Source organism: Streptomyces bobili (genome assembly GCF_002154575.1).
Lineage (GTDB): Bacteria > Actinomycetota > Actinomycetes > Streptomycetales > Streptomycetaceae > Streptomyces > Streptomyces bobili.
On sequence record NZ_MUBA01000001.1, the window covers coordinates 1 to 57108 of the forward strand.

46 protein-coding genes (1 of these 46 only partly in view) are annotated in these 57108 nt (G+C 71.6%); 20 read left to right on the forward strand and 26 right to left on the reverse strand.

The features are described from left to right. Positions 1-301: 301 nt before the first annotated feature. Positions 302-1777: a non-reducing end alpha-L-arabinofuranosidase family hydrolase gene (locus BZL64_RS00005; protein ID WP_086764333.1), complete on the reverse strand. Its 1476-nt coding sequence runs from the start codon at positions 1775-1777 to the stop codon at positions 302-304. Positions 1778-2780: 1003 nt separating this feature from the next. Between BZL64_RS00005 and BZL64_RS00010 the strand changes: the two genes are divergently transcribed. The 3 genes from BZL64_RS00010 (at position 2781) to BZL64_RS00020 (ending at position 6639) form a co-directional block, all read left to right on the forward strand. Continuing rightward, positions 2781-4211, forward strand: coding sequence for an endo-1,4-beta-xylanase (locus tag BZL64_RS00010; protein ID WP_086764335.1), 1431 nt, complete (start codon positions 2781-2783; stop codon positions 4209-4211). Positions 4212-4247: 36 nt separating this feature from the next. Beyond that, on the forward strand, positions 4248-5618 hold the full coding sequence (locus BZL64_RS00015) for an RICIN domain-containing protein (RefSeq protein WP_425276005.1): 1371 nt from the start codon (positions 4248-4250) through the stop codon (positions 5616-5618). A gap of 145 nt (positions 5619-5763) precedes the next feature. After that, positions 5764-6639, forward strand: coding sequence for a DUF3592 domain-containing protein (locus BZL64_RS00020; RefSeq protein ID WP_086764341.1), 876 nt, complete (start codon positions 5764-5766; stop codon positions 6637-6639). On the opposite strand, the gene BZL64_RS40735 is transcribed toward BZL64_RS00020, so the two are convergent. From BZL64_RS40735 to BZL64_RS00035, 4 genes are read right to left on the reverse strand one after another with little or no spacing between them, the layout of a single operon-like run. After that, a complete protein-coding gene (locus BZL64_RS40735; RefSeq protein ID WP_244205109.1) occupies positions 6632-7882 on the reverse strand; it encodes a CHAT domain-containing protein in 1251 nt (416 codons plus the stop codon). The genes BZL64_RS00020 and BZL64_RS40735 overlap by 8 nt on opposite strands. Positions 7883-7899: 17 nt before the next feature. After that, entirely contained in the window at positions 7900-9552 is a 1653-nt protein-coding gene (locus BZL64_RS40740) for a tetratricopeptide repeat protein (protein ID WP_167396061.1), read from the reverse strand. A gap of 3 nt (positions 9553-9555) precedes the next feature. Beyond that, on the reverse strand, positions 9556-10764 hold the full coding sequence (locus tag BZL64_RS00030) for a tetratricopeptide repeat protein (protein ID WP_244205110.1): 1209 nt from the start codon (positions 10762-10764) through the stop codon (positions 9556-9558). Then, positions 10764-12125 carry a hypothetical protein gene (locus tag BZL64_RS00035; protein WP_086764344.1) on the reverse strand — a complete coding sequence of 454 codons (1362 nt, stop codon included), beginning with the start codon at positions 12123-12125 and terminating at the stop codon, positions 10764-10766. Before BZL64_RS00035 ends, BZL64_RS00030 begins: the two co-directional genes overlap by 1 nt. Before the next feature lie 113 nt (positions 12126-12238). On the opposite strand from BZL64_RS00035, the gene BZL64_RS00040 reads away from it, so the two are divergent. Further along, on the forward strand, positions 12239-12670 hold the full coding sequence (locus tag BZL64_RS00040) for a hypothetical protein (protein WP_086764348.1): 432 nt from the start codon (positions 12239-12241) through the stop codon (positions 12668-12670). A gap of 170 nt (positions 12671-12840) precedes the next feature. Here BZL64_RS00040 and BZL64_RS00045 read toward each other — a convergent pair whose 3' ends face one another. Further along, positions 12841-16233 carry a hypothetical protein gene (locus BZL64_RS00045; protein ID WP_086764500.1) on the reverse strand — a complete coding sequence of 1131 codons (3393 nt, stop codon included), beginning with the start codon at positions 16231-16233 and terminating at the stop codon, positions 12841-12843. Positions 16234-16692: 459 nt separating this feature from the next. Continuing rightward, the gene (locus BZL64_RS42105) at positions 16693-17076 is read right to left on the reverse strand and encodes a hypothetical protein (protein ID WP_107430172.1); all 384 of its coding nucleotides are present in this window, start codon (positions 17074-17076) and stop codon (positions 16693-16695) included. Between the two features lie 10 nt (positions 17077-17086). Here BZL64_RS42105 and BZL64_RS40745 point away from each other — a divergent pair, with 10 nt between their 5' ends. Then, positions 17087-17323, forward strand: coding sequence for a site-specific integrase (locus BZL64_RS40745; protein WP_244205111.1), 237 nt, complete (start codon positions 17087-17089; stop codon positions 17321-17323). A gap of 196 nt (positions 17324-17519) precedes the next feature. Here BZL64_RS40745 and exaC read toward each other — a convergent pair whose 3' ends face one another. The 5 genes from exaC to xylB all read right to left on the reverse strand — a co-directional run bounded on the left by exaC (position 17520) and on the right by xylB (position 24475). Beyond that, positions 17520-19043 (reverse strand): acetaldehyde dehydrogenase ExaC, encoded by a 1524-nt coding sequence (gene exaC / locus BZL64_RS00060; RefSeq protein ID WP_086764351.1) that lies wholly within the window; start codon positions 19041-19043, stop codon positions 17520-17522. Between the two features lie 200 nt (positions 19044-19243). Then, entirely contained in the window at positions 19244-20512 is a 1269-nt protein-coding gene (locus tag BZL64_RS00065; protein WP_086764354.1) for a GAF domain-containing protein, read from the reverse strand. A 116-nt stretch (positions 20513-20628) separates the two neighbouring features. Further along, the gene (locus BZL64_RS00070; protein ID WP_086764358.1) at positions 20629-21234 is read right to left on the reverse strand and encodes an N-acetylmuramoyl-L-alanine amidase; all 606 of its coding nucleotides are present in this window, start codon (positions 21232-21234) and stop codon (positions 20629-20631) included. Between the two features lie 572 nt (positions 21235-21806). After that, entirely contained in the window at positions 21807-23015 is a 1209-nt protein-coding gene (locus BZL64_RS00075; RefSeq protein WP_086764362.1) for an ROK family transcriptional regulator, read from the reverse strand. A 14-nt stretch (positions 23016-23029) separates the two neighbouring features. Continuing rightward, complete coding sequence (xylB, locus tag BZL64_RS00080) at positions 23030-24475, reverse strand: xylulokinase (protein ID WP_086764365.1); 1446 nt, start codon at positions 24473-24475, stop codon at positions 23030-23032. A gap of 116 nt (positions 24476-24591) precedes the next feature. Between xylB and xylA the strand changes: the two genes are divergently transcribed. Then, entirely contained in the window at positions 24592-25758 is a 1167-nt protein-coding gene (gene xylA / locus BZL64_RS00085) for a xylose isomerase (protein WP_086764368.1), read from the forward strand. A 461-nt stretch (positions 25759-26219) separates the two neighbouring features. Further along, positions 26220-26507 (forward strand): hypothetical protein, encoded by a 288-nt coding sequence (locus BZL64_RS40465; protein WP_244205112.1) that lies wholly within the window; start codon positions 26220-26222, stop codon positions 26505-26507. Positions 26508-26781: 274 nt separating this feature from the next. On the opposite strand, the gene BZL64_RS00095 is transcribed toward BZL64_RS40465, so the two are convergent. Both BZL64_RS00095 and BZL64_RS00100 read right to left on the reverse strand, forming a co-directional pair. Next, entirely contained in the window at positions 26782-28104 is a 1323-nt protein-coding gene (locus BZL64_RS00095; protein WP_086764371.1) for an SWIM zinc finger family protein, read from the reverse strand. Continuing rightward, positions 28101-30968: a DEAD/DEAH box helicase gene (locus BZL64_RS00100; RefSeq protein WP_086764374.1), complete on the reverse strand. Its 2868-nt coding sequence runs from the start codon at positions 30966-30968 to the stop codon at positions 28101-28103. The genes BZL64_RS00095 and BZL64_RS00100 overlap by 4 nt, the downstream gene beginning before the upstream one ends. Positions 30969-31206: 238 nt before the next feature. Between BZL64_RS00100 and BZL64_RS00105 the strand changes: the two genes are divergently transcribed. Next, a complete protein-coding gene (locus BZL64_RS00105; protein WP_086764510.1) occupies positions 31207-31389 on the forward strand; it encodes a hypothetical protein in 183 nt (60 codons plus the stop codon). Between the two features lie 53 nt (positions 31390-31442). On the opposite strand, the gene BZL64_RS00110 is transcribed toward BZL64_RS00105, so the two are convergent. Together BZL64_RS00110 and BZL64_RS00115 are read right to left on the reverse strand one after the other, a co-directional pair. After that, a complete protein-coding gene (locus tag BZL64_RS00110; protein WP_086764379.1) occupies positions 31443-32303 on the reverse strand; it encodes a hypothetical protein in 861 nt (286 codons plus the stop codon). 137 nt (positions 32304-32440) lie between these two features. Continuing rightward, a complete protein-coding gene (locus tag BZL64_RS00115; RefSeq protein WP_086764386.1) occupies positions 32441-32773 on the reverse strand; it encodes a hypothetical protein in 333 nt (110 codons plus the stop codon). A gap of 116 nt (positions 32774-32889) precedes the next feature. Between BZL64_RS00115 and BZL64_RS00120 the strand changes: the two genes are divergently transcribed. Continuing rightward, positions 32890-33786, forward strand: a complete 897-nt coding sequence (locus tag BZL64_RS00120) for an oxygenase MpaB family protein (protein WP_167396064.1) — start codon at positions 32890-32892, stop codon at positions 33784-33786. On the opposite strand, the gene BZL64_RS00125 is transcribed toward BZL64_RS00120, so the two are convergent. Beyond that, a complete protein-coding gene (locus tag BZL64_RS00125) occupies positions 33772-34296 on the reverse strand; it encodes a PadR family transcriptional regulator (protein ID WP_086764394.1) in 525 nt (174 codons plus the stop codon). The two genes, BZL64_RS00120 and BZL64_RS00125, sit on opposite strands and share 15 nt — an antisense overlap. 138 nt (positions 34297-34434) lie before the next feature. Between BZL64_RS00125 and BZL64_RS00130 the strand changes: the two genes are divergently transcribed. After that, positions 34435-35193 carry an alpha/beta fold hydrolase gene (locus BZL64_RS00130; protein WP_086764397.1) on the forward strand — a complete coding sequence of 253 codons (759 nt, stop codon included), beginning with the start codon at positions 34435-34437 and terminating at the stop codon, positions 35191-35193. Positions 35194-35196: 3 nt separating this feature from the next. Here the strand turns inward: BZL64_RS00130 and BZL64_RS00135 are convergent, their stop codons facing one another. Then, complete coding sequence (locus tag BZL64_RS00135; protein ID WP_086764514.1) at positions 35197-35796, reverse strand: class I SAM-dependent methyltransferase; 600 nt, start codon at positions 35794-35796, stop codon at positions 35197-35199. A gap of 152 nt (positions 35797-35948) precedes the next feature. On the opposite strand from BZL64_RS00135, the gene BZL64_RS00140 reads away from it, so the two are divergent. The 5 genes from BZL64_RS00140 (at position 35949) to BZL64_RS00160 (ending at position 41094) form a co-directional block, all read left to right on the forward strand. Further along, positions 35949-36743, forward strand: coding sequence for an MHYT domain-containing protein (locus BZL64_RS00140; RefSeq protein ID WP_086764401.1), 795 nt, complete (start codon positions 35949-35951; stop codon positions 36741-36743). A 46-nt stretch (positions 36744-36789) separates the two neighbouring features. Then, positions 36790-39372 carry a sensor histidine kinase gene (locus BZL64_RS00145; RefSeq protein WP_086764405.1) on the forward strand — a complete coding sequence of 861 codons (2583 nt, stop codon included), beginning with the start codon at positions 36790-36792 and terminating at the stop codon, positions 39370-39372. Continuing rightward, positions 39369-39806 carry a roadblock/LC7 domain-containing protein gene (locus tag BZL64_RS00150; RefSeq protein WP_086764408.1) on the forward strand — a complete coding sequence of 146 codons (438 nt, stop codon included), beginning with the start codon at positions 39369-39371 and terminating at the stop codon, positions 39804-39806. Before BZL64_RS00145 ends, BZL64_RS00150 begins: the two co-directional genes overlap by 4 nt. 21 nt (positions 39807-39827) lie before the next feature. Next, on the forward strand, positions 39828-40241 hold the full coding sequence (locus tag BZL64_RS00155) for a DUF742 domain-containing protein (RefSeq protein WP_086764412.1): 414 nt from the start codon (positions 39828-39830) through the stop codon (positions 40239-40241). A 247-nt stretch (positions 40242-40488) separates the two neighbouring features. Beyond that, positions 40489-41094: a GTP-binding protein gene (locus tag BZL64_RS00160; RefSeq protein WP_086764416.1), complete on the forward strand. Its 606-nt coding sequence runs from the start codon at positions 40489-40491 to the stop codon at positions 41092-41094. Between the two features lie 18 nt (positions 41095-41112). Here BZL64_RS00160 and BZL64_RS00165 read toward each other — a convergent pair whose 3' ends face one another. Then, positions 41113-41541: a PPOX class F420-dependent oxidoreductase gene (locus BZL64_RS00165; RefSeq protein ID WP_086764419.1), complete on the reverse strand. Its 429-nt coding sequence runs from the start codon at positions 41539-41541 to the stop codon at positions 41113-41115. Positions 41542-41646: 105 nt separating this feature from the next. Here BZL64_RS00165 and BZL64_RS00170 point away from each other — a divergent pair, with 105 nt between their 5' ends. Further along, positions 41647-42060 carry a roadblock/LC7 domain-containing protein gene (locus tag BZL64_RS00170; protein ID WP_086764424.1) on the forward strand — a complete coding sequence of 138 codons (414 nt, stop codon included), beginning with the start codon at positions 41647-41649 and terminating at the stop codon, positions 42058-42060. A gap of 130 nt (positions 42061-42190) precedes the next feature. Next, positions 42191-43096: a DUF6397 family protein gene (locus BZL64_RS00175; protein WP_086764429.1), complete on the forward strand. Its 906-nt coding sequence runs from the start codon at positions 42191-42193 to the stop codon at positions 43094-43096. 24 nt (positions 43097-43120) lie between these two features. Here BZL64_RS00175 and BZL64_RS00180 read toward each other — a convergent pair whose 3' ends face one another. After that, positions 43121-43987, reverse strand: coding sequence for an acyl-CoA thioesterase (locus BZL64_RS00180; RefSeq protein ID WP_086764432.1), 867 nt, complete (start codon positions 43985-43987; stop codon positions 43121-43123). Positions 43988-44027: 40 nt separating this feature from the next. Beyond that, positions 44028-46541 carry a DEAD/DEAH box helicase gene (locus BZL64_RS00185; protein ID WP_086764438.1) on the reverse strand — a complete coding sequence of 838 codons (2514 nt, stop codon included), beginning with the start codon at positions 46539-46541 and terminating at the stop codon, positions 44028-44030. 145 nt (positions 46542-46686) lie between these two features. Between BZL64_RS00185 and BZL64_RS00190 the strand changes: the two genes are divergently transcribed. After that, entirely contained in the window at positions 46687-47481 is a 795-nt protein-coding gene (locus BZL64_RS00190; protein WP_086764442.1) for a metal-dependent hydrolase, read from the forward strand. Between the two features lie 26 nt (positions 47482-47507). On the opposite strand, the gene BZL64_RS00195 is transcribed toward BZL64_RS00190, so the two are convergent. From BZL64_RS00195 to BZL64_RS00210, 4 genes are all read right to left on the reverse strand, one after another. Continuing rightward, positions 47508-47762 (reverse strand): type B 50S ribosomal protein L31, encoded by a 255-nt coding sequence (locus tag BZL64_RS00195; RefSeq protein ID WP_086764445.1) that lies wholly within the window; start codon positions 47760-47762, stop codon positions 47508-47510. A 114-nt stretch (positions 47763-47876) separates the two neighbouring features. After that, positions 47877-48335 carry a DUF5709 domain-containing protein gene (locus BZL64_RS00200; protein WP_086764449.1) on the reverse strand — a complete coding sequence of 153 codons (459 nt, stop codon included), beginning with the start codon at positions 48333-48335 and terminating at the stop codon, positions 47877-47879. Between the two features lie 600 nt (positions 48336-48935). Beyond that, entirely contained in the window at positions 48936-50786 is a 1851-nt protein-coding gene (locus tag BZL64_RS00205; protein ID WP_086764452.1) for an ABC transporter ATP-binding protein, read from the reverse strand. Beyond that, positions 50783-52612 carry an ABC transporter transmembrane domain-containing protein gene (locus BZL64_RS00210; RefSeq protein WP_086764455.1) on the reverse strand — a complete coding sequence of 610 codons (1830 nt, stop codon included), beginning with the start codon at positions 52610-52612 and terminating at the stop codon, positions 50783-50785. The genes BZL64_RS00205 and BZL64_RS00210 overlap by 4 nt, the downstream gene beginning before the upstream one ends. A gap of 837 nt (positions 52613-53449) precedes the next feature. Between BZL64_RS00210 and BZL64_RS00215 the strand changes: the two genes are divergently transcribed. Beyond that, the gene (locus BZL64_RS00215; RefSeq protein ID WP_086764459.1) at positions 53450-54958 is read left to right on the forward strand and encodes a cation:dicarboxylate symporter family transporter; all 1509 of its coding nucleotides are present in this window, start codon (positions 53450-53452) and stop codon (positions 54956-54958) included. 169 nt (positions 54959-55127) lie between these two features. Here the strand turns inward: BZL64_RS00215 and BZL64_RS00220 are convergent, their stop codons facing one another. Next, entirely contained in the window at positions 55128-55577 is a 450-nt protein-coding gene (locus BZL64_RS00220; protein WP_086764462.1) for a MarR family winged helix-turn-helix transcriptional regulator, read from the reverse strand. A 94-nt stretch (positions 55578-55671) separates the two neighbouring features. Here BZL64_RS00220 and BZL64_RS00225 point away from each other — a divergent pair, with 94 nt between their 5' ends. Next, positions 55672-57108 carry the 5' portion of an ABC transporter ATP-binding protein gene (locus BZL64_RS00225; protein ID WP_086764465.1) on the forward strand. Its footprint extends 372 nt past the window's final position, so only the first 1437 of its 1809 coding nucleotides appear in the window; its start codon is at positions 55672-55674; the stop codon falls past the right edge of the window.

Consider the following 57108-nt stretch of genomic DNA (forward strand, 5'->3'; position numbering starts at 1 on the left):
TCGGAGGCGGTGACCTCTCCGCCCATCTCGAGACGCAGCCGATCGCGAGACTGGAGGAGCTGATGGACAAGATGCGGAGCCTGCACGGAGCGGCCGGCGCCGGCATCGACGGCGAGACGCGGCCTTCGCTGACGGAGCGGGACACCCAGCGGGACGCCCCCTAGGGCGGTGGGTGGTGGGCGGCGGGAAGTGGCGGAGCGCCGACGTTGTCGCGCGACCGGGCGGGCTCACCTTTCGGCGAGCCCGCCCCACCGGCTCCACCGCGGAGCCGGACCCGTGTCACGTCGTCGGCGCCGCGTCGTCAGCGCCGCGCTGTCAGCAGACCTGGCCGATAGGGCCACTGGCCGTAATCGCCGCCGGAGTTGGGGTCGCGCCCCTGGTAGAGGAACTGCAGGTTGCAGGGATCGACGGTGAAGGTCTGATCGGCGCCGGCGCGGATCAGTTCGCCATGGCTGATGTCGTTGGTCCAGGTGGCACCGCTGTTGGCCTTGCCCGCGAAGGGGTTGCTCTCGGTCGCGGCCTGGGGTGTCCAGGAGCCGTTCAGACTGGTGGCCGTGAACGAGCGGAAGTAGCGGCCCTGTGAGCCCCTCGCCTCGACGATCATGAGGTAGCGGTCCTGGCCCTGGAGCTTGTAGACCTGCGGGGCTTCGAACAGGTTGTCCGCCGTATCGCTCATGATCGTTGTGTAGGTCGAGCCGAAACTGCTCGGGAAGTTCCCGATCGGCATGCTGGCCCGGTAGATCTTGCCGTTGTCACCGGCGAAGAACAGGTACATGTTCTGGCCGTCGGCGATGAGCGTCTGGTCGATGGGGCCGGTGCCGGAGCCGGTGATGCTTCCGGAGAAGAGCACCTGCTGTGCGGACCAGCCATTGGGGTTGGAGGGGTCGCTCGACGTCCGGTAGGAGAAGGCGCTCCCACCTCCCCACTGGTAGGCCATCACCCAGATGTTCTTCGGCGCGAAGTAGAAGAGCGTGGGCGCCACGACGGAGTTCGACATCGTGTTCTGGCCGGCCGAGGCCATCTCCGACCAGTTGCTGAACAGGCCGAAGTTCATCGAGCCCCAGCCCGATCCCGCTCCCGAGCCGTGCGTCGTCGCATAGACGAGATGCTTGCCGTTGTACGGGACGACGGTGAAGTCCTTGAGCGACGCCCACCCGGCCTTGGGCTGCGCCAGCGCGCCCGTCGAGGTCCAGCGGTAGGACGACGGAAGAGCGCAGGTGCCGGGGGTGTCGCCGCCGGCCTTGACGAGCTGCCACTGCTGGTTGGTGCCGTCCCAGTCGTCGTACTGGACGATGTTCGCGTTGTCGGCGGTGGAGGCGCCTTGCACCTCCAGGGCCTTGCCGCTGTGGCGCGAGATGAGCCTTACGTAGCCGTCCGCGCTGTCGGCCAGCCGCCACTGCTGGTTGGTGGCGTTCAGGTCGGTCCACTGGACGATGGCGCCGCCGTTCGCGGTGGACCAGTTGTGGACGTCCAGCACCTTGCCCGACAGGCGGGACTTGATGCGGTAGTAGCCGCCCCCGGAATCGACGAACTGCCACTGCTGCTGGCTCTGGTTGTTCCTGGTCCACTGGGCGATGCGGGCGCCGTCGCTGGTCGCCATGTTGTAGAGGTCCAGGGCCTTGCCGCTGTTGCGGTTGACCAGCACGTACGAGGCGTTGGGGTCCACGGTCGCCGCCTCGGCCGGCTGGGCGCCGAGGAAAGCGGCCACAAGCAGCAGGGGCGCAAGGACGGCGAGTATCCGTCTTGGACGGACGAGAGACAGGGGCCGAAACCGCATCAGAGGGCCTCCTTCGGAGGGTGGGGGGGTGAGGTGACCCCGATGAACCGCGGAGCGGATGTACCGGGGGACAGGGAAAATCTCGAATGTTTCGAAGAATTCCCGGATGCTTTGACGCCACAAGCTAGGAATGCGGAGCCCTCCGGTCAAGGCCTGTCACCGATCTGTCCACAAACAGCGCTTCGGCGACCCGGACACCGAGTCGATGGTCGTCGCGAGCGGCACCGCCTCCGGCACTGTGGGCCTGACAAGCCGTCGAGCCGACCGGGACCGCTCTGGAGCGCGCGGATACTGCTCGCCATTCCCCGGTGTCCGGGCTGAGGAGAGAAGCCGAGTGGCCGGCGTCCGCACACTCGGGTCGACCCCCTCCCGGTGTCGACGCGACGGCATTCGGCGACGGCGGGAGCGGAGGTTTGCCGTCCGGCCCGTCGGATGCCAGAAACTTTCGAGTAGAAAACCGAAAGTTTTCCTGCGGGGAGTATTGACGATGCATCGTCAACACCTCAATCATCCCTGTCTGAGAAACCGGCCCCAGTTCGAAATGTCGAACCATGAGTCCTGGGTCATCAGAGCCGCACGACAGATCCACGCAGAGCCGCACGGCAGATCCACGTAGAGCCGCACGACGGATCCGCACGACAGATCCGCGCACCACGGCACCTGCGCCACCCGTTTCCGGTGAGGTCCGCACCCGTGCATCCTGACTCTTCGCGTCGTCGGAGAGGCATGCGATGCCACGTGGCGGTCCCCCGGTCGAGCCGCCATGGAGCACCCCCATGCCTGTCCCGAAACACAGCAGCCGCCCGCCGCCCGCCGTACCGCATCCGACGGCCGACCGGGTGCCGTCCGTGCCCGTCGAGCCCGTCCCGGTCCCGTGACCGCGAGGTCGGGTGACTCCGTGCTGCCCGGTTCCGGGCGGCCCCGTCCGTCCGCCGAGTGGGAGCGGACGACGCATTCCCCCGCGCTTCGGTCCTTCCCTGACGTCTACCTTGGAGGCACAGCCATGGGCTCGTATGCCCTTCCCAGACCCGTTGTCCGCCGGAAGATCCGCGGCCTGGTACTGGCGCTGGTCGTCGGCGTCCTCGGTGCGGGCGGCGCACTTGTCGCGCCGCCGACCGCACAGGCCGCCGAGAGCACGCTCGGCGCCGCGGCGGCGCAGAGCGGCCGGTACTTCGGCACCGCCATCGCCTCGGGCAGGCTGGGCGACTCGGCGTACACGGCGATCGCGGGCCGTGAGTTCAACTCGGTGACGGCCGAGAACGAGATGAAGATCGACGCCACCGAACCGCAGCGTGGCCAGTTCAACTTCACCGCCGGTGACCGCGTCTACAACTGGGCGGTGCAGAACGGCAAGCAGGTGCGCGGCCACACCCTGGCGTGGCACTCCCAGCAGCCCGGCTGGATGCAGAGCCTCAGCGGCAGCACGCTGCGCCAGGCGATGATCGGCCACATCAACGGCGTGATGGCCCACTACAAGGGCAAGATCGCCCAGTGGGACGTCGTGAACGAGGCCTTCGAGGACGGCAACTCGGGAGCCCGGCGTAACTCCAACCTGCAGCAGACCGGCAACGACTGGATCGAGGTCGCCTTCCGCACGGCGCGCGCCGCGGACCCGGCCGCCAAGCTCTGCTACAACGACTACAACGTCGAGAACTGGACCTGGGCCAAAACCCAGGCCATGTACGCCATGGTCCGAGACTTCAAGCAGCGCGGGGTGCCGATCGACTGCGTCGGCTTCCAGTCGCACTTCAACAGCGGCAGCCCCTACAACAGCAACTTCCGCACCACCCTGCAGAACTTCGCCGCCCTCGGCGTCGACGTGGCCGTCACCGAACTCGACATCCAGGGCGCCTCGGCCACGACCTACGCCAACGTGACCAACGACTGCCTGGCCGTCCCGCGCTGCCTCGGCATCACCGTCTGGGGCGTACGCGACACCGACTCCTGGCGACCGGGGGACACGCCGCTGCTGTTCAACGGCGACGGCAGCAAGAAATCCGCCTACACCGCGGTCCTCAACGCGCTCAACGGCGGTACCACCACGCCGCCTTCGGGTTCCGGACAGATCAAGGGCGTCGGTTCGGGCCGCTGCCTGGACGTGCCCGGCAGCAGCACCACGGACGGCACCCAGCTCAACCTGTGGGACTGCCGCAGCGCCACCAACCAGCAGTGGACGTCCACCGCCGCCGGCGAACTCAGGGTCTACGGCAACAAGTGCCTGGACGCCGCCGGCACCGGCAACGGCGCCAAGGTCCAGATCTACAGCTGCTGGGGCGCCGACAACCAGAAATGGCGCCTCAACTCCGACGGATCCATCGTCGGCGTCCAGTCCGGCCTCTGCCTCGACGCCGTCGGGGCCGGCACCGCCAACGGCACCTTGATCCAGCTCTACACCTGCTCCAACGGCAGCAACCAGCGCTGGACCCGCACCTGATGGCACCTGCCATGAACGAAGGAAAGGGGTGAATCGATGAACACCTACGGTGCGGCTTCCCCCGCCCCTCCACGACAACACCGCTGGTGGTCCCGAGTCGCCGCAGTGGTGGCGACGACCCTTGCGATCGGCATGCTCGCCGCGGTGAATCCGTCGCCCGCCGAGGCGGCGACGGTGGACACCAGTGCCTGGTACGTCCTGGTCAATCGCAACAGCGGCAAGGCGCTGGACGTCTCCGGCGCGTCCACCGCCGACGGCGCGCGGGTCAGCCAGCGGACGCGCGACGACGCAGCCAGCCAGCAGTGGCGGTTCGTGGACTCCGGCGGCGGCTTCTACCGCCTCAAGGCCCGGCATTCGGACAAGGTTCTCGACGTGGCCGGCGCCTCGACCGCGGACGGTGCCGCCATCCAGCAGTGGGCCGACCACAGCGGGGCCAACCAGCAGTTCCGCCTGGCCGACTCCGACGGGGGCCACGTCCGGCTGATCAACCGCACCAGCAGCAAGGCGGTGGAGGTACAGGGCGCCTCCACCGCCGACGGCGGCAACGTCGTCCAGTACACCGACTGGGGCGGCGCCAACCAGCAATGGCAGCTGGTCAGACTGTCGGCAGGTGGCGGCGGCGGATGCGGCAGCGCCCCGACCCTGGCGAGCGGTACGTACACGATGCAGAGCGGAGGCAAGAGCCGCAGCTTCATCCTCAGGGTTCCCGCCAACTACGACAACAGCCACCGCTACCGGCTGATCTTCGCGTTCCACTGGCGGGGCGGCACCGCCGGCGAGGTCGCCTCGGGCGGCACGAGCGGGAACGCCTGGTCCTACTACGGCCAACAGGAACAGTCGAACAACGGCGCGATCCTCGTCGCCCCCCAGGGCCTCGGCAACGGCTGGGCCAATGCGGGCGGTGAGGACATCACCTTCATCGACGACATGATCCGGCGAATCGAGGGCGGTCTCTGCGTCAACCCGGCGCAGCGCTTCGCCACGGGATTCAGCTGGGGCGGCGGTATGAGCTACGCCCTCGCCTGCAGCCGGGCGAACGTCTTCAGGGCCGTCGCCGTCATCTCCGGCGCCCAGATCAGCGGGTGCGAGGGAGGCACCCAGCCCATCGCCTACTTCGGAATCCACGGCGTCAGCGACTCCGTCCTCAACATCGCGCAAGGACGGTCCCTGCGCGACAGGTTCGTCAGCAACAACGGCTGCACCGCGCAGAACCCGCGCGAGCCCGCGCCGGGCAGCCGAACGCACATCACCGTCACCTACGCGGGCTGCCGTGCCGGATACCCGGTCCAGTGGGCCGCCTTCGACGGAGGCCACCTACCCGGTCCGGTCGACGGCTCCTCCGGCGAGAGCGGCGTCACCACCTGGACCAAGGCAGAGATCTGGAGGTTCTTCGCACAGTTCCAGTGACACACCCGCACACCCGCACCAAGGAGTGGAGCCAGGATCACCCTGGCTCCACTCCGCCGACTTCAGGCTGGAGAAGAACCCAAGTCTGGCCGGCCCGACCCGAACCTGGGATCGGTAGGAGTCCCGGCAGCGAGAGCCTCGCCGCATGGACCTGCAGAAGATGCTCGGGCTGTGGTGGACGGTGCCCGCGGGGCTGGCGTTGGTGGGTTATGCGTGCTCGCTGGCCGGTCTGACCCGGCCGCAGCGGGCGGTGTGGGTGACGGCTCGGGTCGTGGAGGTGCATCCGCCGGGACACGGTGAGTCGGGGGAGCACGGGATACCGGTGACGATCGAGTACCAGGACCCGGGCACCGGGCGGGAGTTCAGGCTGCGGCACGAGAACAGGCGCGGCGACCGGGTGCAAGTGGCCTGGGTGGGGCAGGAGTTCCCGGTCCGGTTTCCGCGGCGACGGCCGGAGCGGTTCCACCTCATGCTGGACAGCGAGGGGCGGACCTCCGGGACCGGCGGGCCGAACTGCATGGTGATCCTGCTGGTGTTGGGACTGGTCGTCCAGTCGTTCTTCGTGTGGGGCTGGCAGTGGGGGCTGATCTGCGTCGGTGGCCTGCTGCTCCTCGTCGTCGCGTTGAGCCGGGACGGCGAGCACGCCCGCGCCCGCGCCGCCCAACTGGCCGAGGGCGTCACCGTCCAGGGCCGCGTGGTCGCCGTCACCAGGGACGTCTACACCGACGGCGAGGGCAGCGAGAGCGTCAGCCACGCCTCCGTCGTCGCCTTCACCACCCACGAGGGCGTCGAGGTCACCGCGCTGTGCGCGCAGGGCATCCGGAACATCGCCGGATCCCTCGGCCGTGACATCCCCCTCCGTTACGCGCCCGCCGACCCGTACCTCCTCACCGCCGACCCCGACCACGAACACCGTGAGCGCACGTCGAACAACAGGTTCGTCACCACCCTGCTGGTCACCGGGATCGCCGCGATCGGGGTGGGCGGCTACTGCCTCCACCACCCCTGGCCCCTCACCTGACGATGCAGGTCAGGGCCGCCCAGAGGAGGGGCGAGTGCTCGATCCGGCCGTCGGCGCGCCACCGGTCGAGCTGCTGGCGCTGCCAGGCGCCGAGACGGCGGACCGGGTCGTGGTCCTCGTGAGCCGCGTCCACGGCGACCACGGCCTCCGTGAGTGGCCGTACGGACTGAGGCAGACCGGCCAGGCGATGGAAGGCGAAGCTGGTGGGGAGCGCCCAGCGGGTGGCGGTGACCAGCTGGGCGCCGTTGTGGATCATCGCCGTCGCCAGGCCGAAGGACTCGGCGAAGCGGAGATCGCCACCGCTCTCGCAGGCGATCAGCGCGACGCGCGGCGGCGCGGGCCAGAGGTGAGCGCCCGGCACGCCATCCGCGCGCAGCGGGAGCGTGCCCAGAAGAAGGTCCTTGGCGGACAACGGGCGGTGGGTACGAACCGGTTCGGTCATCCCCGTGGTCTCCGGGCCGCAGCACAGGTGGAGGGTGACGTCCTCGCTCTGCCCGCCCTCGACGGGGGCGCCGCTGACGTGACCGACGTACATCAGGCGACGGGCCCCCTTGCGCAGCGCCTCGCCCAGCCAGTCACGGTCGAGGTCGGTGCGGCGGAAGGCCTCGGCGGGGGTGGCGACGGACGGTACGACGGTGCCCGCGTCGAGCCTTCGCTGTACGAGGGACAGCAGTGCCGGGTCCGAGCCGGGCTGCCCCAGGACCGATCCGAGCGGGGAGTCGGCGCGGAAGCCGGGGACGCGGGGGTCCAGGACGAGAACCACGGCGTCCGGGTCCGGGTCCGGGTCCTGACCGGTCGGGGTGGTGCCTGCCTGTCGTAGCGATGCCGGTGCCGTGGTGGCGATGTCCACGAGGTCGATCAGCCGTACGTCGCTGTCGTCACCGTCCACGGCGAGCAGCTCCCACGGGACCTGGGCGACCCGGGGCGACGGCTGGAGGCGCATCAGCGGACGGCCCAGGTGGGCGGACACCTGGCGGATCTGGTCGGTCAGGCCCGGCGGCCACAGCACCTCGGCCAGCATGCGGGAGAGCCGGCGCTCCTTCTCGTACGTGGCCAGTGCGCCGGACTCGAACGCGCGCCGCATGCCTTCCGTGCCGCCGCCCGGCAGTTCGGCGGCCAGCGCGCGGACGGCCTCGTCCACGTCCGGCCCCGGGGCGTACCCGGTGCCGAAGCCCTGGGCGCCACGGGCCCACGTCCAGGTCATGTGCAGGTCACCGGCGTCGGCGAGGCGGACCTGGACCACCGGACGGTTCGGGTCGGTCAGATCGTCGGCGGACAGAACGGCACCTCTTCCTCGCTCACGATCCGCCGGTGATAGCGGAACTCGGCTGCCTGGACGTACTCCTGGAGCGCGGTACGGCCGCCCGTCTCCGCCGACATCACGATCTTCGGTGGCGGTGCGACCCGCAGGCCGACGGAGGCGGCGGCCTCGGCCGCGATGCCGCCCAGCGTCAGGGGAGCGTCGTCATCGGGGGCGTACGTCTTCATGGCGGCGTCCGGGAAGACCGCCGCCGCCTTGTCGGCGGTGGACGTACGGCTCAGCGTCAGGGAGGCGCCCGCGCACCGGTGTTCCACCAGCTCGAAGATCAGCCCCTGGTCGTTGCTGCGGAGGGCCAGACGGAAGACCAACTGCATGGCCTCGTCGGCCAGTCGGAGCCACTGGCTGCGGGCGTGGGCGGTGGCGAAGTCGTAGCGGGCCGCTTCCAGCGTCAGGGCGGCGGGCAGGGCGAGGGAGAGCGCGTTGGCCAGCGAGGTGCGTTCGTGGCCGCCGTGGTCGGTCCGGTTCAGGTTGTCCTCAAGGGTTCGCGCCAGCATCAGGTCCACCTGGGCGCACCGCTCGTACACCCCGCGTTCCTGGTACACGTCCCGCGCGCCCTGGGCGAGCCGCTTCATCTCGTCGGTGTCGCCCCGCTCGTACGCGTGCCGGGCGCCCATCAGCATGGTGTCGGCTGCGGCGATCGCGGCACCGACCTGCTGGAAGCGGGCCAGGCTGGACGCCGTCAGAGCGGCAGCACCGGCCGCGTCCCCGCGGTGTGCGGCGATGGCGGCACGGGCTTGTTCACAGACCGCCAAGTCCTCTGCCTGACCCTGCCGTTCGAAGATCTCGGCGGCCTCCGCGTACAGCTGCTCCGCGCGGTCGAGGTTGCCGGCCTGCAGCGCCGCGTACGCCCGGTGGGAGAGCACCTGTTGGCGCCCCGCGTGGTGGCCCAGGCTCAGATAGGCCTCCTCCGCGCGGGCGAAGTAGTCCTCCGCCTGTTCGAACCGCACGGTAGAGGCGCAGACGACCCCCAGACAGTCCAGCAGATACGGCTCGGCCGGCGGCGCGTCGGTCAGCAGCGCGCAGGCCAGTTCCTCGGCCGCGCCCCACGCGCTGCGGTCCATCAGCAGATGCACCCGGCCCAGGCCGATCTCGGCGGTGCGCAGACCCTCGCGGTCGTCGAACTCCGACGACAGGGCCGTCGCCTCGTCCATCGCCTCCTGCGCCTCGTCCAACTGCCCGGTCCTGCGCAGCAGTTCGACCCTGGCCAGCAGTGTCTTCAACAGGACCTCCTGCCACAGCCGGCGGCCGTTCGGTCCCATCGGCACGGACGCGATGCCCCGCACCAGATCGAGGGACCGCCCGACGGACAGGGCGGCCCCGGGCAGATCCGTGGCCGCGAGCTGAACCGTCCCGATGTCGGACAACAGGTGCCCGCGCAGAAGTCGTACGTCGGGAGAGTCCTCCAACGACTCGGCCACGTCGAGCAGTTCGCCGTAGACGGCCAACGCCGCTGGGAGGTCCGGGGTGAGTTGATGGCGTTCGGCGAGCGCGAAGCCGCTGTCGAAGGGCTCGCCGTAGCTGAGCCCCGCCGCCTGTCCTTCCTGTTCCGCTGCGACCTCCGGGGCTCCTGGGTCTTCCGAGTCTTCCGGCATGGGCTAGAAGTCCTCCTCCACGGCTGTGGCAGCCGCGATCTCGGCGAGGAACGGGTCCGGGTGTGCGGCCTCGCTGCCGTGCGGCGTCGCCGCGACGCCGAGCCGGTGCCGGGCCAGGGCTCGTACCGCCTCACGTGCCGCACCGTCATCGGCACCCGGTCCCGGGTCGAAACCCGGCAGCAGGATGCCCACGTCGATGCCCGGTGTGGCCGAGGCCGGGATGTCCAGGTCGGCCCGGCCGGTCCATACGTCGTCCCGCCTGGCCAGCGGAACGCGGTTCGGTGGGCTGCCGTCCACGCGGACCTCCGCCGCGAGGTGCACCCCGCCCGTGGGTGCCGCGATGTCGGCGACGACCTCGACCTCGATCCGCCGCCCGGCGCCGAGCGCGTACGCCGTCCAGGACACGGCGTCCTCGGCCGCGTCGACGAAACCGGGAGGATAGCGGCACCAGTCGTTGGTCCCCGAACCCCGGGCGATCACGCGGCCGGTCGCGGTGCGGAGATTGCCTGCCGCGAGGGCGAACTCCTGCCGCCGTACGAAGAGTTCGGTGAGGTCGAGCGGTGTGGTGGTCGGCCTGTGGTCCTGTTCCAGGGCCGATCGGAGGCGCCGTAGCGCGTCCCCGTACAGCCCGGCGTTGTCGGCCGCGTCGTCGATCAGCCGTAGGACACGGTCCAGTTGGCGAGGCGGGGCCGCGGACTGCCGCCAGCGGATCAGCGGGTCGAGCGCGGCCAGGTGCTCCTCCAACAGTTCGGCACCCTCCACCTCCCCTGACTCGTCGAGGAGTTGCTGGCACTCGTGGGTCAGTGCGGCCAACTCAAGCGCCAGCACGTCCGGTTCGAGGGCGGGAATGCCGTCCAGATACGACGTCGGCCACCAGCGGGCCGCCCAGTGCCCGAGGGCGAGGCGGGCGGCAGCCTCGGCGAGAGCGGTCGGCTGCTCGGGCAGCGTCAGCTCGTCGGCCGGCGTTCCCGACGCGACGGCGTCGACAGCGGCGGCCGTACGCTCGCCGTAGACGGCCCACAGCCACTGCTGGGCCTGCCCCACGTCGTGGATCTCCGCTGCCGGCAGACCTGTCGGGCCGAGGACGGGCCAGGTCAGGACGGCGCCCGCGACGTCGAGAACGGCCCGGGTGAACGTGGGACCGGCGGAGGGTCCCGCGATGCGTAGGGTGCGGTCCTCGGCCCACGTGATGAAACAGCGACGTTCAGGCATCACGCGCTCCTCGCCTCGGCCGCGGGCTCGGCTGCCGCCGACAGGGTGCGCAGTGCCGTACGGACGCGTGCGCGGTGGTCCATCATCACCGAGCGGGCGACACCGTCGAGCACGCCCCAGGCCGATGCCGCGTCGGGCAGTGCCGCGTCGCGGACGTCGCGCCCGTGCAGCCGTACCCAAAGGCGGCGCATGTACGCGGCCCAAGGGGTGCGCAGGTCCTGGGCGAGGGCGTTCAGCACACCGCCGTCCGGGTCGGGGCGTGGGGAGACGGTCATCCTGCGGGCTCGCAGGACCGAGGCCTCCCGCTGCCAGCGGCCGTTGACGACGCGGTGTGCCGCCGTCGACCCCGCCACAGAGGTCCCGGCGCCCAGCGGATCGAGGCCCACCGCGAGTCGGCCACCGAGTACGACGGTGACGCGGAGACTCTCGTCGTACAGGCCCAGCGGGGCGCAGCTGCGGCCGACCTCCCGCCGGACGAGCTCCGGCACGGTCGGCAGTCGTTCGCGGTGGGTCGACGCCTGGAGCACGGTGAAGAGCCGTTCGAAGAGCGTGCGGTCGAACGGCGCGGGGAGTGTGGCGGTCGAGGCGCTCCGGCCGACCTCGGGGCGCGGGGGCACGCGGTGCGCGGTCAGTCCGAGGTGCGGGGGTACGTCGGCACGGTCCCAGACGTCGGCCGGGTGTGCCGCCCACAGGGCTCGCCCGAGCAGGCTGCCGTGCCCGGCCCGGACCATGGCGTCGAAGGCCGGCGCATCAGCCCTCGCCGCGCCGCAGGCCTCGAGGACCTCGGCCGCCAGGCCCGTATCTGCGGCGGCCGGCACCGCTTCGCGTCCGTCCCACGCCGCTGCCAGCTCGGCGTCGAGCCGGGCGCGCCGGGCGGCGTCCGCCAGATGCTCCCTCAGCGCCTCCACCGTCCGTCCGCCGGAAGCGTCCACGACGTGTTCGAGCACCGCCCTCGCCACCGTGTCCGCGCCGGACCCCGGCGCCCCGTGCTCGGTCGCCAGCTCGAAGCACCGCTGGAAATACAGGTCCTGGGGGTTGCCCGCCACGATCCCCAGGGCCCGGCGGGTCTTCTTCAGCAGCGTGAACCACCGTGCCGTCGCTTCCAGAACCGCGGCGGACTCCCGTATCAGCGCGTCGAGTTGCTCCGCCTCCCGCGCGTCGAGGAAGTCGGCGGCGAGCTCCGGACGCAGCGCGGGCCGGACGATCAGCGGCAGCAGGATCAGCTTGACCGTCCGGGTCAGCGGCGCGCCACCGGGCCCGCTCAGCGCCTGAGGACCCGGCCCGAGGCCGCGCCAAGCCGTGTCGATGACCATGGCGCGCGGACGGCGCTCGCCGGTCGACGGCCGGCTCGGGATCGGCATGGGCAGAGCGTACGTCTTGGGGGAACTGGTGGGCGAACCTGGGATCGGTAGGCGCTGCCCGCCTCCTAACGTCCACACCACCAGGCGGAACGGACCGGAAGGGCAGGCACAGCATGGGATTCTTCGGCAAGGGCAAGAGCCGCGAGGAGAAGGCCGCCAAGATCGCGGAGCAGGTGGCCGGCGGCAAGGGTTTCTACGGCCGTATGACGCGCGCGACGCTCGGCGGTGAGGACTACGCCAAGCTCCAGCAGTCGATCGGCGCGTACAACTCCGGTGCCACTGTGCAGCAGTTGCTCGCCATGGGCGTACCGACGACCACCGCCGTCGTCGTGGCGATCAGCGACACCGGCCGACTGGTCAACTTCGACCCCGTCGTCGACCTGGTCCTCCAGCTGACCGGGGCCGGGGCCACCGCCGACCCGATCACGCTTCAGACCATCGTTTCGAAACTGCGCATCCCCCGCCCCGGTGATCAGGTCCTCCTGATCGCGGACCCCGCCAACCCCGGCGGTTACCTCTACGCGGGCGACGGAGCGACGCCGTGACCCGTCCGCGTCGGTTCAGGGCAGCCGGTACATGACAGTTCGACAGACGCGGGCGCAGCGCGCGGTCAGTCAGTGGGCGCGGCAGGGCTGAGCCGACGGGACTCGACCGTCTGGAGCAGGGGCGATCAGGGCCTGGCTGCCACCGCCCGGCGCCGGCGCGCGGGCCCCGGTCACCACTGGATCGTCCCTGGGACCGACCGCGGCGCCTCCCGTGCCGTGACCGTCTCGCGTGCCGACGCGCGGACGTCGGGGTGTGCGTGCCGGCGCAGGGTGCGGAGCCGGCCGCGCCACGGCTCCGTCCACCGAGAGCGGCTGCCGCCGGCGACGGTGAGCCTGATGGCGAACAGGCCCTGGGCCAGGCCCGGTTCCGCACCCAGTGTGCGGGCGGTCTCCCACCACGCGCCCGGCGCGGGGCCGCTGATCGCGCTGAGCCGCGCGCTGAGCCCTTCGGCGATGTCCCGGGCGAGCAGCGGACGTCCTTCGCAGTCGGCGGCCAATCGGCCCAGGCCCGACGACAGCGCGGTGGCGTCCTTGTCCAGTTCGAGGGCGTACAGCCGGAGTTCGGTGACGGAGCGCGCGAAATCCTCGTGCCCGGCGGCGGTGTCGGCGGCGCGCAGCAGCACGTCCGCCGTCGGCCGGCCCCCGCCCCGGTAGCGATGGTGGAGCAGGAGGTGTTGCAGCAGGCTCGCGGCCCGCTGCCGGGCCGGCTGGTCGCGTTCGGGCTCGGCGTCGGGCTGGTCCGGGTCTCCTGTGGCTTCCAGCATCGCCCGCAGGGCCCGAAGGTACGGGCCGTCGTCGTCCGCCGCGATCTCCACCAGCTCCTGCCCGGCCATCGCCCACACCGCCCGATCGGCAAGGTCCGTGGTGGCGGCCACCAGCATCTCGGCGATCTCCGGCTGCCACGGCGCCCATTCCGCCAGTGCTGGGAACAGCGCCGCAGCCGTTTCCGGTTCGAGCGGCTCGCAGGCGCGACGCAGCAGCCCTGCGTACCTGGCCCGGTGCTCCTCGTCCACCTCGGTCACGGCCGCCCGTGCCAGCTCCCGGCGGAGCTCCGTGCGTCCCTGCGCGGCCGACTCCAGCATGGGCCAGATGGCCGGCTCCGCCAGCATCCCCTGGGCGAACGCGACGCACACCGACTGCACGTCGTGGTGCTGCCCGGGCAGCTCGAACGCCTCCCGCAGCGACGGCGCCGCCTGCGCGGGGGGCAGCATCGTCGCCGCGAGGCGCACCGCCTCCTTGCGGCTGGTGACCTTCACCGTCCGCGGGTCCTTCGGCGTGAGCAGCCTGCGGAGCTCCGTGGCGAGCCGCGACGGCGCGACGTACTGCGCGACCCGCGTTGCCGCGTAGACCGCGACCCGGGCGCGGTCGCCGCCCGCGTGCTCCAGCAGCAGCGGCAGCACCTCGTCGGGGCGGTCGGTCCACGGCAGTGCGCCGAGGGCCGCCTCCGCCAGCGGCACGTTCGACGATCCCGTGTAGCGGCGGACGACTTCCAGGCCCGCCTCCGGGATCACTGCCGCCGCCGAGAGGGCCTGGACGCGCACATGCACCAGCTGCCCCGCGTCGCCCGCCGTGCGCGCGAGCAGCTCCGCCGCCGCCCGCTGCTGGCGCGGCACCCAGCGGTGGGCCCGGTAGGTGGGTGGCGTCCAATGGCTGCGGGCGGTCAGGAAGCGACCGTACGGTGGGGTGTCCGCCAGCACCGGATCGAGGAGGTCCGTACGCCGCCCCGTCAGGACTCTCAGAACGGACGGCAGGACGGCGGCGGACGGCTCCAGCCGCACGATCCGCTCCACCCGCTCGTCGCGCCCCTTCGGCTGCTCCAGCCAGAGGTCGACGGCGGTGCGGACGGACGCGTCGTTTCCGAACCGGACGGCCTGCCACAGGTACTCCTGGAGTTCGGCCATCCCCCACGCACGCCGCCCGAGTGACCGTACGAGTGCGAAGACGAGCGAGTAGTCGGCCTTGTCGGTGGCGGCCTCCAGCCACGGCCGTAGCGCCGCCAGCACCTCGTACTCCTGGCCGCGCCGCAGCACGGTGTCGAGGCGGCCGACGTTCGCGCCGCCGGTGTGGCCGGACAGCTGGGTGAGGGTGTCGAGGGCCCAGCCGATGAGCCGCGTACCGCCCGTGACGGCGTGCTCGCGCAGCACGGACAGGGCGAGCGTGCTGAGCGCGTGACGGGTGCTCCAGGAGGAGTCGTGGGCTTCGACGGCGTCGATGGCGATTCGTCCGAGGTCCTCGGCGGCGTCCTCCGCGAACAGCGAAGGGCGCACCTCCGCCAGTGCGGAGAGGGCGGCACTGCGGACCGGGTCCTGTTCATTGCGCAGCCGCAGCAGCGCACGCAGCAACCGGCTCACTTCCTGTGGGTCGCGGGAGCGTGCTGCGTTGCGGACGAGCAGTGGGTACGCCGTGGCGCGGTCGTCCGCGTCGGAGCGGCGGACGGCGGTGAGAAGGTCGTCACGGACCTCGTCCGGCGGCAGATAGGCGGCTGCCGTCAGTATCCGCGTCCAGTGCGCGCCCCTGCCGCGGGCCAGCGTCGCCATCCGCCGAGCCTCGGCAGTGCGCCGCTCGTACGGCAGTACGTCAAGCAGGGCGGGGCTGAGGTCCGCGTGGGCGAGATCCTTGCCCTCCATCGCCGCGTCGAACAGGGTGCCGCGGCGGGAGGGCGGCAGGCAGGCCAGCAGCCGGGCGAGAGCGGCTGCGTTGTCGTTCCAGGCGCAGGCGAGGTCGGTGAGTTCCGCCGGGGCGTGGCGGACGAGGCGGCGCAGCACGGCGGGTTCGAGGTGGCCGCTGTTCAGCCGGGACCGCAGCTTCGGGCGTAGCAGCAGCCGCACCGTGCGGCCGGGATCCGCCTCGACCAGGAGGTGCAGCTTGCGGTGCACGGGCATCGGCAGCGTCTCGTGACGCTCGAGCACAGCCAGCACGCCGAGCGGATCCGGTTCGGCGAGGAGCGCGAGCGCGTCCGCATGGGACGCCAGCCAGCCGTCCCGTACGACGGCGGGGAGGGTGTCGAGCTGCCGCTCCATCTCGGAGAGCAGCAGAGCGGGATGGCGGGCGGCGAGCAGCCGGTAGGAGCTCAGTCCGCGGAACAGTCGGGGCAGCAGCCGGGCGGCGGTCTCCGCCGTGCAGGCGGAGAGCAGTTCCGCGGCGGCCTCGGCGCCCCATCGCCGGTACGTCGGCTCGACGAGCGCCTCGGCGAGGGTCGTACGCCCCGCCACGGCGATGGCGTGCACGAGCTGCTGCCGCACGGCGGCGGGCGCGTCCTCGATGACCTCGATCACGGCGGCGTCCGTGAGCCGCCCCTGCCGCAGCGCCCTGATCGCGGGGGCGCGGACGAGGCGATCGGGATCCGCGAGGCAGCCCTCCAGATACGCGTCGTGGCGCACCATGTCCGCCAGGGTGGCGGCGAGCCGCCGCCCGTGGACGCCGTGGGCGGCGAGCCCGGTCACAAGCTCGTCGACCGCCCCCTCTGCCGCGGCGCGCCGGGCAGCGGAGGCCAGCTCACGCATGCGGTGGGGGTAGGAGAGCCGGTCGACGGCTGCGAGCAGGTGTTCGGTGCGCTGGGACATGAGGGCGATTCTGTCTGGCGGGCGGGGGTGGCGCCTGCGGATTTCGGCGGGGCGTGGTCGTCGTGCGGCAGGCTGTGTGGCTGTCTGTGCGGGCTCTGTGGCGGTCCATGCAGGCTCGGTCAGCAACTCCGCCGGCCGGTCGGTGAATTCGGTCAGCCAGTACTGTTGCGGTCCGCCGCGGGCGATCCGGAGCCCATGCCGGCGGCTCCAGAATGCGACCTGCACGGCATGGAACTGCAATCGGCTGCCCGCTCGCTCGGCGCCGAACCGGCGCGTGATGCCGACTGTGCGCGGCTCGGTAAGGCCTACGGCGTCCAGCCCAAGAGGGCGGGCCGTAGCCTGCTTCTGCGTGAGCCCATGGGCCACCTCGAACGCCACGTCCTGCATCATGAGGCTGCAGCGCGCGGCGAGAAACGGAGCGCCCACGGGGGAGTGCCGCCCCCGCCGCGCTGTGCGGGGTCAGTCCCGTCGAGCGTTCCTCGGGACGCCGACAGCAGGCAGCGCAGTGCTGTCGATTTTCGGCCACGTTGCGGTGTGAGCTTCCCTCGATGTGCGTGAGGTGCCGATCAGCTGGCCAGGGCGGGTTGACGGGGGTTCAGGTTTGTTCGTTCGGTCGTTGCCTGGAAGGCGAGTTGTCAGCTTCACGGATGTGTACTGACAGCCGTGATCGGCATGGTGAACGAGTTGTCCGGGCTCGACCTCTCGGCCGGCCAGGGCGTACTCCAGTTTGGTGAGGACCAGGTCGGCGTCCGTGCGGGCGGAGGTCTCCCGGGCCACCGCTCTCCGGTAGAACGCGTCCCGGATCGCCGAGAGCCACAAGGGTCCCGCACCGGTCGAGATCATCGTGAGGTCAGTGACCCACAGCCGGTTTCGGGGCGGGTGCGGTGAACTCGCCTCCAAGCTGGCAAAGCGGCCCTACGATCTCCGGCACGCCGGGATCTCGTTCTGGCTGTACTCCGGTGTGGACCCCGCCGAGTGCGCCCGTCGCGCGGGCCAGAGCATCGAGGTCCTCTTCCGCCACTACGCCAAATTCCAGGACGGCGTCCGAGAACAGGCCAACCGCCTCATCGAGCAGTCCATGCAGAAGTGAGACCGCGTCAGCCAGGGCGCGGAGTCTGAAGGGTGAGTCGGGGTTTGGTCCGTGACTGGTCCGGAAGCACTGGCCAGGAGCGGGACAGCGGTGGGAGGAACTGGGAGTTGTGGCGTAAGCCGGTCCTTGCTCCGAACGGTCGGGAGGAAGGCGCCTGACGGGCAAAACCCCAGGTCAGGCGCCTTCTTTCGGGCCGCTAGAAGAAGCCCAGTTTCTTCGGCGAGTACGACACGAGGAGGTTCTTCGTCTGCTGGTAGTGCTCCAGCATCATCTTGTGCGTCTCGCGGCCGATGCCCGACTGCTTGTAGCCGCCGAACGCCGCGTGGGCCGGGTAGGCGTGGTAGCAGTTCGTCCAGACACGGCCGGCCTGGATGGCCCGTCCCGCCCGGTACGCCGTGTTGATGTCCCGCGTCCACACCCCTGCGCCGAGGCCGTACGACGTGTCGTTGGCGATCTTCACGGCGTCGTCGAAGTCGTCGAAGGAGGCCACCGAGACGACCGGACCGAAGATCTCCTCCTGGAAGATCCGCATGCGGTTGTCGCCCTCGAAGATGGTCGGCTGTACGTAGTAGCCGCCCTTCAACTCGCCGTCATAGTCGGCTCGTTCGCCGCCGGTGAGGATCTTGGCGCCCTCCTGCCGGCCGATGTCGATGTAGGAGAGGATCTTCGTGAGCTGGTCGCCGGAGGCCTGGGCGCCGATCATCGTGTCGGTGTCGAGGGGGTGTCCGGGCTTGATCAGCTCGGTGCGGGCGACGGCGGCGGCCATGAACTCCGAGTAGTTGCCGCGCTGGATCAGTCCGCGCGACGGGCAGGTGCACACCTCGCCCTGGTTCAGCGCGAACATGGTGAAGCCTTCCAGGGCCTTGTCGCGCAGGTCGTCGTCCTTCTCCCAGACATCGTCGAAGAAGATGTTCGGCGACTTGCCGCCCAGCTCCAGCGTGACCGGCTTCAGGTTCTCCGCGGCGTACTGCATGATCAGCCGCCCGGTCGCCGTCTCACCGGTGAACGCGATCTTCGCCACCCGCGGGCTGGACGCCAGCGGCTTGCCCGCCTCCTCGCCGAAGCCGTTGACGATGTTCACCACACCCGGCGGCAAGAGGTCGGCGACCAGGCTCATCCAGTAGTGCAGCGAGACCGGCGTCTGCTCGGCGGGCTTGATGACGACCGCGTTGCCCGCGGCGAGGGCGGGCGCGAGCTTCCACGTCGCCATCAGGATGGGGAAGTTCCACGGGATGATCTGCGCGACCACCCCGAGCGGCTCGTGGAAGTGGTACGCCACCGTGTCCTCGTCGATCTCACTGAGCGCCCCCTCCTGCCCGCGGACCGCCCCCGCGAAGTAGCGGAAGTGGTCGATGGCCAGCGGGATGTCCGCGGCCAGCGTCTCGCGGACCGGCTTGCCGTTCTCCCAGCTCTCCGCGACCGCCAGCGGCTCCAGGTACGCCTCCATACGGTCCGCGATCTTCAGCAGGATGTCGGAGCGCTCGGTCGCCGACGTCCTGCCCCAGCCCGGCGCGGCCGCGTGCGCCGCGTCGAGCGCCCGCTCCACGTCCTCCGCCGTGCCGCGCGCCACCTCGGTGAACGGCAGTCCGTTCACCGGAGAGGGGTTCTCGAAGTACTGGCCACGGGCCGGAGCAACGTACTCGCCGCCGATGAAGTGGTCGTAGCGCGCCTGGTAGGAGACGATCGAGCCTTCGGTTCCGGGGGCCGCGTAACGGGTCATGGTGGACTGCCTCCCTGAGCAGCGCTGCCCGCCGTTGGGCAGCTCTGTGCGCGAGGCTAGGGAAGCCGACGTTGCATCCACGTTGCGGAGCGCGGATGGGGAGTGCCCTGCGGTGCGCGGTGTGACCCCTGACGTGGGTCGCTCCGACCGTCGCGTCCGGTCCTGCGGATCCTTACGGCCCTCGCGGCCCGCCGGCGTTGTCAGCCGCGGGTCCACGACGCCGGTGCCGCCAGCTCCGACTCCAGCGCGGCCAGCCGAGCCCGTACCGCTGCCGTGGGCCGTGCCGATGCCAGTGCCCGCCATACGTCGATGTCCTCCTCGCCCCACGGCGCGTGTGCCCAGTCCGCGAGCAGGTCGGGGTCCCGGCCCGCGATCAGGGCGGCACGCAGGCCGTCGGCCAGACGGCTGCGGAGCCGCACCACCGCCGGTGCCTGCGACGCCGGCAACGGCGGACCCGAGTACGCCGCGACCGCGGCCGTTACCGCCCCGGCCGCCAGACGCCGCTCCACGACGGCGATGTCCGACTCGACGGGAACGGTGAGCCGGTACGGCCGCGAGGCCACCAGCCCGGGACCGAGTACCCCGCGCAGCCGGGCGAGTTCGGCCCGCAGGGTCACCGGAGTCACCGACTCGTCCTCGTACACGGCGCACAGCAGTTCGTCCCCGGTCAGGCCCTCCGGATGGCGGGCCAGCAGCACCAGGATCTCGCTGTGCCGCCGACTGAGCCTGAGCCGTCGCCCGCCGGCCGCGAGCCACGCCTCGTCGCGGCCCAGCACGGTCAGCCGGGGCGGGTCGGTCTCCGGCCGTGCGGGGGCGAGCAGCGCGAGGTGGGACTCGGCGGCCCGTGCGACCGCCTGGACGAAGGCCAGGCTGTGCGGGTGCGCCAGCCCGTCCCCGCCGGTGATGTCCACCGCGCCCAGCACCCGCCCGGTCCGCGGATCGTGCACCGGCGCCGCCGCGCACGTCCACGGCTGCACCCGCCGGATGAAGTGCTCGGCCGCGAACACCTGCACCGGCCGGTCCAGGGCGACCGCCGTCCCCGGTGCGTTCGTCCCCACGGAGGTCTCCGCCCACCGCGCGCCCGGCACGAAGTTCATCCGCTCCGCCTGCCGCCGTGTCGCAGGATGGCCCTCGACCCACAGCAGCCGGCCGTGCGCGTCGCACACGGCGAGAAGATGCTTTCCGTCGGCGGCGAACGTGCCCATCAGCTCCCGGAACAGCGGCATCACCCGCGTCAGCGGATGCTCGGACCGGTAGGTGCCGAGGTCTGCGTCGGTCAGCTCCACGCTCGCGGTGCCGTCGGGCCCGACGCCCGCCCGCGCCGAGCGCCGCCACGAGTCGGCCACCACCGACCGCACCGGCCGCGGCACGGTGCCGGCCGCGGTGAACGCGTCGTGCGCCCGCCGCAGGACCCGTACACGCTCGGCAGGGTCGGCCCCCGGTTCCAGGGCCACCCAGGGATCGGTCAAGTCGGCCTCCCGGCAGGCGATGCGGCTGGGGACATCGTCACTCCGGGTGTGCGCTCCGACAACCGTTTGGACCAGGGTCACCCGAAAGAGCGGATTGGGGAGAGGCCTGCAGCCCGTCAGGCGAAGTTCACGAGTCTGACGTAGCGGACCCAGTCCCAGGCGGGGCCGGGGTCGGTGTGGTCGCTGCCGGGCACCTCGTGGTGGCCGATGATGTGGGCCCGGTCCTTGGGGATGCCGTACCGGTCACAGACGGACGCCGTGAGCCGGGCGGACCGCTCGTAGAGGGCGTTGGTGAAGTAGGCCGGCCGGTCCACCCACCCCTCGTGCTCGATACCGATGCTCCGTGTGTTGTGGTCCCAGTTCCCCGCGTGCCAGGCGACGTCCGCCTCCCGCACGCACTGCGCCACATGACCGTCCGCGGAACGCACCACGTAGTGCGCGGACACCCTCTTCTTCGGATTCTGGAAAACGGACAGGGCCTGGGCATAGGTGGTCTGCGTGACATGGATGACGACCCGGTCGACGGTGTAGGTCGTGGGGCGGCTGGACGCCGTGTAGTTGGAGGGTGTGGCGGGCTGCCACTCGGCCGGCAAGTAGTCCACGGCCTGACTCTGCGCACCGGCTCGCGCGTCGGGAAGCAGCGCATACGGTACGGCGGCGAGGGCGGCGCCCTTCAGGATCCGGCGCCTGTCGAGGAGGGGGAGTGGCCTGGTTCGTTCCACGGTTGGTGCCTTTCGGGGACGGGGGGACATGCAGGACTCGACACCGGCTCGGTGCGGGGCGCGCGTCAGCTTCGGAGCAGCGGCCGGGAAGGTGTCGCCGACTGCACCCGTGTGGATCACGTTACGGCGCCCGGCACCGCGCGGCCGGGAACCTCCGGGATCGGTGGACAGCCGTGGCGCTGTGGACAACTCGCTCACCCGAAGGGGGAGTTCCGGGGCGGGCGACGGCGCTCCGGTCCGGGGCGCCGAGGTTCTTGCGAGGCGGAGGCGGAGGCGGACGTGGATGTGGATGTGGATGTGGATGTGCCACGCGGATGCCGCACGCGGATTCGGATGCTGGCCGGGGGGCGACGGACGGGGCGTCAGCCGCGGCGCGGGGCTGCCGGCCCGGAGCCGTGCCAGTGCGTCACGACGCGGTCGGGCTGAACTGCCGTACGGAGAGGAACCGTCCGCGGGTGGTCGCCCCTGCCTGCTGGGGCATCAGACCACTCCCGAGCGGCTTCAGCACGGCCTGTCCTTCAGGCACATCACAGCCCCATCGAAACGCCCCTGGGCAGCGAGAGCACCGGCCCTCAACCCCGCCCCGCCACCGCCGCCGGGTCGTCCAGCACCGCCCGCACCACGGAGTGCGCCGCGCCGAGCAGCGGACCCTCGGGGCCCAGCCGGGAGACGGACACCGGGCAGGGCGGTCCGGCCGTGCGGCGGGCGAGTTCGGACTCCAGGGACGGCAGCAGCCACGGAGCTAGTCCGGCGAGCGCACCGCCCAGCACGACAGCCTCGGGGTCCAGCAGATTGAGCGCTCCGGTCAGGGCGACACCCAGCGCCGTCCCCGCCTCGCGCAGTGCCCGCCGTACTTCCTCGTCGCCGTCCGCCGCGCGTCGGGCCAGCAGTCCTACGCGGTCCTCGCCCAGTTCCAGGCCGGCCGCGCGCAGCACGGCCTCCTCACCGGCGTACTGCTCAAGACAGCCCCGGCTGCCGCATCCGCAGTCCGGCCCGTCGGGATGGACCGGCACATGCCCGAGTTCACCGGCGAAACCGCGGGTACCGCGCAGCAGGCTGCCGTCGACGACGAGCGCGGCACCGATGCCGATCTCCGCCGACACGTGCAGAAAGTCGCGTGGGGTGTCCGCTCCCAGCCAGAGTTCGGCGAGACCGCCGAAGTTGGCCTCGTTGTCCACGGTCAACGGGAACTCGCCGGGCAGCAGGGCACCGAGATCGACATCGTGCCAGTCGAGATTCGGGGCGCGTACGACGGTGCGGGCGTCACGGCCCACCAGACCAGGTACGGCCACCGCGAGTCCCGCAGGCCACAGCCCCTCGCGCTCCGCGTCGGCCACGACCCGGCGCACCAGGCCGGTGAGTTCGCGGAGTACCGGTTCGGGGGCACGGCCCCGGTTCGTGCCGTGCCGTACGGCGCGTGCCCGCACCTCGCCGCGCAGATCGACGGCGCAGACGGCGAGGTGGTCGACGCCGATCTCCGCGCCGATCCCCGCCGGGCCGCGCCCGCTGACCGCGAGCGCCGACCCTGGCCGGCCCACCCTGCCGGGCCGCTCAGGACCCAGTTCCTCGATCAGGCCGGTGCGTATCAGCTCGTCGACGAGCGTCGAGACCGCCGCACGGGTCAGGCCGATGTGCGAGGCGACCGCTGCCCGTGACAGCGGTCCCTCGGCGCTGACGGCGTGCATCACCCGGGCGAGGTTGCGGCGGCGCATGCCCTGCTGGGTGTCGGGCAGCGCTCGCCCGGGGCCGGTCGGGCGAGCCTCGTGCGGCGGTGCGCTCATGCCTCCGTCGATCCTCAGTGGGTGTCCGTGCCCCGCTCCAGCAGCGGGGCCGCGTCGGAGAGTACCCCGGCGATCCTGGCCAGGGCCGCCTCGTCCCGCTCCACGGCGTCGAGCACCGGGCCCCGCGCGGTGTTCCAGCGCCGGGCCACGGCGGCCGGGTCCTCCCCGGTGAGCAGGCCGGCCGCCTGTGCCGCGGCGCCCAGCGCGACGAGTTCCTTCGCTTCCGGGATCTGCACGGGCCGCCCGGACAGCCGGCGCACCGTCTGCTGCCAGGCCCTGCCGCGGGCGCCGCCGCCGATCAGCAGGAGAGGGGCCGAGCGGTCCGCGTCCTCGTCCAGGACCAGGTCCAGCGCGCCGAGCAGGGAGTGCACGGCACCGTCGTAGGCGGCCTGGAGCAGCTGGCCGGCGGTGGTGTCGTGGCGCAGGCCGTGCAGGAGACCGGAGGCGTTCGGCAGGTTCGGGGTGCGCTCGCCGTCCAGGTAGGGCAGGAGCGTGAGGGCGGTGGTGGGCTCGACGGCCTCACGGTCCAGGCCCAGCAGGGTGGCGATCCGGTCGACGGCGAGGGTGCAGTTCAGCGTGCAGGCCAGCGGCAGCCAGTCGCCGTGCGCGTCGGCGAAGCCGGCCACCGTGCCCGTCGGGTCGGCCGGGCGGCGCTTCGACACGGCATACACCGTGCCCGAGGTGCCGAGGCTCAGCACCGGAGTGCCGGGGCGCAGGCCGAGACCGAGCGCCGCCGCGGCGTTGTCGCCGGTGCCCGCGGCGACCAGGGTTCCCTTGGAGAACGGCAGGTCGTGGCTGTCCCGCACGGTGCCAGCGACCTCGCCGGGCCGCACCACGCGCGGCAGCAGCACCGGATCGAGGCCCACATGGGCCAGGATCTCCGAGTCGTACGCCTCGGTCCCGGAGGCCCACCAGCCGGTGCCGGAGGCGTCGCCGCGGTCGGTCGTGCCCTCGCCCGTGAGGCGTTCGGTGAGGTAGTCGTGGGGGAGGCGTACGGCCTTCGTTGCGCGCACGGCCTCGGGCTCGTGCTCGGCGAGCCAGGCCCACTTCGTCACCGTGAAGGACGCGGCCGGCACCAGTCCGGTGCGCTCCGCCCAGAACTTCGCGCCGCCCAGTTCCTCCGTCAGCCGACGGGCCTGCGGGGCCGAGCGCACGTCGTTCCACAGCAGCGCCGGGCGCACCGGCTCACCGCGCTCGTCCAGCGTCACGAGCCCGTGCTGCTGCCCGCCGATCGACACCGCCGCCGCTTCGTGCGCGGCGTCACCGCACTGGCGCAGGGCCTCGTGCAGGGCGTCCCACCACTGGCGCGGGTCGCTCTCCCGGCCGGCGCCGGAGGACACCGTGTGCGGCGCCTGGCCGCTCGCGACGACCTGACCGGTGGCCGCGTCGACCACCAGCACCTTGGTGGACTGGGTGGACGTGTCCACGCCGACGACGAGCGGTCCCTCGGCTGCTGACATCGGGATCTCCCTAACTTTTTCCGCGGCTCTGCGGGATCTGACTTCCCAGAGATGCCTCCGCATACTAATTTGTAAACGGCCATGACGAAATAGTCTGCAAGCAAGGAGCCGCGGCAATGAGCTACCAGCCCACCCCCGACGACAGGTTCACCTTCGGTCTCTGGACCGTCGGCTGGCAGGGACGCGACCCGTTCGGTGACGCCACGCGCGCCGCCCTGGACCCGGTCGAGACGGTGCAGCGCCTGGCCGAGCTGGGCGCGCACGGTGTGACCTTCCATGACGACGACCTGATCCCCTTCGGGTCCTCCGACACTGAGCGCGAGGCGCACATCAAGCGCTTCCGCCAGGCCCTGGACGCCACCGGCATGAAGGTGCCGATGGCCACCACCAACCTCTTCACGCACCCGGTCTTCAAGGACGGCGCGTTCACCGCGAACGACCGCGACGTGCGCCGGTACGCCCTGCGCAAGACGATCCGCAACATCGACCTGGCCGCCGAGCTGGGTGCGAAGACCTACGTCGCCTGGGGCGGACGTGAGGGCGCGGAGTCCGGCGCGGCCAAGGACGTGCGCGTGGCCCTCGACCGCATGAAGGAGGCCTTCGACCTCCTCGGCGAGTACGTCGTCGAGCAGGGCTACGACCTGCGCTTCGCCATCGAGCCCAAGCCCAACGAGCCGCGCGGCGACATCCTGCTGCCCACCGTCGGCCACGCGCTGGCGTTCATCGAGCGCCTGGAGCGCCCGGAGATGTACGGCGTCAACCCCGAGGTCGGCCACGAGCAGATGGCGGGCCTGAACTTCCCGCACGGCATCGCCCAGGCCCTGTGGGCGGGCAAGCTCTTCCACATCGACCTCAACGGTCAGTCCGGCATCAAGTACGACCAGGACCTCCGCTTCGGCGCCGGCGACCTGCGCTCGGCGTTCTGGCTGGTCGACCTGCTGGAGACGGCCGGCTACAGCGGCCCGCTCCACTTCGACTTCAAGCCGCCGCGCACCGAGGACCTGGACGGCGTGTGGGCCTCCGCCGCGGGCTGCATGCGCAACTACCTGATCCTCAAGGAGCGTGCGGCGGCCTTCCGCAACGACCCCGAGGTCCAGCAGGCCCTGCGCGACTCGCGCCTGGACGAGCTGGCTCAGCCGACCGCCGCAGACGGCCTTCAGGGCCTGCTCGCCGACCGTGGCGCGTTCGAGGACTTCGACACCGAGGCGGCCGCCGCCCGTGGGATGGCCTTCGAGCGCCTCGACCAGCTCGCCATGGACCACCTGCTCGGCGCCCGCGGCTGACGGCACGCGCGCGTGGGTGCCCCCGGCGCCCGCGCGCGCCGTTCGTCGCGCGCACGCGTGTGTGCGGCGAACGCCCATACCCGCCCCCCGATCCCCTGCGGCTTCGGCCTGCAAGCGCGCTCGCGCCCGTGCGTGCGTGCGCGAGACGAGCACACCCGCGGCTGCCGGCGGCCTCCGTGCGGAGTACGCCGGAATCATGGCGTCCATGGCATGCGCCGGTATCAACTTCGGTGCGGGGGTCGCGCTTCGGCCGGTCCGGCGCGAGGCTGGACGCCATGGCCATGCCGCCCGTACCGCCCAAGCCGCCCGGCCCGCCGGGTGACACGCCGCCTCCGGGCGGTTTCGGACCGCCCACGCCGGATTTCGGCCCAGGAGGCGGTGACCGGCCGCCGTCCGGGCCGCCCCCCGGGCCGTCCGGACCTTCCGACGGCCCCAGGCGGCGCAGGAGTCTTCTCTTCGCCGTGCTGGCGCTGCTGGCCGCCGCCGCGGTCGTGTTCGCCGTCGTGCTGGTGGCCTCCGGGAACGACGATTCCCCGGACGGCGACCCACCGCCGGGGAAGGGATCCTCGCCCGCCCCCTCGCTGAGCCTCCCGAGCGAGCTTCCCAGCGGGTTCCCGACCGAGCTGCCCACCCAGTTGCCCAGCGAACTGCCGTCCCAGTTCCCCAGTGACCTGCCGAGTGACCTGCCGACCGCGCTGCCGAGCGACCTCGAGTCGCTCCTGCCGTCCTTGGGGGAACTGCTGCCGTGACCGCGCCGCCGTGCGGCACACGCGCGTGATGTCGTGTGCCGCACGCGCGTGATGTCGTCTGCGGCACGTGTGTGTGCCGTGCGGCACGCACACGCGTCCCGCACGGCATGGCTCATCGGCCGGGTGTCAGAGGCCCTTCGGCAGGCGCACGTACGTCACCTTCGTCTCGATGGGGTCGATTCACCCGCCGAACGCCGTGCGACGCCCCGGTGAACGCGTGGCGTCGGCCTACCGTCGGACCGGTCCGCGCGCCTTCACCGGAGCGGTTCCCCCTTCAGGAAAGCGCTTCCTCCGCTCCCTCCGGTTCCACCGCCTCCTCGGATCCCACGGCGGCCAGGGCGGTCGCCGGATCCTGGGCCGCGTCCCCGGCCGGCACCCAGCGCCCGCGCTCTTTGCGGTACGGCCACCAGCGGCCGTCCCGCCCGAGGCGTAGCTGGCCGGCCGGCCCGGCAACGGTCCACCGGTTGCCCCGCACCCGCAGCACCGGCCGCTCGTCCTCCTCCCAGGCCGTGTCCAGGGCGGCACGCGCGCGTGCGAGTGCCTCGCCTTCGACGGCCCACTCCTCCTCGAGCACCGCCAGGGCGGCCACGCCCCCGGTACGCCAGGCCCGGACGGCCAGCGCCAGTTGCTCCCGGCTGCGCCCCGTACCGGCGGCCAGCCGGTCCAGCACGGACCGCGTCGAGTCGGTGTCTCCTTCTCCGTCTCCGGCAAGGCCCGCTGCCAGCCGCGCCGCATCCTCACCGACCGTCAGAGCCCACGCCGGACGCCGCCGTTCCGCCCCGCCGCGCACCGCCTCCGCGAGCAGGGCGTGGGCCTGCGCCGCCGTTCGGGCGGCCAGTGCTTCCAAGGCTGCCGGTTCGACGTCGCCGGGAGGCGGAGCCTCGGTGTCCAACGCGGGCGGAACACCGGGCTGTTCGGGCAGTTCCGGCACGGCGGGCAGCGCAGGCAGGACATGCCCCGCGAGATACGCCTCCACCGCATCCACACCCTCCTGCGGCGCGGGTTCGGGCTCCGTCGGCACCGCTGTGCTGCGGGCCTGGAGATCGGCGAGGAGGGCCTGTTCGGCGCGTCCGCGCAGGAGCAGCAGGACGAACGGGTCCTGGTCGAGCAACCGTGCCACCTGGTAGCACAGGGCCGCCGTATGACCACAGTGGTCCCAGGCGTCGCAGCCGCACTCCGCCTCCAGGTCGCCCAGCCCCGGCAGCAGCTCGATGCCCGCGGTCTCCACGTCCTCGACCAGATGCGGCGGCATCTCACGGTCGAGCAACGCGGCGACATGTCCGGCCCGTTCCACGGTCAGGTCCAGGAACCGGTCCCATTGGGCGTCCGTCAGGACGTCGAGCAGCACGTCGGCCCTGTACCCCGTGCCGTCACGGTCCTGGACGACAGCCGTGATCCGTCCGGGCCGCACCGACACCGCGCCCACCGCTCCCGCGCGCGCGAGCCTGCGGCCCGTCCGCACCTGCTCTCCGTCCAGCGCCCCGCCCTCCAGGGCCGCCAGCCACGCCCGGCCCCACCAGGACTGGGCGAACCCCCTGCCGTGTGCGGGGGGCAGTGCCTCGAAAGTACGTTCCCGCTCGCTGTCGTACGCGTTCATCGTGTGCCCCCTCGCAGTTCCACCAGCTCGGCCAGTTCGGCGTCCGACAGCTCCGTGAACCCCGCCTCGCCGGAGCCGAGCACGGCGTCGGCGAGACGCTGTTTGCGGCGGAGCATGTCGGCGATGCGGTCCTCGATCGTGCCCTCCGCGATCAACCGGTGCACCTGCACCGGCCGGGTCTGCCCGATGCGGTAGGCGCGGTCGGTGGCCTGCGCCTCGACGGCCGGGTTCCACCAGCGGTCGTAGTGCACCACGTGCTCCGCACGCGTGAGGTTGAGCCCGGTACCGGCCGCCTTGAGCGACAGCAGGAACACGGGGACCTCGCCGTCCTGGAAGCGCGCCACCATCGCCTCGCGCGCGGCGACGGGCGTGCCACCGTGCAGGAACTGGGTCGGTACGCCCCGCGCGGCCAGGTGACGTTCGAGGACCCGCGCCATGCCGACGTACTGCGTGAACACCAGGACGCCTGCCCCCTCGGCGAGGATCGTGTCGAGCAGTTCGTCCAGCAGTTCCAGCTTTCCGGAGCGTCCGGCGGTCCTCGGCCTGTCCTCCTTGAGGTATTGCGCCGGGTGGTTGCAGATCTGTTTGAGGCCGGTCAGGAGTTTCACGACCAGCCCACGCCGTGCCATGTCGTCGGCCTCGGCGATCGCCGTGAGCGTCTCCCGCACCACGGCCTCGTACAGACCCGTCTGCTCCTTGGTGAGGAACACCGGGCGATCGGTCTCGGTCTTGGGCGGCAGCTCGGGCGCGATGCCCGGGTCCGACTTGCGGCGGCGCAGCAGGAACGGGCTGACGAGCCGGGCGAGCCGCTCCGCCGCGGCCGGGTCACCGCCCGCCTCCACGGCTCGGGCGTACCGCGTGCGGAATGTGCCGAGCCGACCCAGCAGTCCGGGGGTCGTCCAGTCAAGGATCGCCCACAGCTCCGACAGGTTGTTCTCGACCGGCGTGCCCGTGAGCGCCACGCGCGCGCGTGCCCCGATGCTGCGCAACGCCCGCGCGGTCTCCGAGTAAGGGTTCTTCACATGCTGCGCCTCGTCGGCGACCACCAGGCCCCAGGGCACCTCGCCGAGCCGGCCCGCGTCCAGGCGCAGCGTTCCGTACGTGGTGAGGACGAACTCCGCGTCGGCCAGGTCCGCCAGATCGCGCCGGGGCCCGTGGAAGCGGCGTACCGGTGTGCCGGGGGCGAATCTCTCGATCTCCCGTTGCCAGTTGCCCATCAGGGAGGTCGGGCAGACCACCAGGGTCGGCCCGGCGGCGGAAGGGTCCGTCCGGCGGTGCAGATGGAGGGCGATGAGCGTGATGGTCTTGCCGAGCCCCATGTCGTCGGCCAGGCAGCAGCCGAGCCCGAGGGACGTGTTCCTGGCCAGCCAGCCGAGGCCGCGTCGCTGATAGTCGCGCAGCGTCGCATCGAGTGCGGCGGGCTGCGCCACCGGCTCCTGGTCGTCCGGGCGCGTCAGCCGCTCCCGCAGGGCCGCCAGCCATCCGGTGGGCTGGACCTCGACCCGACGGCCGTCGACCTCCGTGGAGCCCGTCAGAGCCGCACCCAGTGCGTCGATCGGTGACACCTTGCGGTCCTGCCGGTCCCGCGCGCGTCGCAACTCCCGGGGGTCGATCAGCACCCACTGGTCGCGCAGCCGGACCAGCGGCCGGTTCGCCTCCGCGAGGCGGTCCAGTTCCTCGCGCGTGAGGCTCTGGCCGCCGAGCGCGAACGACCAGCTGAAGCTGAGCAGCGCGTCCGCGGACAGGAACGACGGCGCGTCCGAGCCGGACCTGTCCGGTCCGGGGACGTCGTCCGGTGGGCCCACCACCGCGCGGGCGGTGAGCGTGCGGGCCAGCTCCCGGGGCCAGTGCACCTGTACGCCCGCCGCGGCGAGCGCCCGCGAGCCCTCGCCCAGGAGGTCGGCGACCTCCTCGTCGAGCAGATCGACGGCGTCCGGGACGGCCGCCGACAGCAGGGGCGTGAGCGCCGGCCACGCGCGGGCGGCGCGGCGCAGGGCGAGGAGGGCGTCCATCCGCGCGCGTGGGCCGAGGGCCTGGTGGCCGGCGCCGGCGTTTTGCCAGATCTCGGCGGCGTCCGCGACGAGCGAGGGATCGCTCACGCTGTGCACCTGGGGCACGGCGCGGAAGGCCGCCACCGCTTCGGGGGCCGCGGGGGAGAGGCCCGAGACCTCGATCCGCAGCGAGACACGCACTCCCGCGTCGTGGCCGGCAGCCACATCGGCGGCCCAGGACCGCAGTTGCGGCACGTGCAGCGGCTGTGATGCCGCATAGGCCGGACCGCCCGTCACCAGCGGAGCCGCGGGGGAGCGGGGGAGGGTGTCGGCGACCGCGTCCAGGAAAGCCCGCAGCAGGCGCTCCTGATCGGGAAGTCGCAGGGGCGGGGCACCGGTCAGGGGCACGGCGTGCGCCTCGGGAGGCATTGCGGCGGCCAGCCTGCGGATCCCCTCGACGTCGTCGGGCCCCAAGGGGCCCACACGCCAGGCGTCGTGATCGTCCGGAGAGAGGCCCGGCAGCAGCAGTCCACGCGCGGTGAACTCCAGGGCGGCCAGCGCCGCCGCAGCCCAGAACGAGGCCGCGCGGTGTGCGTCGGGGACGGCATGCGCGCGCGTGAGGACGTCCAGGGCCTCGTGCACCGGCAGGAGTACGGCGGACACGCGGACGAGTTCCACGCCCGCGCTGGTGGGCCGGACGACGGACAGGTCCTCCACCGAGCCGGACCCCGACGCAGGCACGGGTGCTGTGGCCCCGTCGGGACGCCAGAAGGCGACGCGGCCCGTGCGCGCGGGGACCCCGGGCACGAACACGGCAGGGCAACGAGCCAGTTCCACGATCTCGGACGGTGTTTCCGCGGAAACCCACTGCACGGAGATGCGTACTCCTCAAGTTTGACTACCAACGGTGTCGGCCGCCGAGGATACAGCATGTTTCCGCCGAACGCGCACTCTTTCCGGAAGTGCTCCAGGAAATACGCGGTTGAAGCCCTCTCAGGGACACCTCAGGGGTGTACGTCAGGGGCGTCTCAGGGGTGATGCTGGAACCGCGCGCCGCGCAGAGCCGTTTTCAGACCAGGGAGCGGCAGTGGCCGCGGAGGAGGCGACGCACATGTCCAAGAACGCGAAGATCGCGGCGGGAGGAGTGGCCGTTGGGCTCCTGCTGCTGATCTGGCTGCCCTGGTGGGCGGCCCTGCTGATCGTGGTGGGAGTTCCGGCGGCGGCGTACCTGATGTTGGATCCGTCGCAGCGGCGCAGACTGCGCCGTGTCACACGCAAGGAGCTCGGTCGCTGAGGCGCGGGGGGCCGCGCCGCGGCCCCCCGCCGCCGGGCGTGCCACCGTCCGGCTCAGCTCGGCCGTACGGCCATCTTGTCGAGCGCCTCGAGCAGGCCGGGCAGCTCGGGTCCCCGACCGACGGGCAGGACCTCGCCGGGTTCGTCGTCGAGCAGGACGAAGGCGATGTCGTCGGTCCGGGCCACCAACGACCAGCCGGGGCCGTCCGCGCGCAGGGTGCGCGCGTCACCCGGCGCGAACGACGAGCGCACGCGCCCGAGCGGAGGCGGCGTCTCCACATAGGCACGGACCTCCGCGAGAACACGCCGGACGCCGCCACGCCCAGCCGGGGAGCTGTCCTTCTCGCCGTCCTCCGCGCTCTCGTCCACCTCGGTCGTCCCGGCCGCCTCCGACCCGGCGCCCGCGGGTGCGAACTCCGCGTCGTCGATCTGCTCACGCCACAGGGCCCACTGGAGCGCGATCTCGTCGGCTCCCAGCCGGCGCTGGGCGGGGCCCCAGCTGGTGGTGTCCGGCGGGCGCAGGGCAGGGCCGCCCGCCGCCTCCGGGTCGGGATCGTGCGGCGCGGGTACGCCCGGCGCCGCGACGGCGACGGCCAGCGGCCAGCCGGGCAGAGCGGCGACCACCGTCCGCTCGTCGGGCGACAGGTCGTACTCCATGCCGCAGTCCCATGACGCGATGGCGACGGCCACCAGCGACACGTCGTCGATGGCCACCGTCCACCGAGCGCCCTCGCCGTCCTGGCCCAGCACCAGGCCGTAGCCGTCGGCGAGCGGCGCGAGGCCGAGCGCGGCACAGGCCTCCGGGTAGTCGTCGCCCAGCACACTCGGGAACTTCGCCGGCGTCAGCAATACCGCCGTGAGCACATAGAGCGCATCGTCCGCGGCGGCGACGGCGTCCTCTTCCGTCCCGGCCATCCCAGCCTCCCCATCGGTTCGTCCATCGGCGCGCACCCTAGTGCGGTGAGAAGCAGCTTGTCACGACTCCCCGACACGCCCGGAGCTGCAGTTTTCCCACCGGACGGGGGCGAATCACCCCCTGGCCGCCGACACTGTCACGCCGACGGCAGCCCCAGCAGAGCACGCGCCACCGTACGCGGCGACTCGTCGCGCTCGCGCGCGAGGGCGATCACCGCCCGGCACGCCAGTTCGTTGACCCCGAACGACAGTGCCTCGGGGGACACCCAGCCCGCCGCCTCCTCGATCCCTTCCTGGTCATCCTCCGCGCACGCCGAGACGTACGCGGCCGCCGCCTCGAACAGGTTGTGCGCACGCTTGCCACCGGACTTCCGCGGAGCACCCGTGGACCGCTCCTCCCCGTCCGCACGCGGCCGTCCGCGCGCGGCGTCCAGAAAGCGTCCCCAGATCCCGCGGACCGAGTCGAACATCGCCGACCGCCTTCCCTCTGCGTGGATGAACCGGCCGGGCGTTGTGCCGACCCGGCGTTCATCTTCTGTCGCTCAACGTAGAGTTGGAGCTCCGGCAGCAGAAGGGGGACAGCGCGGTGAAGCGCTTTGAGCGGCTCGGACGGATCCGGCGCATGGATCCCGTGGCGCAGGCCTCCGAGATCTACCGGCTGACCGTCGCGTACGAGTTCCCGTGGGACTTCACACGAGCTCTCGAACTCGCCCTCTACCGCACCTACGCGGTGCCGAGTATCGGCGCACTGCTCGCCCGCACGGCCGAACTCACCGACCGCGCCCAGAAGCGCTACGACGACACCTCGCTGCTCCTCGACGCCGTCGTCGAGCACGGCTTCGACAGTGACGAGGGCCGAACGGCCGTCCGCCGCATCAATCGCATGCACGGCAGCTACGACATCAGCGACGACGACATGCGCTACGTGCTCTGCACCTTCGTCGTGATGCCCAAACGCTGGATCGACGCCTACGGATGGCGCAGGCTCTCACGCCACGAGATCGTCGCTTCCACCGTCCACTACCGCACGCTCGGCCACCGCATGGGCATCAAGGACATCCCCTCGTCGTACGAGGAGTTCGAGGCCTGCCTCGACGCCTACGAAGAGGCCCACTTCGGCTGGGACGAAGGAGCGCGGGCCGTCTCGGACGCCACCCTCGACCTCATGGCCTCCTGGTACCCGAGGCCGCTGGCCCCCGTACTGCGCACCGCAACCCTCGCCCTGCTCGACGAACCCCTTCTGCGCGCCTTCCGGTACACCCCGCCGGCACCCGCCACGCGCGCGCTGGTCCGCCGGGCGGTACGCGCGCGTGGACGTGCGGTCCGGCTGCTCCCTCCGCGCCGCGCACCGCACTACGCGCGCCAGAACTGGGAGATCAAGAGCTACCCGGAGGGCTACCGCCTCGACGAGTTGGGCACCCGGCCGGTGTCCGGGCTGCGCGGCTGCCCCGTACGGCACGGCGACGGATCAGCCGTCCAGTGACTCCAGCGTGGCGCGCAGCCACCTGAGTTCGGCCCTCGACGTCGCCCGCGCGATGGTCAGCACGCCACGCCGGAACGGGTCGTCCAGCTCCTCGGCGCGCAGCGCCCGGTCACCGTCGTAGAAGAAGCTCGCGGGCTCCTCCAGGAAGGCCAGGCGGCGGCGCAGTACGGCTGCCTGTGCGGGGGCGTCGTCGAGGTGCCGGAGGAAGGCGAGGACCGTGAACCAGCGGTTCTCGTCGGTGATGTCCCGCTCGTCGGGCTCGGTGAGCCGCCGGCGCAGCTCGATCCGTCCCTCGTCGGTGAGGCTCAGGACGTGCCGTGGGGCGGCCACGGCACCCGGCTCGGTGGCCCGCACCAGGAGTCCCGCTTTCTCCAGGCGCTTGATCGCCGGATACAGAGTGCTCTCCGCCACGGGCCGCACATGACCGGTGAGCGCCGAGATGCGCTTGCGCAGCTCGTAGCCGTGCAGCGGGGTGTCGTACAGAAAACCGAGGATGGCGAGCTCCAGCATGCCCGCATTCTGCCGTATCAGCGCGGTACATCTGGGGGAGAGTGCGCCCATCACGTTGTACCTCGCTGACTCGATACATCGGTTCCGATGTATTGTCGGGTGTGTTCGAGCAGACCGTGGTGCCCCGAGGAGGCAGCGATGCAGCAGGCCGAGTTCGGTCAGGGCGGGAGCAGGATCCGCTGGACGGAGGCGCCGGGGGAGGAACCCGCGCGCGTGTACGTGCACGGGCTGGGAGCCGCTTCGGCCGTCTATCACGCGCATGTGGCGGCGCGCCCCGAACTCGTCGGCCGGCGCAGCCTGTTCGTGGATCTTCCGGGACACGGCATCAGTGACCGGCCACAGGACTTCGGTTACACGCTCGAGGAGCACGCCGACGCGGTCGCCGCGGCGTTGGACGCGGCGGGTGTCACCGGCGCGGAGCTGGTCGCTCACAGCATGGGCGGTTCCGTGGCCATCGTCCTGGCCCATCGGCGGCCCGACCTGGTCGCACGGCTGGTCGTCACGGAGGCCAACCTCGACGCCTTCCCGCCCTCGACGGCGGGCAGCAGTGGCATCGCCTCCTGGACGGAGGAGGAGTTCGTCGACGGCGGGCACGCGCGCGTGCTGGAGAACGTCGGACCCCTGTGGGCGGCGACCATGCGGCTGGCCGACCCTCGCGGCCTGCATCGCAGCGCCGTCGGACTGCGCCGCGGATCCGAGCCTGTCATGCGCGAGATCCTCGCCGGGCTCGACACGATCGAGCGTGTCTACCTGCAAGGCGAGTTGAGCGGCCCGCTCGACGGAGCCGAAGCCCTCGAAGCGGCGGGCGTGCGGATCCTGACGGTGCCGGCCGCCGGTCACAACGTCATGTTCGACAACCCCGACGCCTTCGCACAGGCTGTCGCCGCAGACGCGTGAACCTCAGCTATCGCGCACGGCCAGTGCGAGGAACCGGGCGTCCTCGTCGACGTACGACGTCATGCGCCACCCCGAAGCCGCCAGCAGCGGCCGCAGGTTCGGTTCGGCGCGCAGGTCGCCGGGGGTGATGGTCCGGCCCTGGCGCGCCGCGAGGGCTGCCCTGCCGATCGGATGGAACAGCGCCAGCACGCCGCCGGGGCGCACCACCCGCGCCAGTTCCCGCAGGTCCCGCGCGGGGTCGGGCAGATGGGCGACGAGCCCGGCGGCGAACACGGCGTCGAGCGATCCGGAGCACAGGGGGAGCGCGGTGGCGTCGGCGAGCAGCAGCCGCCCGTCACGGTCGCGCCCGGCCCGGACGGCGGCCTCCAGCATCGCCGGGGTCAGATCGGCCCCGAGGACCACGCCAGAGGCGCCCACGGCGTCGCGCAGCGGGGCCAGGGCCCGGCCGGTGCCGCAGCCCGCGTCGAGCACCCGGTCGCCCGCGCGCAGGCCGAGTGCGGCCACCGCCGCCGCGTAGGCGGGCGCGTCGTCGGGGAATCTGCTGTCCCAGTGCGCCGCGCGCGGGGTGAAGAACTCCTGGACGTGTGTGTGGTCGTCGCTCATGTTCCGCATGATCCCTCACCGACACGGAGGACTCCCCGGCGCACATGTTCGAGCGTGAGGCGATCGCTCCGATGCATTACTGCGTCATATTGCGGCAGCTTTCGAAATGCGCCCCCTTTGTGCTCCCGTGCCCCGGCTAGCGTCCCGGACCCATGGGACACCTGGACCACGCCACCTTCGGCTGGCTGACACCCGTGCTGTCGTACGCGATGGCCTGCATCGGCGCCGCCCTCGGGCTGCGCTGCACCGTCCGCGCGCTGGGCGCGACCGGGCGCTCGCGCCGCAACTGGCTCGTCACGGCGGCCTCGGCGATCGGCACCGGCATCTGGACCATGCACTTCGTGGCCATGCTCGGCTTCGGCGTCAGCGGGACCGACATCCGCTACGACGTTCCGCTGACCGTCCTCAGCCTCCTGGTCGCCATGGTCGTCGTCTGCGCCGGCGTGTTCGCCGTCGGCTACGGCCGGGACCGCACGCGCGCGTTGCTCATCGGCGGGCTCACCACCGGGCTCGGTGTGGCGAGCATGCACTACCTCGGCATGGCCGCGGTGCGACTGCACGGTGACGTCAGCTACGACCCGATGCGCGTCGGGCTCTCCGTCGCCATCGCCGTCGTCGCGGCGACCGCGGCACTCTGGGCGGCGCTCAACATCAAGTCACCGGTCGCGGTCACTCTTGCCTCCCTCGTGATGGGCGCGGCGGTGAGCAGCATGCACTACACCGGAATGTTCGCGGTACATGTCGAGGTCACGCCCTCGGGCGAGTCGCTGCCCGGGGCCACGGCGATGCAGTTCATCTTCCCCCTCGCCGTCGGTCTCGGGTCCTACCTCTTCCTGACCTCGGCCTTCGTCGCGCTGTCGCCCACCACGGGGGAACGCGAGGCGTCCGCCTCCGCCCAGCAGGCGGACAGCGCCGCCGCCGGCCGCCAGCAGGCCCGGACCGCATGACGGGACCGGAGACACGTCCTGTGAACCACTGACGAGCGAGGAGGCCATGCGTAAACCCCGTAGGACCCCCAGGGACGGCGCCGAGACGCCGACCCCCGCGCGTGGGCGTCGCGCCCACGCCGGACCACCCGCGGACGAGGGGCCGGACGAACAGATGGCCACACCGACGGACGCGGCACCCTCGCGCGCGGGACACTGGCGGATCCGGCCGCGCACCGTCCGCGCCAAAATCGTCTGTCTGCTGATGGTGCCGGTCGTCTCCCTGCTGGCGCTGTGGGCCTACGCCACGGTCACCACGGCCCAGGACATCTCCCGACTGCGCCAGTTGCAGCGGGTGGACGCCCAGGTCCGCACCCCCGTCGCCGCCGCCGTGGCCGCGTTGCAGACCGAACGGGCGGCCGCCGTCCGCCACGCCACCGACCCCGCCGCCGGGCAGGGAGGCGACCTCAGGAAGCTCGGCGAAGCGACCGACCGCGCGGTGGCCGAACTCCGGCTCGGCGACGAAGGCACCGTGGCCGACGGTCAGGACCTGCCCGCGGGAGTCGCCCAGCGGATCGAGGCCTTCGTCGACGGGGCCGAGCAACTGCGCCCGCTGCGGACCGCGGTGCTCGACGGCAGCGCGGGCTGGGATCAGACGTACGGGCGGTACACCCGCACCATCGCGGCCGCCTTCTCCGTCGGTGGGGCCCTCTCCGGCATCCAGGACGCCGAACTCGGCTCCGACGCGCGCGTGCTGGTCGAGTTCTCCCGCGCGGGTGAGGCCCTCGCCCAGGAGGACGCCGTACTGGGCAGTGCCCGTCTGGCAGGCCGCCTCGACGACGAACGCATGCGGCTGTTCGCCGGCGCCGTCGGAACGCGCCGCTCCCTCATCGAGACGGCCACGGTGGACCTCCGTGGACCCGAACACACCGCCTGGCAGAGCCTGGCCGCGGGCAGTGCCTACGCCGCCGTGGGCTCCATCGAGGACAAGGTGCTGGACGACGGGCCGGGCACCAAGGCAGTCGCCGCCGCACCGGAGGCGACGTGGGGCAAGGCCCACGCGCGCGTGCGGGACGGGATGCGGACCATCGAGGCGGACGCCGCGCGCGATGTCGCCGAGCGCGCCGACCCGTTCACCCGCGGCCTGCTCACCCCGGCCGGCGCCGCGGTCCTGTTCGGGCTTGCCGCCGTCGCTGCCTCGCTCGTCATCTCCGTGCGCATCGGCCGCGGCCTCGTCGTCGAACTCGTCAGTCTGCGCAATGTCGCCCTGGAGATCGCCCGGCGCAAACTCCCCGAGGCCATGCGGAGACTGCGGGCCGGGGAGGAGATCGACGTCCGGGCCGAGGCCCCGTCCGGACCGCGTGCGGAGGACGAGACCGGCCAGGTCGCCGAGGCACTGGGCACCGTCCACCGCGCCGCGCTACGGGCCGCGGTGGAACGCGCCGAACTCGCCAGCGGCATCTCCGGGGTCTTCGTCAATCTCGCCCGCCGCAGCCAGGTCCTCGTCCACCGCCAGCTCAGCCTCCTCGACAGCATGGAGCGCCGCTCCGACGACCCGAACGAGCTGAGCGACCTCTTCCGGCTCGACCACCTCACCACCCGCATGCGGCGCCACGCCGAGAGCCTGATCATCCTCTCCGGAGCCGCTCCCGGACGGGCCTGGCGCATGCCGGTCTCGCTGACCAACGTGGTGCGCGCCGCCGTCTCCGAGGTCGAGGACTACGCGCGCGTGGAGGTACGACAGCTCCCGGAGACCGCCGTCAAGGGCACCGCCGTCGCCGACCTCACCCATCTGCTCGCCGAGCTCGTCGAGAACGCCGCGCAGTTCTCGCCGCCGCACACGCGCGTGCGCGTCACCGGCGAACCCGTCGGCAACGGCTACGCAGTCGAGGTCGAGGACCGCGGCCTGGGCATGGGCAAGGAGACCCTGGCCGAGGCCAACCGGCGCATCGAGCAGTCCGAGGCACTCGACCTGTTCGACAGCGACCGGCTCGGCCTGTTCGTCGTCAGCAGACTCGCGGCGCGCCATGACGTCAAGGTGCACCTGCGCACCTCGCCCTACGGCGGCACCACCGCGGTCGTCCTGCTGCCCACAGCCCTGCTGCACAACGGCACGCCGGAACGTTCCGCCCACGAGGTGGAGCGGTCACTGAAGCAGCCTCCGGAACGCGAGTACGCGCGCGTGTACGCCGCCGACCGCCCGCAGGAGGCCGTTCCCACGACCGTCCAGCGGCCGGCGCTGGTCTCCCCCCTGCGAGGCGACGTGGAACCGGTGGCCGCCGACACGCCTCCCCCCGGAGTCACCGCCTTGCGCCTGCACCGCACACCGGACGACTCTCCCGGACCGGATCGGTCGGGCAGGCCAGGTGGGCCCGACATACCGGACGGGCCGGATGCGTCGGACGGATCGGACGGAGCTGACGATCTTCCGCGCCGGGTCCGGCAGGCCAGCCTCGCCCCCCAGCTGCGCCGGTCGGCCACCGAGGAACCGGCCCGGACCCCAGGCCCACGGAACGACGACCGGCACACGCCCGAACTCGTACGGGACCGCATGGCCGCCTACCGCGACGGCTGGACGCGAGGCGGCGGCAGGCAACCCGGCCGCGGTGCCGCACCGGGCCGTCACAGCAGTGAAGGAGACCCCGCATGATCCAGGACCCGAGTATGAGGTCGGCCCAGCGGTCCGGTGAACTCGACTGGCTGCTGGACGACTTGGTGATGCGCGTGAGCGAGGTACGGCACGCCGTGGTGCTGTCCAACGACGGCCTTGCCGTCGGCGCGTCCACCGGGCTCAGCCGTGAGGACGCCGAACACCTCGCCGCTGTCGCCTCGGGCTTCCACAGCCTGGCCAAAGGCGCCGGACGGCACTTCGGGGCCGGCGGCGTACGCCAGACCATGGTGGAGATGGACGACGGCTTCCTCTTCGTAGCCGCCGCCGGCGACGGCTCCTGCCTCGCCGTCCTCACCGCCGTGACCGCCGACATCGGCCTGGTGGGCTACGAGATGGCGCGGCTGGTCAAGAGGGTCGGAGAGCACCTTTACACGCCACCGCGCGTCTCCGCGCGACCGCCCACCGCCGGATGAGGCGAGAGGTGACCCGCGCAGATGAACGAGAACATCACGACCGGCGCCCCACACGAACAGGGCAGCCAGTGGTACGACAACGAGGCCGGGCCCCTGGTTCGCCCCTACGCCATGACGGGCGGACGCACGAAGCCCGGACCCACCGGGGTGCGCTTCGACCTGATCGCCCTGGTCACCCTGGATCCCGCCGCGCCCGATGCCGACGGCACGGGACTCGGGCCGGAACACCGCACCCTCGTCGACCTGTGCCGCACGGAGACCCAGTCCGTCGCGGAACTCGCGGCGGGCTCGGACCTGCCGGTGGGCGTGATCCGCGTGCTCCTCGGTGATCTGCTGGAACTCGGTTGCGTCACCGTCAGCCGTCCGGTCCCGCCCGCACAACTGCCCGACGAGCGGATCCTGCGCGAGGTCATCGAGGGACTGAGGGCGCTGTAGATGGACGTACGGACCGACCCGGAAGCGTACGGACCGCACCGGACCGAATCGCGCACGTTTTCGGACAGCGAACCGATCCTAGGCGGTCACATCGGGCGGACAGCGGTCGAACCCACCGGAAACCGGCCCGCCTTGTCATGATGCTGCCTTCGCACCCCACACCGAAGCCGCGCACGGCGGACCCGCCGCAGCGCCCGAACCCCGTACCGATGTCGACCGTTGCCGGCACTCCCGAGAGAAGTGATCCATGGTCTCCGAGCACTCCGACACCGCGGGTGGCGACAACACCCCGCTGGCGTTGAAGATACTGGTCGCCGGCGGGTTCGGCGTGGGCAAGACCACCCTCGTGGGAGCGGTCAGCGAGATCAAACCGCTGCGCACCGAGGAACTCCTCAGCGAGGTCGGACAGCTGGTGGACGACACCGACGGCGTCGACCAGAAGGTGACGACGACCGTCGCCATGGACTTCGGCCGGATCACCATCCGCTCCGGCCTCTCCCTCTACCTTTTCGGCACGCCGGGCCAGGACCGCTTCTGGTTCCTGTGGGACGAACTGTCACAGGGAGCACTGGGTGCCGTGGTGCTCGCCGACACTCGGCGCCTGGAGGACTGCTTCCCCGCGGTCGACTACTTCGAGCACCGTCACATCCCCTTCGTGGTGGCCGTCAACTGCTTCACCGGCGCCCGCTCCTACGGCGCCCCGGAGGTTCTGCGCGCCCTGGATCTGGACAAGGGAACGCCCGTCGTCCTGTGCGACGCCCGCAATCGCGACTCGGGGAAGGAGGTGCTGATCCGGCTCGTCGAGTACGCCGGGCGGATGCACACCGCCCGGCTGCTCGACTCGGTGAGTTGAGGGACGCCGCCCTCTTCCTCAGTCCGCCACGGCCCTCTGCGCGAGTACCTTCTCGATCCCGACGCGGACCAGCAGCTCCCCCGGGACGGCGTTGCGGGCGCCGAACGCCTCGGCGCGCTCCTCGCCCATGTAGCGCGCCGCGATCCGGGTCGCCCAGACCCGCATCTCGTCGAGATCCTCGGAGATCCGGGCGTGCCCCTGGAGCACCACGAAGTCGAAGGGCGGCCGGTCGTCGTCCACACACAGGGCGACCCGGCCGTCCCGCGCCAGGTTGCGCCCCTTCACCGTCTCCTTACCCGTGTTGAACACCACGTCGTCCCCGTCGAGCAGGAACCAGATGGGTGCCACATGCGGACTTCCGTCAGCTCGCACCGTCGACAGTTTTCCGGTGCGGGTGCCCTGCGAGACGAACGCCCGCCATTCCTCATCGGTCATCTTCTGTGCCATGCCCTCATCCTCCTTGCCCGGCGGCCGGTGGTGGGGAAGGCTTGCGGACGGACCCGTCGGCCAGGCGGGGCCACCAAACGGGGAAACGTCACGGGGAGACGGATCATGGCACAGAAGCAGAGCCTGGGGTGGCTGCTGGACGACCTGACCGAGCGCGTCGAACAGGTGCACCACGCGCTGGTCCTGTCCAACGACGGGCTGGTGGCGGGCGCGAGCACGGGATTACGCCGGGAGGACGCCGAGCACCTCGCCGCCGTCTCGTCCGGACTGCACAGCCTCGCCAAGGGATCAGGCCGCCACTTCGGTGCCGGCCAGGTGCGCCAGACGATGGTCGAGTTCGACGACGCGGTGCTGTTCGTCACCGCGGCCGGCACCGGCAGCTGTCTCTGCGTGCTCAGCGCGGCCGAGGCCGACATGGGACAGATCGCCTACGAGATGGCCCTGCTCGTCAACCGCGTCGGAGAGCACCTCACCGTGGACGCCCGCCGACCCGAGGGCGACCGGTTCACAGATCTCTGACCTGCGAGTTCGTTCTCTCCCGTGGAGTTATCCACAGGCTCACCACGAGATTCGCGAATCGGGCTACCGTTTTTCCCGAGGCCACCGCGAACATCGCGGGAGGCACAGCACTCCACGGGGGAGACCTGTCATGGCACGCACCACCGTCGCACCACCGCACGCCCAGTCCTGCGCCTACAGCCGCGCGGCACGGGAACTGAGCCTCAAGCGCAGCCAGTTCGACCTCGCCGTGAACCTCGGACGGATCAGGACCGTGCCCGACGAGGGGGGCGGAGGACGACGGGTGGCCCGCACCGAGATCGAACGCCTGCGTGCGGAGCCAGGCTTTCCCGACACCCTGACCAAGAGCGTCCGTGCCGTCGGCACCACCGAGGGCGCGGCCGTCATGCAGGTCCCCCCGAGCCGGTTCACCCGCCTGGCGAAGCTGGGCCTCGTGGTACCGGTGAGCTTCTATCTGAACCGGTACCGGGCCGTCGTTTGGCTGTATCTCGCCGACGAACTACGGCAGTTCGCCGCCGACAAGGACAATGTGACCCTGCTGACGGGGCGCACGCCCGAGGGAATGCGGGACCAACTGGCCGCGGGTGTGGATCTGCGGCCCCGGAACTGGCGCGGGCGCCACCTCGGATTCCTGCTGCGGCAGGCCGAAGGGCCCTGGCAGCGGGCGGGAGCCCTGGCCGCGCTCCTGGACCCGGTCCGGGTCGCCGAGATCGCCAGGGACCCCTACGAACGCTCCCACTTGAACCGCTTCCGGCCTGCACCCCCGGCGCACGGGGCCCCGGGCTCACCCGCCGCGCATCTGGTCGAGCGGATCACGACGGCGGACGACCCCGACGAGATCGCCTGGCTGCGCTCCGACCTGACGCACGCCCTTCAGGAGGCCCGCGCCCACCAGCCGGCACCACGCCCCACCGTGAAGCAGGCCCCGCCCCGGCCGGTCGCGGAACCGGAGCAGCCCGCGAGTACCCAGCGGCCGGCGAGCACCCGGCGGCCCAGGAGGGGACTCCTGGGCTGGCTGCGCGGCAGAAGCGTCTGAGGCGCCGGGCCCGACTCCCAGGCCCTACAGCTTCCGGAACAGCCCTTCCTGGACGACGGAAACCAGCAGTCGCCCGTCAAGGTCGTAGATCCGGCCGCGGGCGAGACCGCGGCCACCGGTCGCGATGGGCGACTCCTGGTCGTAGAGGAACCACTCGTCCGCGCGGAACGGCCGATGGAACCACATGGCGTGGTCCAGGGACGCCATGTCGAAGTTCCGCGGCCCCCACAGGGGCTCGACCGGGAGACGGACCGCGTCCAGGAGGGTCATGTCGCTGGCGTACGTCAGCGCGCACGTGTGCACCAGCGGGTCGTCTCCCAGCGGCCCGACGGCGCGCATCCAGACCGCACTGCGCGGCTCGGCGTCCTTGACCTCCTCAGGGCTCCAGCGCAGCCGGTCCGCGTACCGGATGTCGAAGGGCTGCCGACGCGCCATCCGCTCCAGCCCTTCGGGCAGCGCGCCCAGATGGGCCCGCACCTCCTCGGTGACCGTCGGCAGGGACTCCGGATCCGGGACCTCGCGGGCCGGCGGCAGCTGATGCTCGAAAGGACCTTCCTCAGGCTTGTGAAAGGAGGCGGTGAGATTGAAGATCGTGCGCCCCTGCTGCACGGCGGTGACCCGACGGGTCGTGAACGACCGTCCGTCCCGCACCCGTTCGACCTGGTACACGATCGGCACGCCGGGCCGGCCCGGCCGCAGGAAGTACGCGTGCAGCGAGTGCACGGGCCGGTCGCCCTCGGTCGTCCGGCCGGCTGCCACCAGCGCCTGGCCGGCCACCTGTCCGCCGAAGACCCGCTGCAGGGACTCCTGCGGGCTGCGGCCCCGAAAGATGTTGACCTCGATCTGCTCAAGGTCCAGCAGGTCGACGAGCCTCTCGGCGGGATTCGTCATGTGTGTGCTTCTCCTGTACCTCGTCCGCCTCGTACGGCGCTCACAGCTGGCCGACCTCGGTGACCCGGACCACCGCGCGACCCTCGGCGTCCGACGCCGCCAGGTCGACCTCCGCGCTGATGCCCCAGTCGTGATCGTCGTTCGGGTCGTCGAAGATCTGACGGACGCGCCACAGTCCGTGCTCCGGCTCCTCCTTGATGACGAGCAGCTTGGGACCGCGCGCGTCCGGTCCGGTGCCGAGGTCGTCGTACTCGTCCCAGTACTTGTCCATCGCCTCGCCCCACGCGTCCGCGTCCCAGCCGGACTCGCCGTCCAGCTCGCCCAGCTCCTCGACGTGATCGAGAGCGGCGAGTTCGACGCGGCGGAACATCGCGTTGCGGACGAGGACGCGGAACGCACGCGCGTTGGCGGTGACCGGCTTGACCTCGTCGGCCTTCTCCTGCGCCTCCTCGGCGGTCATCTCCGCCGGGTTGGCCAGCTGCTCCCACTCGTCCAGCAGACTGGAGTCGACCTGGCGCACCATCTCGCCCAGCCACTCGATCAGGTCCTGGAGGTCCTCCGACTTCAGGTCGTCCGGGACCGTGTGGTCGAGGGCCTTGTAGGCGCTCGCCAGGTAGCGCAGCACGATGCCCTCGGTGCGGGCCAGCTCGTAGTGCGACACCTGCTCGGTGAACGTCATCGCCCGCTCGTACATGTCCCGGATCACCGACTTCGGCGACAGCGGATGGTCACCGACCCACGGGTGGCTCTTGCGGTACACGTCGTACGCGTGGAAGAGCAGCTCCTCCAGCGGCTTCGGGTACGTGACGTCCTGGAGGCGCTCCATGCGTTCCTCGTACTCGACCCCGTCCGCCTTCATCAACGCGACCGCCTCGCCGCGCGCTTTGTTCTGCTGGGCCGCGAGGATCTGCCGCGGGTCGTCCAGGGTGGATTCCACGACGGAGACCATGTCGAGCGCGTACGACGGCGACTCCGGGTCGAGCAGCTCGAACGCGGCCAGTGCGAAGGTGGACAGCGGCTGGTTCAGCGCGAAGTCCTGCTGAAGGTCCACCGTGAGGCGGACGATGCGGCCCGTGGCGTCCGGCTCGTCGAGCTTCTCCACGATCCCGCCGTCCAGCAGCGAACGGTAGATCGCGATCGCGCGGCGAATGTGCCGCAACTGCTGCTTGCGCGGTTCGTGGTTGTCCTCGAGCAGGTGCCGCATCGCCTCGAAGGCGTTACCGGGACGGGCGATCACGGACAGCAGCATGGTGTGCGTGACCCGGAAGCGGGACATCAGCGGCTCCGGCTCGGAGTCGATGAGCTTGTCGAAGGTGTTCTCGGTCCAGCCGACGAAGCCCTCGGGCGCCTTCTTGCGGACCACCTTGCGACGCTTCTTGGGGTCGTCGCCCGCCTTGGCGAGCGCCTTCTCGTTCTCGACGACGTGTTCCGGCGCCTGTGCGACCACCAAGCCCGCCGTGTCGAATCCGGCCCGGCCGGCCCGGCCGGCGATCTGGTGGAACTCACGGGCTCGCAGGGTGCGCACACGGGTGCCGTCGTACTTCGTCAGCGCCGTGAACAGCACGGTCCGGATCGGCACGTTGACGCCGACGCCGAGCGTGTCCGTCCCGCAGATCACCTTGAGCAGACCGGCCTGGGCGAGCTTCTCCACCAGGCGCCGGTACTTGGGGAGCATGCCGGCGTGGTGCACGCCGATGCCGTGCCGCACGTAACGCGAGAGGTTCTGGCCGAACTTGGTGGTGAAACGGAAGTTGCCGATCAGCTCGGCGATCCGCTCCTTCTCCTCGCGCGAACACATGTTGATGCTCATCAGCGCCTGCGCCCGCTCCACCGCCTGCGCCTGCGTGAAGTGCACGATGTAGACGGGAGCCTGCCTGGTCTCCAGCAGCTCGGTGAGGGTCTCGGTGAGCGGTGTGAAGCGGTACTCGTAGGACAGCGGCACGGGCCGGGTCGCCGAGCGGACCACCGAGGTGGGCCGACCGGTGCGCCGGGCGAGATCCTTCTCGAAGAAGGACACGTCGCCGAGCGTGGCCGACATGAGGATGAACTGCGCCTGGGGCAGTTCCAGAATGGGGATCTGCCAGGCCCAGCCGCGGTCACCCTCCGCGTAGAAGTGGAACTCGTCCATGACGACCTGGCCGACATCCGCGTGCTTGCCGTCGCGCAACGCGATCGAGGCGAGCACCTCGGCGGTGCAGCAGATGATCGGGGCGTCGGAGTTGACGGACGCGTCACCGGTGAGCATGCCGACGTTCTCGGTACCGAAGATCTTGCACAGTTCGAAGAACTTCTCCGACACCAGCGCCTTGATCGGAGCGGTGTAGAAGGTGACCTCGTCGCGGGCGAGAGCCGCGAAGTGCGCACCTGCCGCGATCATGCTCTTGCCGGAGCCGGTCGGCGTCGACACGATCACGTTCGCCCCGGAGACAGCCTCGATCAGCGCCTCCTCCTGGTGGGAGTAGAGCGTGAGACCGCGCTCCTGGGCCCAGGACTCGAAAGCTTCGTAGAGGGCGTCGGGATCTGCGGTCGGCGGCAACTGATCGATGAGGGTCACGCCCCCATCTTGCCTGCCCCGCTGCCCGAGGGGGGAATCGGATGCGGGACCGAAGATCATGGCAGCTACGCTGTGTCGCCGACGGAGCGTCATCGCACCCGGTCAACTGGACAGCGGCACACGAGGAATGGGGCGGGCAACGGCCATGATGGGACCAGCACACTCACTGTCGGGCGCGGCCGCCTGGCTCGGCGTCGGCGCCGCCGCAGCCGCGGCGGGCCACACGATGCCATGGCCGGTACTGCTCGCCGGTGCGCTGATCTGCGCCGGAGCGGCTCTGGCCCCGGACCTCGACCACAAGGCCGCGACGATCTCCCGCGCCTTCGGGCCCGTCTCGCGCTGGCTGTGCGAGATCGTGGACAAGCTCTCCTACGCCGTCTACAAGGGCACGCGGAAGCAGGGCGACCCGCGCCGCTCCGGCGGGCACCGCACTCTGACGCACACCTGGCTGTGGGCGGTGATGATCGGCGCGGGCGCCTCGGCGCTGGCGATCACCGGTGGCCGCTGGGCGGTGCTGGGACTCCTCTTCGTCCACATGGTCCTGGCCATCGAGGGCCTGCTGTGGCGGGCGACCCGTGGTTCCAGCAGCGATGTGCTGGTGTGGCTGCTGGCGGCGGCGAGCGCGTGGATCCTCGCCGGGGTCCTGGACCAGCCGGGCAACGGGGCGGACTGGCTTTTCACGGACCCGGGCCAGGAGTACCTGTGGCTCGGGCTGCCGATCGTGCTGGGCGCCCTGGTCCACGACATCGGGGACGCGCTGACCGTCTCGGGCTGCCCGGTCCTGTGGCCCATTCCGATCGGGCGCAAGCGCTGGTACCCGATCGGTCCGCCGAAGGCGATGCGGTTCAGGGCCGGCAGCTGGGTCGAGCTGAAGGTGCTGATGCCGGTGTTCATGCTGCTCGGAGGAGTGGGCGGCGCGGCCGCGCTCAACTACATCTGAGCCGTGCCGAGGGCGGCACGACCGGCTCAGGTCGGCGTGCCTCCGCCGAAGCGCCGCTCGAAGCGGGCGATACGGCCTTCCGTGTCCACGGTGCGAGCCTTGCCGGTGTAGAACGGGTGGCTCTCCGAGGAGATCTCGACGTCCACGACGGGGTACGTCTCGCCGTCGTCCCACTCGATCGTCTGGTCGCTGGTCGCGGTGGACCTGGTCAGGAACGCGTAGCCGGCGGCGCGGTCACGGAAGACCACCGAGTGGTAGTCGGGGTGCTTGTCCTGCTGCATGCCTACTCCTCGTGCGGTGGAGGCGGTGAAGGCGGTAGTGGGGCGGGGTACGCGGTCGGCGGGCCCCGGTGGGCCGTGGCGTGCGGACACGTGATCCGGGAAGCCCCGACCGGATCACCCGGGAAGGGCGTCCTCGTCGACGATGTGCATCGCGGCCNNGGCCGCGCCGTCGATGCCGACGTCGGTGGCGACCAGGGCACTCTCCTCGTCCTCGTGGGCTCCCTCGTCCGGGGCCACGAGACGGCCGGAGCGGGCGGCGCCGACCTCGTTGTCGAGGAGTTCCCCGTCGGTGTCGTCGCTGTCGCCGAGGCCGTCGCCGTCAGGTGTGACGAGGTCCGGCAGTTCTTCCGAGAGCCGCTGGTCGAGCGTCTCGCCCCGTCGGCGCTCCGCGGCCGTCACACCGTCGTGCTCCACGGCCCAGGGCCGTTCCGGGGGCGACCAGCCACGGTCCAGGGGGTCGCCGACACCGTCGTTCTCCAGGGTGTCCTCCGCGTCGAGGAGTCCGGCGTCGTCCTGAATCTCGGAGGCGTCGGGCTGGTAGACGTCGTCTCCCCATCCGTCGGCGCTGTTCACGGGTACCTCCAGGGGGTGACGGGCCCGTCCACACCGCGCGGTCGGCGGTGGGCCACCGTGGCCACGGGGCACCGGCCTGCGGCGGGATGCTCCGGACGGTCCTGCCCGGCTGCCTTCCGCGGGGGTGCCGCTCTCCAGCGTTCCACTCCCGTTCGGGAGTGCGCAACGCCAGAGCCGCGCCGGGGCGGCTCGCGGCCCCGCCGGAGCGCCGGGCAGCCGCCGGCCGAGTGCGCCGTGCGCGGCGGCCCGGCCACCTGTCGGCCGGGGCGCGGCACGGGCCTCCCGCGGCGGCACGGCTCCGGCGTCGCACCCGCTTCCGGCCCGCCGTGTGGTGGTGTGGCTGTGACCGTTTTCCGTCCGGCTTCCGGTGGTGTGGCTGTGACCGCTTTCCGCCTGGCTCCCGGTGGTACGGCCGTGACCGCTTCCCGTCCGGCTGCCGGCGGCCCTGGCCTTGGCGGCCTCGTCGGTCGGCTTCTGCACATCGCCCGTGGGGCGGGCCGCGACCGTTCTCCGTCCACCTCACGGCGGCTCGGTCCCAGCCGGCCCCCACCGGCTCCCACGCAGTCCCGCACCACCCGGCGACCCGCGGTCCGGGCCGCCTCAGCCGTGCCAGGACCGCCACAGGGCCGCGTAGGCCCCGTCGGCGGCGACCAGCTCGTCATGGCTGCCCAGCTCGCTGATGCGGCCGCTCTCCACGACGGCGATGACGTCCGCGTCGTGAGCCGTGTGGAGGCGGTGGGCGATGGCGATCACCGTGCGGCCGTCCAGGACGCGGGCGAGGGAGCGCTCCAGATGGCGGGCTGCGCGGGGATCGAGCAGCGAGGTCGCCTCGTCGAGGACCAGAGTGTGCGGGTCGGCCAGGACCAGGCGGGCCAGCGCGATCTGCTGGGCCTGTGCCGGGGTGAGCACATGGCCGCCCGAGCCGACCTCGGTGTCCAGGCCGCCGTCCAGGGCGCGGGCCCAGCCGTCCGCGTCGACCGCGGTGAGCGCCGCCCACAGCTCGGCCTCCTCCTTCGCCGCGTGCGCCTGCGCCTCTGCGCGCGCCTGCGCGTCCGGAGTGTCTTCGTCCGGTTCCGGCCGGGCGTGGGGGAGCGCCAGCCGGAGGTTGTCGCGCAGCGAGCCGACGAAGACGTGGTGCTCCTGGTTGACGAGCGCGACGTGCGAGCGGACGCGTTCGGCGGTCATCCGGGACAGTTCGGCCCCACCGAGGGCGACCCTGCCGTCCCGAGGCGCGTAGATGCCGGCGAGGAGCCTGCCCAGGGTGGACTTGCCCGCGCCGGAGGGGCCGACGAGGGCCAGCCGCGTGCCGGGCGCCACCTCCAGGGACACCTGGCGCAGCACGTCGACGCCCTCGCGGTAGCCGAAGTGGACCCGGTCGGCGAGTACATCCCGCCCGTCCGGTTCCAGCCCGGAGTCACCGGCGTCCGGCTCGATGTCCCGGACCCCGACCAGGCGGGCCAACGACACCTGGGCCACCTGCAGTTCGTCGTACCAGCGCAGGATCAGGTTCACCGGGTCGACGAGCATCTGGGCGAGGAGCGCGCCCGTCGTCAGCTGGCCGACGTCGATCCAGCCCTGAAGGACGAGCACCCCGCCGAGCATGAGGACCGAACCGAGGACGGTGACGTGCACGAGGTTGATGACGGGGAAGAGGACCGACCGCAGCCACAGGGTGTAGTTCTCCCACGCCGTCCACTGCTTGACCCGCAGTTCCGACAGTTCGACCCGGCGGTCGCCGAGGCGGTGGGCCTCGACGGTCCGCCCGGCGTCCACGGTCTCGGCGAGGGCGGCGGCGACGGAGGCGTAACCGGCTGCCTCCGAGCGGTAGCCGGCGGGGGCCCGCTTGAAGTACCAGCGGCAGCCGACCACCAGCAGCGGCACCGCGACCAGCACGGCGGGTGCCAGCGGCGGGGCGGTGACGACGAGCCCGCCGAGCAGCAGCGCCGCCCACATCACGCCGATCGTCAACTGGGGCACGGCCTCGCGCATGGCGTTGGCCAGCCGGTCGATGTCGGTGGTGATACGGGACAGCAGGTCGCCGGTGCCGGCCCGTTCCAGCACGCCCGGTGGCAGCCGGACCGACCGGACGAGGAAGTCCTCGCGGAGGTCGGCCAGCATCCGCTCGCCGAGCATCGCGCCGCGCAGCCGCACCTGCCGTACGAAGGTGGCCTGGACGACGAGGGCGAGGACGAACAGCGTGGCGGTGAGCCCCAGGTGGAGTTCCTGGGCTCCCTCGGACAGCCGTTCCACGACGTCGCCGAGGAGCCATGGGCCCACCATCGAGGCGACGGTGGCGACCGTGTTGACGGCCAGGAGGACAGCGAACGCACGGCGGTGCCGGCGCAACAGCTCGGCCACGTAGGCGCGCACGGTCGCGGGGGCCCCGACGGGCAGCGTGTTCGCTGTCGTCGGTGCCGCCGGGTCGTACGCCGGTGGCGCCACGCCGATCATGCGGACTCCTCGATCTCTTGTCGTTCGTCGTCTTCGAGCCGTTCGGCGTGTTCGAGCGCGTGCAGTTCCTTCAGCACCCCGCCCAGCGCTGTCTCTTCCTCGGTCTCGCGGGTCACCACCGCGCGGTATCGCGGCTCGGACTGCAGCAGTTCGCGGTGCACGCCGGTTGCCACGGCCAGGCCTTCGTGGACGAGGACGACCCGGTCGGCCCGGTCCAGCAGCAGCGGGGACGAGGTGAACATGATCGTCGTGCGTCCCGTCCGGATGTCCCGCAGCCCCGCGGCGATCCGTGCCTCGGTGTGCGAGTCGACAGCGGAGGTCGGTTCGTCCAGGACGAGGACCTCCGGATCCGTGAACAGCGAGCGGGCCAGGGCGAGCCGCTGGCGCTGGCCGCCCGAGAGAGAGCGTCCCCGTTCGGTGATGCGGGCATCCATCGGGCTGTCGACGTCCAGCGAGCCCTGGACGAGGGCGTCGAGAACGTCCCCGCACTGGGCGGCAGTCAGGGCCTGCGCCGTGTCGACGCCACCCGAGGCCGGCACGGCGAACAGGTCGCGCAGGGAGCCCGACAGCAGCACCGGGTCCTTGTCCTGGACCAGGACGGCCGTGCGCGCGCTGTCCAGCGGCAGTTCGTCCAGGGGGACTCCGCCGAGCAGTACCGACGGGCCGTCCTCGGAGGGGTGTCCGCCGAGACGTTCGGCCAGCCGCCCGGCGGTGTCGGGGTCGCCGCACACCACGGCGGTGAGCGCGGCGGCCGGAGCGAGCAGTCCGGTGGCCGGGTCGTACAGATCACCGTGGGGCAGGTCGGCCGCACGCGATCCGCCCGCGTCCGTGGCCCGTTCCAGCGACAGCACGCGTGCGGCACGCTTCGCCGACGGGCGGGAGAAGGAGTAGGCCATGGCGATCTCCTCGAAGTGCCTGAGGGGATACATCAGGACCATGACGGAGCTGTAGACGGTGACGAGTTCGCCGACGGTGATCCGGCCCTCGCGGGCCAGGTGGACGCCGTAGAAGACGACCGCGATCAGCAGTAGACCCGGCAGCAGGACCTGGATGGCGCTGATCAGCGACCACATGCGGGCACTGCGCACGGCGGCCTGACGGACCTCCTGGGAGGCGTGGCGGTACCGGTCGAGGAAGAGTTCCTCGCCGCCGATGCCGCGCAGCACCCGCAGGCCCGCCACGGTGTCGGAGGCCAGTTCGGTGGCGCGTCCGGCCTTCTCACGCTGGACGTCGGCGCGACGGGTCGCGCGGGGCAGGAGGGGGAGCGCCGCGAACGCGACGACGGGCAGCCCCAGGGCGACGACGACGCCGAGGGCGGGCTGGTGGACCACCAGGCCGACGCAGACGAAGACGACGGTGAGGGCGGCGGCCGAGAAGCGCGAGACGCCTTCGACGAACCAGCCGATCTTCTCGACGTCGCCCGTGGAGACGGCGACGACCTCACCGGCCGCGACCCGCCTGCTGAGCGCGGAGCCCAACTGCGAGGCCTTGCGGGCGAGGAGCTGCTGGACACGGGCGGCCGCGGTGATCCAGTTGGTGACGGCGGCACGGTGAAGGAAGGTGTCCCCGAGCGCGGTGGCGGCACCGAACAGGCCCATCAGGCCACCGGCGAGGGCGAGCCGTGTACCGGAGCGGTCGATGACCGCCTCGATGGCGAACCCGACGCAGAACGGCTGAGCCGAGACGGCCATGAAGTGCAGCAGGCCCCAGGCCAGGGACGTGAGCTGGCCGCCCAGTTGGTTGCGCCCGAGCCACCACAGGAAGCGGGGTCCCGAGCGTACGTCCGGCACACCCGGGTCGGGATACGGAAGGTCTTGGATCTGCATGACGTCCCAGTGGCTCGTGTCAGGGATGGGGGGAGGGACCGCGGTCGGCGGCGACAGCAAACCGTGAAAGGTTCGCTTCGCAGGGTGGTCAAAATCAACCTGTTTTCCACGGCACCGCACAGTTCCGGCTGTCGGTCGGGGCGCAGGGGGAGGATGCGGGCCCCTCGCGGGAGGAAGGGCCCATTGCGGAGGTCGGCGAACTCCCGCAGAACACCGGCCATGAGATGCCGGACCGCCATCTCGATGCTCACAGGGGCATCCCCCTGGTGGGTACGGCTCTCGGCGGAGCCGCCGGACATACACCGCCGAAGGGCTGCGGCGTACGTGATTTCGGGGCCGCGCGCCTTCGACGTCAGCCGATCGCATACGACCTGACGCCTTTCGCCGGGATCCGCGACGACGGCCACCTGTACCGCCTGGAGGCGTACACGGGCTCGATGACACCAACACGCGCTCGACAACACCAACACGGGCTCGGCGACGCCTACACGGGCGACGACCCTTCACCGTCAAGTGCCGCGCGACCAGCGGCACGCGGTCGGCGCGACGGGCGAGCGCTACCGGCTGAGCGGCTCGTCGGGCTGCTGCGGCGGGGCGTTGACCACGGTGCGGGGGCCGCTGACGGGGGATCACGCGCATTGCCGGGGGGCGGGCGTGGTGACCGCAGAGGCCGGAGGTGTGCGATGCGTCACTCGTGGCGCGTTTTACGCGCACGCAACACGGAGGTCTTCCCCATGAGCGACTCACCCTCCAAGGTGATCGCTACGGAAGCCGCTTTCCGTATCGCAGAAGTCCCGTCCGGCCTCTGCGAGTCACCGTCCCCCACAAGGAGTGCCCGTGCCGCAGTCCGTACCGTCACTGCCGCGACGCGTCGCACGCATGTTGCGTACCTCTCTCTTCGCGCAGGTCGCCTGCGCGCTCGTGCTCGGAATCCTCGTCGGAAAACTGTGGCCCGATGTGGCCACGGATCTCCAGCCGCTCGGCGACGGCTTCACCCGGCTGATCAAGACGATCATCTCGCCACTGGTCTTCTGCGTGGTCGTCGTCGGCATCGCCAAGGCCGGTGACCTCAAGGCGTTCGGCAGGATGGGGCTCAAAGCCCTGATCTGGTTCGAGGTGGCGAGCACGCTCGCCCTGCTCATCGGGCTGCTCGCCGCCAACATCGTCCAGCCCGGCTCCGGGATGAACGTCGACCCGGCCACGCTCGACACCTCGGCGGTCGACGCGAAGACGGGAGGCGGTTCGCTGCCCTCCACGACCGAGTTCGTCGTGAACGCGCTGCCCACCAGTTTCATCGGCGCCTTCGCCGAGAACTCCCTGCTCCAGGTCCTCATCCTGGCCTGCCTCGTGGGCGCCGCGCTGCTGCACCTCGGTCACACCAAGGTGCCTCAGGTGCTGCCCGCCATCGAGCAGGCCCAGGAGATCATCTTCGCGATCGTCGGCTTCGTGATGCGGCTCGCGCCGATCGCGGTGTTCGGCGCGATGGCCGTCCTCATCGGCCAGTACGGCCTCGGCGTCATCGAGACCTACGCCAAGCTGATCATCCTCTGCTACGCGGCGGCCGCCCTGTTCATCGCACTGCTCGCCGTCGCGCTGAAGGCGGTGACCGGTCTCAGTCTCTGGAAGTTCCTGCGCTACATCCGCGAGGAGATGCTGCTCGCCCTCGGCACCGCCTCCACCGAGTCGGTCATGCCGCGCGTGATGCAGAAGCTGCGCAAGGCCGGCGCCCGCGACGACGCCGTGGGCCTGGTGCTGCCGACGGGGTACTCCTTCAACCTCGACGGCGCCTCGCTCTACCTGTCCATCGGCACGCTGTTCATCTCTCAGGCCGTCGGCGTGGACCTCAGCCTGGGGCAGCAGATCACCGTGGTCCTGGTGCTCATGCTCACCAGCAAGGGCATGGCGGGCATCCCCGGATCGGCGTTCCTCGCCCTGTCCGCGACCGCTTCCTCGCTGGGCGCCATCCCCGCAGGTGCCGTCGCCCTGCTGCTGGGCGTGGACCGCATCATGGACTCGATGCGCGTCGTCACGAACCTTCTCGGCAACTGCGTGGCGGTGTTCGCGGTGTCCCGCTGGGAGGGCGCGCTGGACATCGAGCGGGCGAAGAAGGTGCTGAACGGGGAGCACACGTCCGGTCAGGAGGAGGACGCGGAGTCCCTTGGTCTCGGCGTCCCGGATGCCCCGGATGCCTCGAATGCCTCGGATGCCTCGGGCGAGGCGAAGGAGGCCCCCGTCACGCCGGGCACGCACGCCGCCGTCGGCACCGCGCCCACCTCGCAGGGACTCCCGGACTCCGCCGTCCCGGCCCAGTCGGCGGCCAAGGAATCCGCCCCCGAGGCCCACTGACGGAACCCGGTCACGGGAAGGCCGCGGCCGCCGCTCCAGCACCTCGGAGCGGCGGCCGCGGGCCTTGCTCATCGGATCCGCAACGCCTCGGATCCGGAGCGCCTCGGATCCGCAACGCCCCCGCGTTGCATCTGGTTCAGGAACGCAAGGGGTCGAGGACCCGACCCGTTCAGCAGCGCGGAAGCGCCGTCCCGTCGATCAGCGTGTCCAGCAACTCCCCGAGCACCGCCCGCTCCACGTCCGTCAGCGGGGCCAGGATCTCCCGGGCCGCCGACTGGCGTGCCCGGTGCAGTTCGTGGAGCGTGGTGCGGCCCTCGTCGGTCAGCTCGATCCGGATCACCCGGCGGTTGGTCGGGTCCGGGACCCGGCGCACCTTGCCGTTCACCTCCAGTCCGTCGACCAGCGTGGTCACCGCCCGCGGTACGACCTCCAGGCGCGCAGCGAGGTCCGCCATCCTCGGCGGCGCGCTGAAGTGGGCGAGGGTGCGCAGCAGACGGGACTGGGCGGGCGTGACGCCCAGGTCCGACAGCCCCAGATGGTGCTTCTGGATGCGGTGCACCCGGCGGGTGAAACGCAGCAGCTGCTCGGCGAGCGCGCCGTCGGGATCGGGGGTGGTCATGCGGGAACAATATCAGGACGCCGTTCATTGTGAGTATAGGTAACAATGAGCTACGCTCCCTCAGTCCCGCCCGCCCGACCTCCCGTAGGAGCCCATGCATCCCGACAAACCAGACTCCTGGCCCCTGTCCGGCGACGCCGAGGAACCGCCCCGGCAGGTGCGCCGCATTCTGAAACTGTTCCGTCCCTACCGCGGCCGGCTCGCCGTCGTCGGCCTGCTCGTCGCCGCCTCCTCGCTGGTCTCGGTCGCCACGCCGTTCCTGTTGAAGGAGACTCTCGACGTCGCCATCCCCGAGGGGCGCACCGGCCTGCTGAGCCTGCTCGCGCTCGGCATGATCCTCAGTGCCGTCCTCGCCGGAGTCTTCGGCGTCCTCCAGACGCTGATCTCCACGACGGTCGGCCAGCGGGTGATGCACGACCTGCGCACGGCCGTCTTCGGCCGCCTCCAGAGCATGTCGCTCGCGTTCTTCACACGCACGCGTACCGGCGAGGTGCAGTCCCGCATCGCCAACGACATCGGAGGCATGCAGGCGACCGTCACGTCCACCGCCACCTCCCTGGTCTCCAACTTCACCAGCGTCGTCGCCACGATCATCGCGATGATCGCCCTCGACTGGCGGCTCACCGTCGTCTCGCTGCTCCTGCTGCCGGTCTTCGTGTGGATCAGCCGCCGCGTCGGGAACGAACGGCGGAAGATCACCACCCAACGGCAGAAGCAGATGGCCGGGATGGCCGCCACGGTCACCGAATCCCTCTCGGTGAGCGGCATCCTGCTGGGCCGCACCATGGGCCGCGCCGACTCCCTCACGAACTCCTTCTCCGACGAGTCCGAGCGCCTCGTCGACCTCGAAGTGAGATCCAGCATGGCCGGCCGCTGGCGCATGTCCGTGATCGGGATCGTCATGTCGGCCATGCCGGCCGTCATCTACTGGACCGCGGGCATGACCCTCCAACTCGGCGGCCCCGGTGCGTCCCTGGGCACGATCGTCGCCTTCGTCTCGCTCCAGCAGGGCCTGTTCCGCCCGGCCGTCAGCCTTCTGTCGACCGGCGTGCAGATCCAGACCTCCCTGGCGCTCTTCCAGCGCATCTTCGAGTACCTCGACCTCCCCGTCGACATCACCGAGCGGGCGGACCCGGTCCACCTCGACCAGATCAAGGGCGAAGTCCGCTTCGAGGACGTGGAGTTCCGCTACGACGGCGACGACACGGTCGCCCCCGTCCTCGCCGGCATCGACGTGAGCGTCCCGGCCGGCAGCAGCCTCGCCGTCGTCGGACCGACCGGCGCCGGCAAATCCACCCTGGGCTACCTCGTGCCGCGTCTGTACGACGTGACCGGCGGCCGGGTCACCCTCGACGGGGTCGATGTCCGGGACCTCGACTTCGACACCCTCGCGCGCGCGGTCGGCGTGGTCTCGCAGGAGACGTACCTCTTCCACTCCTCGATCGCCGACAATCTGCGCTTCGCCAAGCCGGACGCCACTGACGAGGAGCTGTACGCGGCGGCGCGCGCGGCCCAGATCCACGACCACATC

Coding starts and splice junctions, on each gene's coding strand:
- BZL64_RS00040 (WP_086764348.1), top strand. CDS start 12,239: ATGGGATTCTTCGGCAAGGGCAAGAGCCGCGAGGAGAAGGCCGCCAAG.
- BZL64_RS00195 (WP_086764445.1), bottom strand. CDS start 47,762: ATGCAGCAGGACAAGCACCCCGACTACCACTCGGTGGTCTTCCGTGAC.
- BZL64_RS00205 (WP_086764452.1), bottom strand. CDS start 50,786: ATGATCGGCGTGGCGCCACCGGCGTACGACCCGGCGGCACCGACGACA.
- BZL64_RS00130 (WP_086764397.1), top strand. CDS start 34,435: ATGCAGCAGGCCGAGTTCGGTCAGGGCGGGAGCAGGATCCGCTGGACG.
- BZL64_RS00115 (WP_086764386.1), bottom strand. CDS start 32,773: ATGTTCGACTCGGTCCGCGGGATCTGGGGACGCTTTCTGGACGCCGCG.
- BZL64_RS00150 (WP_086764408.1), top strand. CDS start 39,369: ATGATCCAGGACCCGAGTATGAGGTCGGCCCAGCGGTCCGGTGAACTC.
- BZL64_RS00165 (WP_086764419.1), bottom strand. CDS start 41,541: ATGGCACAGAAGATGACCGATGAGGAATGGCGGGCGTTCGTCTCGCAG.
- BZL64_RS00220 (WP_086764462.1), bottom strand. CDS start 55,577: ATGACCACCCCCGATCCCGACGGCGCGCTCGCCGAGCAGCTGCTGCGT.
- BZL64_RS00015 (WP_425276005.1), top strand. CDS start 4,248: ATGAACACCTACGGTGCGGCTTCCCCCGCCCCTCCACGACAACACCGC.
- BZL64_RS00170 (WP_086764424.1), top strand. CDS start 41,647: ATGGCACAGAAGCAGAGCCTGGGGTGGCTGCTGGACGACCTGACCGAG.
- BZL64_RS00210 (WP_086764455.1), bottom strand. CDS start 52,612: ATGCAGATCCAAGACCTTCCGTATCCCGACCCGGGTGTGCCGGACGTA.
- xylA (WP_086764368.1), top strand. CDS start 24,592: ATGAGCTACCAGCCCACCCCCGACGACAGGTTCACCTTCGGTCTCTGG.
- BZL64_RS00075 (WP_086764362.1), bottom strand. CDS start 23,015: ATGAGCGCACCGCCGCACGAGGCTCGCCCGACCGGCCCCGGGCGAGCG.
- BZL64_RS00095 (WP_086764371.1), bottom strand. CDS start 28,104: ATGAACGCGTACGACAGCGAGCGGGAACGTACTTTCGAGGCACTGCCC.
- BZL64_RS40740 (WP_167396061.1), bottom strand. CDS start 9,552: ATGCCGGAAGACTCGGAAGACCCAGGAGCCCCGGAGGTCGCAGCGGAA.
- BZL64_RS00180 (WP_086764432.1), bottom strand. CDS start 43,987: ATGACGAATCCCGCCGAGAGGCTCGTCGACCTGCTGGACCTTGAGCAG.
- exaC (WP_086764351.1), bottom strand. CDS start 19,043: ATGACCCGTTACGCGGCCCCCGGAACCGAAGGCTCGATCGTCTCCTAC.
- BZL64_RS00145 (WP_086764405.1), top strand. CDS start 36,790: ATGCGTAAACCCCGTAGGACCCCCAGGGACGGCGCCGAGACGCCGACC.
- BZL64_RS00010 (WP_086764335.1), top strand. CDS start 2,781: ATGGGCTCGTATGCCCTTCCCAGACCCGTTGTCCGCCGGAAGATCCGC.
- BZL64_RS00140 (WP_086764401.1), top strand. CDS start 35,949: ATGGGACACCTGGACCACGCCACCTTCGGCTGGCTGACACCCGTGCTG.
- BZL64_RS00175 (WP_086764429.1), top strand. CDS start 42,191: ATGGCACGCACCACCGTCGCACCACCGCACGCCCAGTCCTGCGCCTAC.
- BZL64_RS00105 (WP_086764510.1), top strand. CDS start 31,207: ATGTCCAAGAACGCGAAGATCGCGGCGGGAGGAGTGGCCGTTGGGCTC.
- BZL64_RS00030 (WP_244205110.1), bottom strand. CDS start 10,764: ATGCCTGAACGTCGCTGTTTCATCACGTGGGCCGAGGACCGCACCCTA.
- BZL64_RS00005 (WP_086764333.1), bottom strand. CDS start 1,777: ATGCGGTTTCGGCCCCTGTCTCTCGTCCGTCCAAGACGGATACTCGCC.
- BZL64_RS00110 (WP_086764379.1), bottom strand. CDS start 32,303: ATGGCCGGGACGGAAGAGGACGCCGTCGCCGCCGCGGACGATGCGCTC.
- BZL64_RS00125 (WP_086764394.1), bottom strand. CDS start 34,296: ATGCTGGAGCTCGCCATCCTCGGTTTTCTGTACGACACCCCGCTGCAC.
- BZL64_RS42105 (WP_107430172.1), bottom strand. CDS start 17,076: ATGATCTCGACCGGTGCGGGACCCTTGTGGCTCTCGGCGATCCGGGAC.
- BZL64_RS00035 (WP_086764344.1), bottom strand. CDS start 12,125: ATGCCGATCCCGAGCCGGCCGTCGACCGGCGAGCGCCGTCCGCGCGCC.
- BZL64_RS00135 (WP_086764514.1), bottom strand. CDS start 35,796: ATGAGCGACGACCACACACACGTCCAGGAGTTCTTCACCCCGCGCGCG.
- BZL64_RS00045 (WP_086764500.1), bottom strand. CDS start 16,233: ATGTCCCAGCGCACCGAACACCTGCTCGCAGCCGTCGACCGGCTCTCC.
- BZL64_RS00155 (WP_086764412.1), top strand. CDS start 39,828: ATGAACGAGAACATCACGACCGGCGCCCCACACGAACAGGGCAGCCAG.
- BZL64_RS00020 (WP_086764341.1), top strand. CDS start 5,764: ATGGACCTGCAGAAGATGCTCGGGCTGTGGTGGACGGTGCCCGCGGGG.
- xylB (WP_086764365.1), bottom strand. CDS start 24,475: ATGTCAGCAGCCGAGGGACCGCTCGTCGTCGGCGTGGACACGTCCACC.
- BZL64_RS00190 (WP_086764442.1), top strand. CDS start 46,687: ATGATGGGACCAGCACACTCACTGTCGGGCGCGGCCGCCTGGCTCGGC.
- BZL64_RS00160 (WP_086764416.1), top strand. CDS start 40,489: ATGGTCTCCGAGCACTCCGACACCGCGGGTGGCGACAACACCCCGCTG.